General features: G+C 72.0%; 59 protein-coding genes (2 of these 59 running past the window's edge). 28 read left to right on the top strand and 31 right to left on the bottom strand.

The window, feature by feature from the left end; all coding sequences use genetic code 11:
- From ACZ3UD_RS28350 to ACZ3UD_RS28330, 5 genes are all read left to right on the top strand, one after another.
- On the top strand, positions 1-367 hold the 3' portion of the coding sequence (locus ACZ3UD_RS28350) for a hypothetical protein (protein ID WP_465593578.1). The gene continues 287 nt to the left of window position 1, outside the view; only the last 367 of its 654 coding nucleotides appear in the window; the start codon falls outside the window, past its left edge; it ends in the stop codon at positions 365-367.
- 77 nt (positions 368-444) lie between these two features.
- On the top strand, positions 445-777 hold the full coding sequence (locus tag ACZ3UD_RS28345) for a WXG100 family type VII secretion target (protein ID WP_387618327.1): 333 nt from the start codon (positions 445-447) through the stop codon (positions 775-777).
- A gap of 30 nt (positions 778-807) precedes the next feature.
- Positions 808-2,325 carry a WXG100-like domain-containing protein gene (locus ACZ3UD_RS28340; RefSeq protein WP_465593575.1) on the top strand — a complete coding sequence of 506 codons (1,518 nt, stop codon included), beginning with the start codon at positions 808-810 and terminating at the stop codon, positions 2,323-2,325.
- Between the two features lie 98 nt (positions 2,326-2,423).
- Complete coding sequence (locus ACZ3UD_RS28335; RefSeq protein WP_465593572.1) at positions 2,424-2,843, top strand: hypothetical protein; 420 nt, start codon at positions 2,424-2,426, stop codon at positions 2,841-2,843.
- Between the two features lie 245 nt (positions 2,844-3,088).
- Positions 3,089-3,469: a hypothetical protein gene (locus ACZ3UD_RS28330; protein WP_465593569.1), complete on the top strand. Its 381-nt coding sequence runs from the start codon at positions 3,089-3,091 to the stop codon at positions 3,467-3,469.
- A gap of 51 nt (positions 3,470-3,520) precedes the next feature.
- On the opposite strand, the gene ACZ3UD_RS28325 is transcribed toward ACZ3UD_RS28330, so the two are convergent.
- Positions 3,521-3,724 (bottom strand): DUF397 domain-containing protein, encoded by a 204-nt coding sequence (locus tag ACZ3UD_RS28325; RefSeq protein WP_465593565.1) that lies wholly within the window; start codon positions 3,722-3,724, stop codon positions 3,521-3,523.
- The gene (locus tag ACZ3UD_RS28320) at positions 3,724-4,071 is read right to left on the bottom strand and encodes a DUF5753 domain-containing protein (protein WP_465593561.1); all 348 of its coding nucleotides are present in this window, start codon (positions 4,069-4,071) and stop codon (positions 3,724-3,726) included. Before ACZ3UD_RS28320 ends, ACZ3UD_RS28325 begins: the two co-directional genes overlap by 1 nt.
- Here ACZ3UD_RS28320 and ACZ3UD_RS28315 point away from each other — a divergent pair.
- Complete coding sequence (locus ACZ3UD_RS28315) at positions 4,061-4,324, top strand: hypothetical protein (protein WP_465593558.1); 264 nt, start codon at positions 4,061-4,063, stop codon at positions 4,322-4,324. The two genes, ACZ3UD_RS28320 and ACZ3UD_RS28315, sit on opposite strands and share 11 nt — an antisense overlap.
- 51 nt (positions 4,325-4,375) lie before the next feature.
- Here the strand turns inward: ACZ3UD_RS28315 and ACZ3UD_RS28310 are convergent, their stop codons facing one another.
- Positions 4,376-5,305 (bottom strand): hypothetical protein, encoded by a 930-nt coding sequence (locus tag ACZ3UD_RS28310; RefSeq protein WP_465593555.1) that lies wholly within the window; start codon positions 5,303-5,305, stop codon positions 4,376-4,378.
- 479 nt (positions 5,306-5,784) lie between these two features.
- Here ACZ3UD_RS28310 and ACZ3UD_RS28305 point away from each other — a divergent pair, with 479 nt between their 5' ends.
- The gene (locus ACZ3UD_RS28305) at positions 5,785-6,438 is read left to right on the top strand and encodes a hypothetical protein (RefSeq protein WP_465593552.1); all 654 of its coding nucleotides are present in this window, start codon (positions 5,785-5,787) and stop codon (positions 6,436-6,438) included.
- Position 6,439: 1 nt separating this feature from the next.
- Here the strand turns inward: ACZ3UD_RS28305 and ACZ3UD_RS28300 are convergent, their stop codons facing one another.
- The 3 genes from ACZ3UD_RS28300 to ACZ3UD_RS28290 form a co-directional block, all read right to left on the bottom strand.
- On the bottom strand, positions 6,440-6,955 hold the full coding sequence (locus tag ACZ3UD_RS28300; RefSeq protein WP_465593549.1) for a hypothetical protein: 516 nt from the start codon (positions 6,953-6,955) through the stop codon (positions 6,440-6,442).
- A 192-nt stretch (positions 6,956-7,147) separates the two neighbouring features.
- Positions 7,148-7,816, bottom strand: coding sequence for a phosphatase PAP2 family protein (locus ACZ3UD_RS28295; RefSeq protein WP_465593546.1), 669 nt, complete (start codon positions 7,814-7,816; stop codon positions 7,148-7,150).
- On the bottom strand, positions 7,816-8,484 hold the full coding sequence (locus ACZ3UD_RS28290; RefSeq protein WP_465593542.1) for a DedA family protein: 669 nt from the start codon (positions 8,482-8,484) through the stop codon (positions 7,816-7,818). Before ACZ3UD_RS28290 ends, ACZ3UD_RS28295 begins: the two co-directional genes overlap by 1 nt.
- A 115-nt stretch (positions 8,485-8,599) precedes the next feature.
- Between ACZ3UD_RS28290 and ACZ3UD_RS28285 the strand changes: the two genes are divergently transcribed.
- The 3 genes from ACZ3UD_RS28285 (at position 8,600) to ACZ3UD_RS28275 (ending at position 11,854) form a co-directional block, all read left to right on the top strand.
- A complete protein-coding gene (locus tag ACZ3UD_RS28285; protein ID WP_465593537.1) occupies positions 8,600-9,007 on the top strand; it encodes a BlaI/MecI/CopY family transcriptional regulator in 408 nt (135 codons plus the stop codon).
- Positions 9,007-10,143 (top strand): M56 family metallopeptidase, encoded by a 1,137-nt coding sequence (locus ACZ3UD_RS28280; RefSeq protein WP_465593632.1) that lies wholly within the window; start codon positions 9,007-9,009, stop codon positions 10,141-10,143. The genes ACZ3UD_RS28285 and ACZ3UD_RS28280 overlap by 1 nt, the downstream gene beginning before the upstream one ends.
- Positions 10,144-10,294: 151 nt before the next feature.
- Positions 10,295-11,854 (top strand): GAF domain-containing protein, encoded by a 1,560-nt coding sequence (locus tag ACZ3UD_RS28275; protein WP_465593534.1) that lies wholly within the window; start codon positions 10,295-10,297, stop codon positions 11,852-11,854.
- On the opposite strand, the gene ACZ3UD_RS28270 is transcribed toward ACZ3UD_RS28275, so the two are convergent.
- Positions 11,821-12,324, bottom strand: a complete 504-nt coding sequence (locus ACZ3UD_RS28270; RefSeq protein WP_465593531.1) for an SsgA family sporulation/cell division regulator — start codon at positions 12,322-12,324, stop codon at positions 11,821-11,823. The genes ACZ3UD_RS28275 and ACZ3UD_RS28270 overlap by 34 nt on opposite strands.
- Before the next feature lie 329 nt (positions 12,325-12,653).
- On the opposite strand from ACZ3UD_RS28270, the gene ACZ3UD_RS28265 reads away from it, so the two are divergent.
- From ACZ3UD_RS28265 to ACZ3UD_RS28250, 4 genes are all read left to right on the top strand, one after another.
- Positions 12,654-13,976 carry a hypothetical protein gene (locus tag ACZ3UD_RS28265; protein ID WP_465593528.1) on the top strand — a complete coding sequence of 441 codons (1,323 nt, stop codon included), beginning with the start codon at positions 12,654-12,656 and terminating at the stop codon, positions 13,974-13,976.
- A 185-nt stretch (positions 13,977-14,161) separates the two neighbouring features.
- Positions 14,162-15,499, top strand: a complete 1,338-nt coding sequence (locus ACZ3UD_RS28260) for a TerD family protein (protein WP_465593525.1) — start codon at positions 14,162-14,164, stop codon at positions 15,497-15,499.
- Positions 15,500-15,624: 125 nt separating this feature from the next.
- Complete coding sequence (locus tag ACZ3UD_RS28255; protein WP_465593522.1) at positions 15,625-16,590, top strand: SGNH/GDSL hydrolase family protein; 966 nt, start codon at positions 15,625-15,627, stop codon at positions 16,588-16,590.
- Positions 16,591-16,661: 71 nt separating this feature from the next.
- Entirely contained in the window at positions 16,662-17,150 is a 489-nt protein-coding gene (locus ACZ3UD_RS28250; RefSeq protein ID WP_465593519.1) for a GNAT family N-acetyltransferase, read from the top strand.
- Between the two features lie 12 nt (positions 17,151-17,162).
- On the opposite strand, the gene ACZ3UD_RS28245 is transcribed toward ACZ3UD_RS28250, so the two are convergent.
- Positions 17,163-17,855, bottom strand: a complete 693-nt coding sequence (locus ACZ3UD_RS28245; protein WP_465593516.1) for an RraA family protein — start codon at positions 17,853-17,855, stop codon at positions 17,163-17,165.
- Positions 17,856-17,987: 132 nt separating this feature from the next.
- Here ACZ3UD_RS28245 and ACZ3UD_RS28240 point away from each other — a divergent pair, with 132 nt between their 5' ends.
- The gene (locus ACZ3UD_RS28240) at positions 17,988-18,326 is read left to right on the top strand and encodes a Uma2 family endonuclease (RefSeq protein WP_465593629.1); all 339 of its coding nucleotides are present in this window, start codon (positions 17,988-17,990) and stop codon (positions 18,324-18,326) included.
- Here the strand turns inward: ACZ3UD_RS28240 and ACZ3UD_RS28235 are convergent.
- The 4 genes from ACZ3UD_RS28235 to ACZ3UD_RS28220 form a co-directional block, all read right to left on the bottom strand.
- Positions 18,289-19,218: a proline dehydrogenase family protein gene (locus ACZ3UD_RS28235; RefSeq protein ID WP_380611010.1), complete on the bottom strand. Its 930-nt coding sequence runs from the start codon at positions 19,216-19,218 to the stop codon at positions 18,289-18,291. The two genes, ACZ3UD_RS28240 and ACZ3UD_RS28235, sit on opposite strands and share 38 nt — an antisense overlap.
- A gap of 158 nt (positions 19,219-19,376) precedes the next feature.
- Positions 19,377-21,005, bottom strand: a complete 1,629-nt coding sequence (gene pruA, locus ACZ3UD_RS28230) for an L-glutamate gamma-semialdehyde dehydrogenase (RefSeq protein ID WP_465593512.1) — start codon at positions 21,003-21,005, stop codon at positions 19,377-19,379.
- A 177-nt stretch (positions 21,006-21,182) separates the two neighbouring features.
- Positions 21,183-22,433: an FAD-dependent oxidoreductase gene (locus ACZ3UD_RS28225; RefSeq protein ID WP_465593508.1), complete on the bottom strand. Its 1,251-nt coding sequence runs from the start codon at positions 22,431-22,433 to the stop codon at positions 21,183-21,185.
- The gene (locus tag ACZ3UD_RS28220; protein ID WP_465593505.1) at positions 22,430-23,026 is read right to left on the bottom strand and encodes a PadR family transcriptional regulator; all 597 of its coding nucleotides are present in this window, start codon (positions 23,024-23,026) and stop codon (positions 22,430-22,432) included. Before ACZ3UD_RS28220 ends, ACZ3UD_RS28225 begins: the two co-directional genes overlap by 4 nt.
- Positions 23,027-23,170: 144 nt before the next feature.
- Here ACZ3UD_RS28220 and ACZ3UD_RS28215 point away from each other — a divergent pair, with 144 nt between their 5' ends.
- Entirely contained in the window at positions 23,171-24,772 is a 1,602-nt protein-coding gene (locus ACZ3UD_RS28215) for a PucR family transcriptional regulator (protein ID WP_465593502.1), read from the top strand.
- Between the two features lie 36 nt (positions 24,773-24,808).
- Here ACZ3UD_RS28215 and ACZ3UD_RS28210 read toward each other — a convergent pair whose 3' ends face one another.
- Positions 24,809-25,975: a hypothetical protein gene (locus ACZ3UD_RS28210; protein WP_465593499.1), complete on the bottom strand. Its 1,167-nt coding sequence runs from the start codon at positions 25,973-25,975 to the stop codon at positions 24,809-24,811.
- Between the two features lie 137 nt (positions 25,976-26,112).
- On the opposite strand from ACZ3UD_RS28210, the gene ACZ3UD_RS28205 reads away from it, so the two are divergent.
- Positions 26,113-26,568, top strand: coding sequence for a VOC family protein (locus ACZ3UD_RS28205; protein ID WP_387625216.1), 456 nt, complete (start codon positions 26,113-26,115; stop codon positions 26,566-26,568).
- 27 nt (positions 26,569-26,595) lie between these two features.
- Here the strand turns inward: ACZ3UD_RS28205 and ACZ3UD_RS28200 are convergent, their stop codons facing one another.
- The gene (locus tag ACZ3UD_RS28200; RefSeq protein ID WP_465593496.1) at positions 26,596-28,215 is read right to left on the bottom strand and encodes a hypothetical protein; all 1,620 of its coding nucleotides are present in this window, start codon (positions 28,213-28,215) and stop codon (positions 26,596-26,598) included.
- A 328-nt stretch (positions 28,216-28,543) separates the two neighbouring features.
- Between ACZ3UD_RS28200 and ACZ3UD_RS28195 the strand changes: the two genes are divergently transcribed.
- Complete coding sequence (locus tag ACZ3UD_RS28195) at positions 28,544-29,875, top strand: MFS transporter (RefSeq protein WP_465593493.1); 1,332 nt, start codon at positions 28,544-28,546, stop codon at positions 29,873-29,875.
- Between the two features lie 129 nt (positions 29,876-30,004).
- On the opposite strand, the gene ACZ3UD_RS28190 is transcribed toward ACZ3UD_RS28195, so the two are convergent.
- Positions 30,005-30,745, bottom strand: coding sequence for an AfsR/SARP family transcriptional regulator (locus ACZ3UD_RS28190; RefSeq protein ID WP_465593490.1), 741 nt, complete (start codon positions 30,743-30,745; stop codon positions 30,005-30,007).
- Between the two features lie 401 nt (positions 30,746-31,146).
- On the opposite strand from ACZ3UD_RS28190, the gene ACZ3UD_RS28185 reads away from it, so the two are divergent.
- Positions 31,147-31,650 (top strand): CAP domain-containing protein, encoded by a 504-nt coding sequence (locus tag ACZ3UD_RS28185; RefSeq protein ID WP_465593487.1) that lies wholly within the window; start codon positions 31,147-31,149, stop codon positions 31,648-31,650.
- 110 nt (positions 31,651-31,760) lie between these two features.
- Here the strand turns inward: ACZ3UD_RS28185 and ACZ3UD_RS28180 are convergent, their stop codons facing one another.
- From ACZ3UD_RS28180 to ACZ3UD_RS28145, 8 genes are read right to left on the bottom strand one after another with little or no spacing between them, the layout of a single operon-like run.
- Positions 31,761-32,159, bottom strand: a complete 399-nt coding sequence (locus ACZ3UD_RS28180; RefSeq protein WP_465593484.1) for a metal-sulfur cluster assembly factor — start codon at positions 32,157-32,159, stop codon at positions 31,761-31,763.
- Between the two features lie 21 nt (positions 32,160-32,180).
- Entirely contained in the window at positions 32,181-32,633 is a 453-nt protein-coding gene (gene sufU, locus ACZ3UD_RS28175) for a Fe-S cluster assembly sulfur transfer protein SufU (protein ID WP_465593481.1), read from the bottom strand.
- A gap of 18 nt (positions 32,634-32,651) precedes the next feature.
- A complete protein-coding gene (locus ACZ3UD_RS28170; RefSeq protein ID WP_465593478.1) occupies positions 32,652-33,911 on the bottom strand; it encodes a cysteine desulfurase in 1,260 nt (419 codons plus the stop codon).
- Positions 33,908-34,672, bottom strand: a complete 765-nt coding sequence (sufC, locus tag ACZ3UD_RS28165) for a Fe-S cluster assembly ATPase SufC (protein ID WP_465593475.1) — start codon at positions 34,670-34,672, stop codon at positions 33,908-33,910. Before sufC ends, ACZ3UD_RS28170 begins: the two co-directional genes overlap by 4 nt.
- A gap of 6 nt (positions 34,673-34,678) precedes the next feature.
- Complete coding sequence (locus tag ACZ3UD_RS28160; RefSeq protein WP_224280615.1) at positions 34,679-34,996, bottom strand: bifunctional 3-phenylpropionate/cinnamic acid dioxygenase ferredoxin subunit; 318 nt, start codon at positions 34,994-34,996, stop codon at positions 34,679-34,681.
- A 5-nt stretch (positions 34,997-35,001) separates the two neighbouring features.
- Positions 35,002-36,246 (bottom strand): Fe-S cluster assembly protein SufD, encoded by a 1,245-nt coding sequence (gene sufD / locus ACZ3UD_RS28155; protein WP_465593472.1) that lies wholly within the window; start codon positions 36,244-36,246, stop codon positions 35,002-35,004.
- A gap of 57 nt (positions 36,247-36,303) precedes the next feature.
- Entirely contained in the window at positions 36,304-37,719 is a 1,416-nt protein-coding gene (gene sufB, locus ACZ3UD_RS28150) for a Fe-S cluster assembly protein SufB (protein WP_396249224.1), read from the bottom strand.
- 9 nt (positions 37,720-37,728) lie between these two features.
- Positions 37,729-38,580, bottom strand: a complete 852-nt coding sequence (locus tag ACZ3UD_RS28145) for a helix-turn-helix transcriptional regulator (RefSeq protein ID WP_465593469.1) — start codon at positions 38,578-38,580, stop codon at positions 37,729-37,731.
- Positions 38,581-38,735: 155 nt separating this feature from the next.
- Between ACZ3UD_RS28145 and ACZ3UD_RS28140 the strand changes: the two genes are divergently transcribed.
- Together ACZ3UD_RS28140 and ACZ3UD_RS28135 are read left to right on the top strand one after the other, a co-directional pair.
- A complete protein-coding gene (locus tag ACZ3UD_RS28140; RefSeq protein ID WP_465593466.1) occupies positions 38,736-39,662 on the top strand; it encodes an ABC transporter ATP-binding protein in 927 nt (308 codons plus the stop codon).
- 20 nt (positions 39,663-39,682) lie between these two features.
- Positions 39,683-40,471: an ABC transporter permease gene (locus ACZ3UD_RS28135; RefSeq protein WP_465593463.1), complete on the top strand. Its 789-nt coding sequence runs from the start codon at positions 39,683-39,685 to the stop codon at positions 40,469-40,471.
- A 75-nt stretch (positions 40,472-40,546) separates the two neighbouring features.
- Here the strand turns inward: ACZ3UD_RS28135 and ACZ3UD_RS28130 are convergent, their stop codons facing one another.
- Both ACZ3UD_RS28130 and ACZ3UD_RS28125 read right to left on the bottom strand, forming a co-directional pair.
- On the bottom strand, positions 40,547-41,239 hold the full coding sequence (locus ACZ3UD_RS28130; RefSeq protein ID WP_465593460.1) for an LAETG motif-containing sortase-dependent surface protein: 693 nt from the start codon (positions 41,237-41,239) through the stop codon (positions 40,547-40,549).
- Between the two features lie 319 nt (positions 41,240-41,558).
- Positions 41,559-41,783: an LPXTG cell wall anchor domain-containing protein gene (locus ACZ3UD_RS28125; RefSeq protein WP_465593457.1), complete on the bottom strand. Its 225-nt coding sequence runs from the start codon at positions 41,781-41,783 to the stop codon at positions 41,559-41,561.
- A gap of 120 nt (positions 41,784-41,903) precedes the next feature.
- Here ACZ3UD_RS28125 and ACZ3UD_RS28120 point away from each other — a divergent pair, with 120 nt between their 5' ends.
- Positions 41,904-42,887 (top strand): COX15/CtaA family protein, encoded by a 984-nt coding sequence (locus ACZ3UD_RS28120; protein WP_465593454.1) that lies wholly within the window; start codon positions 41,904-41,906, stop codon positions 42,885-42,887.
- Positions 42,888-42,946: 59 nt separating this feature from the next.
- Here the strand turns inward: ACZ3UD_RS28120 and ACZ3UD_RS28115 are convergent, their stop codons facing one another.
- Together ACZ3UD_RS28115 and ACZ3UD_RS28110 are read right to left on the bottom strand one after the other, a co-directional pair.
- Complete coding sequence (locus ACZ3UD_RS28115; RefSeq protein ID WP_465593626.1) at positions 42,947-43,351, bottom strand: NUDIX hydrolase; 405 nt, start codon at positions 43,349-43,351, stop codon at positions 42,947-42,949.
- Positions 43,352-43,519: 168 nt separating this feature from the next.
- Positions 43,520-43,897, bottom strand: a complete 378-nt coding sequence (locus ACZ3UD_RS28110) for a hypothetical protein (RefSeq protein ID WP_465593451.1) — start codon at positions 43,895-43,897, stop codon at positions 43,520-43,522.
- Positions 43,898-44,007: 110 nt separating this feature from the next.
- On the opposite strand from ACZ3UD_RS28110, the gene ACZ3UD_RS28105 reads away from it, so the two are divergent.
- Positions 44,008-44,649 (top strand): DUF2461 domain-containing protein, encoded by a 642-nt coding sequence (locus ACZ3UD_RS28105; protein ID WP_465593448.1) that lies wholly within the window; start codon positions 44,008-44,010, stop codon positions 44,647-44,649.
- A 78-nt stretch (positions 44,650-44,727) separates the two neighbouring features.
- Here the strand turns inward: ACZ3UD_RS28105 and ACZ3UD_RS28100 are convergent, their stop codons facing one another.
- The gene (locus tag ACZ3UD_RS28100) at positions 44,728-45,678 is read right to left on the bottom strand and encodes a heme o synthase (protein ID WP_380610965.1); all 951 of its coding nucleotides are present in this window, start codon (positions 45,676-45,678) and stop codon (positions 44,728-44,730) included.
- 462 nt (positions 45,679-46,140) lie between these two features.
- Here ACZ3UD_RS28100 and tkt point away from each other — a divergent pair, with 462 nt between their 5' ends.
- The 5 genes from tkt (at position 46,141) to pgl (ending at position 52,969) form a co-directional block, all read left to right on the top strand.
- Complete coding sequence (tkt, locus tag ACZ3UD_RS28095) at positions 46,141-48,240, top strand: transketolase (protein ID WP_465593445.1); 2,100 nt, start codon at positions 46,141-46,143, stop codon at positions 48,238-48,240.
- Positions 48,241-48,330: 90 nt separating this feature from the next.
- Positions 48,331-49,473, top strand: coding sequence for a transaldolase (gene tal, locus ACZ3UD_RS28090; protein WP_465593442.1), 1,143 nt, complete (start codon positions 48,331-48,333; stop codon positions 49,471-49,473).
- 63 nt (positions 49,474-49,536) lie between these two features.
- On the top strand, positions 49,537-51,093 hold the full coding sequence (gene zwf / locus ACZ3UD_RS28085) for a glucose-6-phosphate dehydrogenase (RefSeq protein ID WP_465593622.1): 1,557 nt from the start codon (positions 49,537-49,539) through the stop codon (positions 51,091-51,093).
- Positions 51,090-52,184, top strand: coding sequence for a glucose-6-phosphate dehydrogenase assembly protein OpcA (opcA, locus tag ACZ3UD_RS28080; RefSeq protein WP_465593439.1), 1,095 nt, complete (start codon positions 51,090-51,092; stop codon positions 52,182-52,184). Before zwf ends, opcA begins: the two co-directional genes overlap by 4 nt.
- Positions 52,181-52,969, top strand: coding sequence for a 6-phosphogluconolactonase (gene pgl / locus ACZ3UD_RS28075; protein ID WP_465593436.1), 789 nt, complete (start codon positions 52,181-52,183; stop codon positions 52,967-52,969). Before opcA ends, pgl begins: the two co-directional genes overlap by 4 nt.
- Positions 52,970-53,097: 128 nt before the next feature.
- Here the strand turns inward: pgl and ACZ3UD_RS28070 are convergent, their stop codons facing one another.
- The 3 genes from ACZ3UD_RS28070 to tpiA form a co-directional block, all read right to left on the bottom strand.
- Complete coding sequence (locus ACZ3UD_RS28070; RefSeq protein ID WP_030308030.1) at positions 53,098-53,385, bottom strand: RNA polymerase-binding protein RbpA; 288 nt, start codon at positions 53,383-53,385, stop codon at positions 53,098-53,100.
- A 204-nt stretch (positions 53,386-53,589) separates the two neighbouring features.
- Positions 53,590-53,832 carry a preprotein translocase subunit SecG gene (gene secG, locus ACZ3UD_RS28065; protein ID WP_387625155.1) on the bottom strand — a complete coding sequence of 81 codons (243 nt, stop codon included), beginning with the start codon at positions 53,830-53,832 and terminating at the stop codon, positions 53,590-53,592.
- Between the two features lie 87 nt (positions 53,833-53,919).
- Positions 53,920-54,226, bottom strand: the 3' end of a protein-coding gene (tpiA, locus tag ACZ3UD_RS28060) for a triose-phosphate isomerase (protein ID WP_465593433.1). It continues 479 nt past the right edge of the window; the window shows 307 of its 786 coding nt (coding positions 480-786); the start codon falls outside the window, past its right edge; it ends in the stop codon at positions 53,920-53,922.

Raw genomic sequence — 54,226 nt, 5'->3', positions numbered from 1 at the left:
CGTCGCCTGGACCAACCTGATCCTGAGTTCGGGCCGGACCGTGCAGGCCGTGGTCCTCGACGAGAAGGTCACCGACCGCGGCAGCGGGCGGTCGTACACCCTCGCCTCAACGGAGCTGGCCGACGAGGTCCCGGGCGGAGGCCTCGACGAGGGCTCCGCCCGGTTCAAGCGCGGCGACGTGATCACCGTCCGGATGGACCCGGCCGGGCGGGTCGCGCCCAAGCTCCCCGGCGAAGTCGGTTCCACCGTCTACCTGTTGATATTCCTGGGCTGCAACGTCCTGATCGACGGCACCCTGCTCTGGTCCGTGCGCAGAGGCAAGCCGACGCAAGACTCCCCGAGCCCTGTGACCCAGGTCACTCCGTAGCCCGCAACCCAGCCGCTCCCCCGCGCATCTCTCCCTTCGCTCCTTCTCAACGCACAGCCAGCACGGGGGATGACGCCATGGCAGATGACGCAGCGAAGGCCGGCGGACCGGAGTTCAAGATCGCGCCGGGGGACCTGAAGGCCGCCGCGCCGACCTTCGAGACCCAGAGCAAGGCGCTCAAGGACGCACTCGACAAGCTCAAGAAGAGCCTCACCGAAGACGGGGCCCCCTGGGGCAGCGACAAGCAGGGCAACGAGTTCGCGGCGGCCTACAACACCCCGCACGACCACGTGCTCTCCGCGCTCGACGTCCTGGTCAAGGGCATCAACAGCATCAACGAGGGGCTGCACGCCCACGCCGACAACCACACCGGCACCGACAACAAGGTCAAGAAGGACATGTCGGCATGACCGGCGCCCGTTCCCGGCCGGGGGCGGCGGATGGGTGAGTCCACGGCCGCGAAGGCCGTCCAGAAGCTCACCGGCATGTGGTGGCCCGACGCCGACCCGGACAAGCTGCGCAAGGTCGCGGACGCCTGGGAGGCGATGGCCACCGCCATCGACAACGTCACCGTGCCGACCAACCAGGCCGCGGCGGCGATCGTCGCGAACAACCACGGCCCGGCCATCGACGCCTTCGGGAAATTCTGGGGCCAGTACTACGGCGGCAAGGACGGCGCGGGCAAGGGCAAGGGCTGGCTGCCGGACGCCGCCGAAGCCTGCCGCAGTCTGGCCAAGGCGCTGCGGGACTTCGCCGCCGAGGTCGACAAGGCGATCAAGAAACTCGAAGAGGAAGCCGCGATCGTCGGCGCCACCCTGGTGGCCGGCACCGCGCTCGCCTTCTTCACCGCCGGCATCTCCGAGGGTGTTGCCGCGGGCGCCGCCGCGGGCATCGTCGCCACCGCCGCGGGCCTGGGCGTCGCCGTCTCCGAGACGATCGCCACCATCGCCGCCACCGTGCTGGTCGGCGCCGCCTTCGGTGCCGTCGAGGCCATCACCGTCGACCTCGCCGTCGCCCAGCCCATCCGCGTCGAACTCTTCGACGACGGCGGCTACAGCTTCAAGGAGGCCGTCGACTCCGCCGAGACCGGCGGCATCATGGGCGGCGCCGGCGGCGGTTTCGGCGCCGGCGCCCGCGCCGTCTCCACCGCGGCCGGCGGCGCCGAGGGCGCCTCGGTCGCCCTCGCCGGCCTGGCCAAGGTCGCGGGCGCCGCCGACTCCATGCCCGGCCGGATGATCACCGGCGCCGGCCTCAGCTACGGCTACGACGCGGCCTTCAAGACCGGCCCCGTCATGCCGCTCGACCTCGTCCTCGGCGCCGTCGGCGGCGCGGCCGCGCCCGGCCGGGCCAAGACGCCCCCTCCCGAGGCAGAGGGCTGGGGCGGCGCGGGATGGGTCTCACAGCCCTCGGAGTTCGCCGGCAAGGCGTACGAGCAGATCCGCGCGACCGACAACAAGGTCGACCTACCGAAGATCGCCGAAACCACCGGCGTCGACGAGAACGTGCTGCGCCAGGTCAAAGCCCACCTCTTCCGTTCGCAGCACGAGGTCGCGACCGGCCCGCTCGAAACGAAGAAGGGCCTCTTCACGCCCCGCGACGACATCGCCCAGAACTGGCTGGACGCCCAGGCGGGAACGATCAAGCCCAAGAACCTGGAGCAGTTCAAGGCGCTGTTGGCCCACGAGTACATCGAGAGCGAACTCATGAAGGGCGGTCTGCCCTATATCTCCGAACACCCGGACGTCTGGGACGAGACGGGCTGGAAGCAGTTCCCGAAGTCGCTCGACAAGGCAGGCGCCCACGACCTGGCTCCACACTCCGACGAGGGGCACTTCAGGCACTGGAAAACGCTCGGCCTGGAACCTCCCTCCGCCCTCGCAGGCGATCTTTCGAACATTGATAGCGTGGTCTCCGAGATCAAGCAGCAGCTGCGCACGAACGGAGTAAAGGTCAAGTGACAGCGGATCCGTCACGCGTCGCGCTTGAGCGCCTGCAGGGCGCCCCGTGGGGTGACTGGGACCTCGCGTATGGTCATGCCCGGTCCCGGGTCCAGCTGATGCGCGAATACCTGCGCCGCTCCGCCTTGTGGGCGGACGCCTTCGGCGCCGAGAAGCTCTGGCCGTTCTTCGACATCGGCCGGCAGATCGACCCGACCGCCCGCGCCACTGCCGACGTCACGGCCGACCTCGACAACTTCATCGACAACACGATCGGCCGGCGCACCCTGGAGGAGACCTGCCGGGGAGCCGTGCACTGGCCCGCGTTCCGCCGCGGGACGAGCCTCGCCGTCCCCGATCTGCCGGACCCCTACGAGCCGCTACTCCTCATGTTCGAGCGCGGCGGCGGCTTCTACGTCGAGGAGATGATCGACCTCGACGGCGCCGCCATCCCCCTGGGCAAGCTGTCCGACCACCTCTCCCCCACCCCGGTCGTCAGCCTCGATCCGGCCACGCTCGACGCCCTGGATGCGGCCTGAACGGCATTGTCACTGGCGGCTCCGGCCCGGCCGGAGCCGCCAGCGCTCCTGCGGCCTGTCGTACGCACTGGACAGCCGCGATGACGGAAGTGGGCGAACACCGCGTGGGCGCGTTCGCGGCCTGGGACAAGTCCTGACAATCGCGCAGAGGAAAGACCCTGAACAGTACGCGCGCCCTGGCCGACCGACTGGCGAACGTCGTCTGGGACCCTTCGGAGACTGACCCCCGGCTACGCATCTCGCTCATGAAGGAGTTCCTCCGGCGCTCGGCGCTCTGGGCCCACCAGCTGGGTTCGGACACGTGGCCCTGCTTCGACGTGGCAGCCCTGATCGACCCGTCCGTTCGCGCCGACCCCGAGCTGGTCGAACAGGTCTCGAAGAGCTGCGCACTGCAGAGCACGGCCGTCCAGCAGAGCTGCGTGGGAGCCTTGCACTTCGCGGCCCTCCAGGAATCCGGCCGGATCACGATCCAATTGCCGGACCCGTATGAGCCCATCGTCTCCCTCTTCGAGAACGGCGGCGGCTTCGCTCTTGACGGGACTGGAATGATCGACATCGATCCCGCCGTGAGCATAAGCAGGGGCAAACTGGCGCATTGGCTGGACCGCGCCGCATCGACGTCGTGACGAGCGCCATCCGTGGGCGGCTCCGGCTCGACCGGAGCCGCCCACGCCGAACTAACCCAGCTCGCCGGCCTTGACGCCCGTGACGAGGCTCTGCCAAGCCTCAGTGGTGAACTGAAGGTTCGGGCCGCTCTTGTCCTTCGAGTCGCGGATCGCGATCCCCTGGGTCAGCCGCAGCGCCTCTACACAGGCCCCGCCCTGCTCGCTGCTGTAACTGGACTTGAACCAACCGACTTCCTCGTCATGCAGTGGGTACATCACATCTCCTTGGCCGCTTGCTTGAGCATGCTGATCGACCGATCGTGGCTGGCCGCCGTGCCGATCAGATCGGCCCACGTGTCCTCGTAGCCTCGAACGCGCTCACGATCATCTATCACCGTCGCCGAACCGAGCGCCTCAATATGCACGATCGGACCGACCTTCGGATCCTCAAAGCTCAGCACCGTGAACGAGCCCGTCATAGCAGGATGGAACCCAGCCGTGAAGGGCACAACCTGAAGCTTGATGTTGGCCTCCGCGGCACGCTTCGCCATGTGGTCCAACTGTTCCCGCATCAGTTCGGCTTTGCCCAACACACGTCGGAGAACTGCCTCGTTGACGACCACGCCGAGGCGAGCGGGGCCAAGTAGCAACGACCTGGGCTCGCCCACAGAGAATCGCCTGGCGCTCCGCCCCGAGTACACCGGCCCCACCGCCCTCGCTATCCCCACGAGTGCCAGCCTCGCCGAACTCGCCGTCCACCCCTTCCGCCGGGACCACCCCGGCGCGGCGAACCTCGTCTTCCTCCTGATCGTCAGCGCCGGCACCGTCCTCCTGACACGCGCCGCCTGCGCGGCCGCCCGGCGCCGCCGCCGATGACCAGGAAGTCGGCCAGCCCGACTTCCTACTCCACGGAAGCGCTCAGCGCCGTCATCGACGAGCCTGATGCGGCAGAAGACGCGACCACCAGCGCTCACGTCGGTCAACCTCTGCTTCGGAAGAAGCCTGACCGCCGCGCGGACTACTCTCCGACGCTCCGTTCGTCACGGTCGGCAGGTCGGGCGCCGACTGCCTCATCAGCTTGAAGGGAACGCCCATGAGCAATCCCACCAACGGAAGTGTGAGCGTGTCGGCACCATCGATTCCGCTCAACTGGAGCGCCTTCAGAGCCAGAACGCCCACCAGCAGTGAGACCGCCCCGGCCGCGATCGTCCGCCGTACGTCATTCCTCTCGCGATAGCCCTGCGCCGCTTCTGCGGCCTCGTCCTCACCGACCAGTGCGAGCGGGCGCCCTTCGACGACGGCAGCCATCGCGTGTGCGACGTGGTGGACCAAGAACAACCCTTGAGCAGGGTCCCGAAGGGCGTCCCTGGCAGCGGAATCGATCTTTCCTGCCATGGCAACGGCATGCCCGAAGTACTCCCGACGTGCCGCCGCACTGCGATACGGGCCGAACCGGCCGTACGAGAGGAGAACCCTGTTCAGGGAAGCAACCGACCGATGCAACTCCCGCTCGCTCGCCGGGCCCGGCTCGGCGGTGTGCTGCTCGCAAGCCGTGAACAGCTCCGTCGCCGCGCACGCCATGAGTCCCACGACATGCCCTCGACGCAACGCCAGGGAGTCAAGGCGGAGGAACACCTGCGTCTCGGCAGCGAGAATCACTGCGGGCGCGAACACCCACTGCCAGGCAACGGGGTTACCGAGTGCGTGAACCATCACAGCCGCCCCGCCCGCCAAAGCCGGGAAGACGATCAGCAGCGTCGGCGCCGTCGCCCAGATCTGCCCCCTCTTGGCGAGTTCCCACGCCACAAGCTCGCCCCGAAGCCGGTCCAGGGAGCCATCTCTGGACAGAGTGCTCACCTCGCTCATCGTCCGATCAAGCTGATTGCAGCGTGCGGCAGCCCTCTCACCAGCACTGACCAACGCCTTCGAGGACATTCGCCCAAGGAGCCTGCCGGCCCTGCGACTGCCGGAGGTTGCGAGCCTCGCTTCGAGAGCTATCAGGAGCAGGACGGCAGGAATCCCTACGCCGATCAGCCAGGGCTGGATCTGAAGGTACAGATGAACCATCAACGCCTCCACGGTTGAAAGGAACACGAGTACACGGGCACCACTGGCATGCTCCCGCGCACCACCGACATGTGACGCTCCCCCGTCGCACGGAGATACGGGGGAAGACAGAGCGAAGGACGCCCTCTGCAGCCGGCCGTCCTGCTGACCGTCCTCGCCACCGTGGCGCTCGGCGGCTACCTGTGCGCGACCAGCTGACACCCCGCCCGTAGCGCGTCACGATCCCGGCGTACGCTTCCACCCCGTCCTACGGAGAGATCGGGGGAAGCATGGCGAGAACGAGGACCCGGCGCGGGACCATCGCGCTGACGACCGCGCTGGTACTGGCCGTACCGGCGGGGACGTTCGGGCTGGTGCTGGTGAGCACCTACGTGGGCTCCGGCGTGGCCCTGCTCCTCGGGCTGGCCGTCGGGATCGCCTGGATCGTGGGTGTGGTCCGGCTGCTCGGGGCGGTGGGCTGCTGGCTGGCGGCCTGCGGCGCGGTCCTGTGGCTCATGGCGATCGGGGCTGTGGCCTCCGCCCGGGACGCGGTGATCCTGAACGCCACCGGGGTGACCACCGACGCCCGGATCACGGCGGCGTACGACCAGCCGGCCGGGAAGCACCCGAGCTCGGAGTACGAGCTCGTCGACGCGTCCGGTTCCCCACTCGGCCGGGTGTTCGCGGGCTTCCACTCGCACGCGGTGGGCGACCGGATCACGGTCCGCTACGACCCCCGGGGCGTTGCGGCCACCCATACCCTGGACGGCATCGACTTCGCCGGGGACCTCGCCCTCGCCCTCGGCCTCAACGCCGCCCTAATGGCCGCCACCGCCGGCCTCGGGGTGGCGGTGGTCCGCAACGGCCGCCCGCGCCGGGTCCCGTTCCGGCGGGCGGGCAGCGCCGACGGGACCCCCCGCGACTCCGCCCGCCCCCAGCGGTGAACTACCCCCGCACCACCCGCGCCCGCAGGTAGTTGCGCCGCCCGAAGTTCGGCTCGTCCACCGCCGTCAGCTCCTCCACCTGGAACCGGTACAGCGCCGCCGCCCCGCCCCCGGTGAGGAACTGCCGCCGGACCTCCTCGTCCTGCGCGAAGGACGGGTAGCGCCCCTGGTAGGCCGCCAGCGCGGCCTCCCCATGCCGCCCCCAGGCCTCGCCGGCGCTCCCGGTCAGCTGCAGCCCGCGCAGCTGCTCGCCGAAGACCGGCGGCGGCAGGAAGACGGTGGCGGCGGCCCGGGCCTCCTCGGCGAGGTGGTGGCTGTGCCGGGTGGAGCGCTCGCTGACGAAGTACAGGACGAGGTCGTCGTCGTACGCGAAGAAGGCCAGGTTGGCGTGCGGCCCGTGCTCGTGGCCGGCGGTGGCGAGGGTGAGCACCATGGCCTCGGCGAGCAGCCCTTCGACGCCCTTGTGCAGCAGGTCGCCCGGCCAGTCCCCTTGCGTGATGTCGAGTCGGTACGGCATTCGGCACTCCCTCCGCTGGCACGCCCGGTGTCTTCGCGCCCCGAGCACGACTGAGCCGGGCGGGCGCCCCCTGGAAGGGGGCCCCACGCCCGGCTCACATGCTCCACCCGCCGTCCGAAACCGGACAAGGGGCACAGCGGATTACGGACTCGGTACTTCCGCGTACCGTCTCAGTACTACCGCACTACCGCACTACCGCGCCCGGTGCGACGCGTACCCGCGGGCCACCACCGGCGTCGCGCCGGGGCCCAGCAGCGGACGCAGCGCGCCCGAGCGCATCCGGTCCACCAGCGGCCCGCAGCGCCCGGCCAGCGGCGCCAGCACCAGCGCGACCACGATGCCGACCAGCGCGCCGACCGCCACGTCGTGCGGGTAGTGCACGCCGACCCAGACCCGGGAGGCGGCCATCAGCGCCGCGAAGACCGTGGCGACGACGCCGAGCCGCCGGCTGACGAACCAGAGCGAGATCGCGGCGGCGAAGGCGATCACCGAGTGGTTGCTCGGGAAGGACCAGTCAGCGCTGGTCGCGCTCGGGCAGGTCTCCAGCGAGACGCTGCCGCGGATCTGGTCGCAGGGCCGGAGCTCCTCGACCTGGCCCTTGAGGACGGAGTTGACACCGTATGCGATGACCACGATCACCGGCGAGGCCAGCACCCTGGCCATCACCACGGAGTCGGCGCCGCGCGCCCGCCACCAGGCGTGGAGCATGAAGAGCGCGAACAGTCCGAGGCCGATCGCCGACCAGACCTTGATCACGTCGTTCAGCCAGTGCGGCGCCGACTGCACCCACCCGTTGACCCGGGTGTACAGGCTGCCGTCGATGCCGCTGCCGTCGTAGACGGCCAGAGCCCGAGAGGACATCACACGTCACCTCCGTGACGGAGCGCCTTACGGGCGCGGAACAGTTCGAGAACAATAGGGAGCACGGAGACAACTACTACCAGACCGATGATCGGCAGCAGATATCGGTCGATGCTGGGGACCGAGGATCCGAGCCCGTACCCGGCCAGCACCACGCCGACCGTCCAGAGCGCACCGCCGGCCACCTGCCAGAAGGTGAACGAGCGGACCGGCACCTCCAGCACGCCGCAGAGCGGGTTCAGCACCGTCCGGACCACCGGGATGAACCGGGCCAGCACGATCGCCTTGCCGTGCCCGTACCTGCCCAGCAGCTCCTCGGCCCGCTCGACGCCCTCCAGCAGGCTCTTGCGCTTGGTGCGGCGCAGCAGCGCCCGGCCGCCGCGCCGGCCGATCACGTAGCCGACCTGGGCCCCGAGCAGGGCCCCGACCAGGGCGGCGGGCAGCACCTGCCACAGGTGCAGCTGCGGGCCCTTGGTGGCGCCGGGCACGCAGAGCAGGCCCGCGGTGAACAGCAGCGAGTCGCCGGGCAGGAAGAAGCCGACCAGCAGGCCGGTCTCGGCGAACAGCACGATGGCGATGCCGAGCGCACCGAAGGCGGCGAGCAGCGAGGACGCGTCCAGCGGGTTCACCGCCAGGTGAACGGCCGCATCCGCGGGGAACTGAAGCAAGGCTGGCGGACCTCCCGTACGTTGGGGGGCGGTTCCCAGCGGAACCCGCCCCGGCCGTCTACAGTGACGTAGACGGTCTACACGACTGTAGACGAATCCTGGAGGAAGCGCCGCCATGTCCGACGTACCGTCCGCCCGCCGGCCTGCCGGGGAGCTGGAGGCCGAGGTGCTGGCCGCCCTCTGGTCGGCCCGGCAGCCGATGACGCCGCAGGACGTCCAGACGGCGCTCGGCGGGGACCTCGCCCGCACCACCATCGCGACGATCCTGGCCCGGCTGCACGACAAGGGGACGGTCGAGCGCACCCGGTCGGGCCGCGCCTACGCCTACACCCCGACCGTCCAGGACACCGCGGGCCTGGCCGCCCGCCGGATGCACACCGAGCTGGGCCGCGAGGCCGACCGCTCCACCGTGCTCGCCCGCTTCGTCTCCGACCTCTCCGCCGAGGACGAGCAGCTGCTGCGCGAACTGCTCGGCGACGGCGCGCCCGGACCGTCGGGCGGACCGGGGGCCGGCACCCCGTGATGCTCTCCGTCTGGGCCCCGCTGCTGCTGCCCTTCCTGGCCGCCCCGCTGGCCCGCCGCCTCGCCGAGTCGCTGGCGCCCCGGGCCGCCGCCTGGCTGCTGGCCGGCACCGCCGTCGTCCTGGCCGGGGGCACCCTGTGCTCGCTCGGCCTGCTCGCCACCGCCGGGCTGCTCCACCTGCCCCCGGTCGCCGCCCTCGGCCACCTCTCGCTGCCTTGGCTCACCGCCGCCACCCCGGACGCCCCGCTCGCGGCCGCCGCGGCCGCTCCCGTGCTCGCCGCGCTCACCGCGCTGGCGGTGCGCACCGCCCGCCGCCGCCGGCTCGACCTGCGGACCGCCCGCTCCACCCTGCCCGCGCTCACCGCGCCGCCCGCCGACGCCGACGCCGCCGACGCCGCCGACGCCGCCGACGCCAACGCCGCCGACCAGCATCCGGACATGCGCCCCCGGCGCGCCCCCATGCGCCGGGCACGCGCCGCGCGATGGCTGCGGCCCGGCGAGAACCCGCTCACCGCCGTGCTGTCGCAGCCCGAGGACCACCCGCTCACCGTGTTGGACGACGACCGCGCCGACGCCTTCGCCCTGCCCGGCCGCCTGCGCCGCCCCGGCCGACCGGGCGAGCCCGGCCGGATCGTGGTCACCTCCGGCATGCTGCGCGCCCTCAGCGGGCCCGAGCGCTCCGCCCTGCTCGCCCACGAGCGCGCCCACCTGACCGCCCGCCACCACGTCTTCCTCGCCCTCGCCGAGCACGCCGCCGACCTCCACCCGGCGCTCCGCCCACTGCGCGCGCCCCTCGGGTACCACCTGGAGCGCTGGGCCGACGAGGTGGCAGCGGCCCGGGTCGGCGACCGCGCCGTGACCGCCCGCGCGGTCGGCCGGGCCGCCCTCGCCGCGAACCGTTCGCCCTGGCCGGCCCGGCCCCGGCTGGTCGCCGCCGCCCACTCCGGCCCGGTCCCCCGCCGGGTCGCCGCGCTGCTCCAGCCCCGCCCCGCCACCACCCCCGGCACCCGGCTGCGGGCCGTCGCCCTGGCCCTGGCCGCCTGCCTGGCGCTGACCACCGGCGCCACCCTGGAGGCCACCGCGGACCTGCACCACACCGTCGAGGCCGCCCAGCACGAACCCGGCGCCCAGCACTAGAGCACGAGTGCCAAGGCACCCCAGGACGGTTTCCGTACCGACCGGTACGGCGACTTGGCGGACCCCATGCCCGCAGGCCCACCGCACCCGTACGCTTTCGTCAGCGCGTCGACCCCGACGCGCCCTCGAACGGCGGCGAGGAGCAACGCGAGTGCGGCAGACCGGACGGCAGTCCCGACGACCAGAGCGCCGCACCCCGCCGACCGCGGCGGAGCTGGCCAAGGTCCACGACCGCACCCTCGCCGACGCCGCCGCCCGTGAACTCGCCCTCCCCGAGACCGGCGGGACCGGCGGGACCGGCCTACTCGAACCCCGCCCCGAGATCGGCGACTCCTGGGCCCGGCTGCGGCGCCTCGGCCTCGACCCCGACACCGGCGCCGCCACCGCCATGCTCGGCCCCGCCGAACTGGAGCGGCGCCGCCGGGCCAGCGGGCTGGACACCGTCCTGCCGGTGCTGCGCGAGACCCTGCTGGGACCGTCCGACCCGGCCCCGCTGATCCTCGCCGTCGCCGACGCTGAGGGCCACGTGCTCTGGCAGGACGGCGAACGCGGGCTGCGCCGCAGCGCCGACCGGATCGGCTTCGTCACCGGCGCCCGCTGGATCGAGGAGAGCGTCGGCACCAACGGCATCGCCGTCGCGCTGCGCGCCCAGCGCCTGATGCACGTCCACTCCGGCGAACACTACCTGCGCAGCCACCACACCTGGACCTGCGTGGCCGCGCCCGTGCACGACCCGGCCACCGGACGGCTGGTCGGCGCGATCAACCTCAGCGGCCCGGCGCACAACGTCCGCCCGTTCCTGCTCCAGCTCACCGCCACCGCCGCCCGGCTCGCCGAGACCGAACTGCGCGCCCACCGGCTGGAGGCGCTGAACCAGCTGCGCACCCTGGCCGCCCCGCTGCTCGCCCGGGTCGGCGGCCCGGCCCTGGTGGTGGACGCGGCCGGCTGGACCGCCGCCGCGGCCGGACTGCCGCCGCCCAGCCGGCTGCGCGTGCCCAGCGAGGGCTGGGCCCCGGCGGCCGTGCACTGGGTGCCCGGCCTGGGCGAGTGCGTGCTGGAACCGCTCGCGGACGGCTGGCTGGTGCGCCCGGTCCGCCCGCCCGAGGCGGACGGCTCCGGCACGGTGAGCGCCGAACAGGCCGCGGGCGCCCGGCTCCGGCTCGACCTGCGGCGCCCGGACCGCGCCGAACTGTTCGTCCGGGGCGCGGCCGACAGCTGGTCGCACCCGGTCAGCCCGCGCCACGCCGAACTGCTGCTCCTGCTGGCCACCTCGTGCGAGGGCAGCACCGCGGCCCAGCTCGCCGAGGCCCTGTTCGGCGACGCGGGGCGGACGGTGACGGTCCGGGCCGAGCTGTCCCGGCTGCGCCGCTACCTGGGCGGGCTGCTGGCCCACCGGCCGTACCGTTTCGCCGACTCGGTGCTGGTCACCGTCGAGGGGCCGGAGGACCCGTACGACCTGCTGCCCGCCTCCACCGCCCCGGCGGTCCGGCGGCTGCGGGCCGGGCTCGCGGCGGGCACGGTACGGCTGCCGGGCGCCGCGGCGCCCGTCCCGTCACCGCGCTCCGCAGGATCCGCGGGAGGCGGCCAGGCCAGTACGGGCGGTACGGACAGCACGGGCGGTCCGGGCAGTACGGGCGGTCCGGGCAGTACGGGCGGTCCGGGCAGTGCCGCCGGTGCTCAGCCGCCGCCCGCGAGCAGCGCGGCCAGTTGACCGTCGGTCGGGCCGCAGTCTCGCTCCTCCTCGGCGGAGACCAGCGCGTAGGTGCGCTCCAGCCAGGCCTGCACCCGGGGCTTGGAGGCCTCCAACAGGGCGCTGCCGTGCGGGGATTCGAGCGCCAGGTGCAACGTCGAGCCGTGGCAGGGGCAGTAGGCCGGCCACAGCTTGACGTCGCCCTGACCGCTCAGCGAGCGCAGGCCGTCACGCAGCAGGTCGCGCGAGAACACCCAGTCCGCCTCGTCCGGCCGCCCCAGATGGAAGGTCAGCAGCACCTCGTAGGGGCGCGAAGCGTCGAAGCGGAACCTGGTGCGCACCTCGCCGACCACCTCCTCGCCCAGCGAGATCCGCAGCATCAGCACCTCCTCCACCGCCGCCGGAGCGGCGGTGGAGCCGCCCCCATCGTCGCCCGTGGGGGTGGCGGCGAGGGGGGCACTGGAGGCTGCGGACAACGGGTCGGGCGACATGACGGTCTCTCCGGGAACGGCGCGGGATGCCACCAGCCTGCGCCACCGGCGACCGGACGGGCAAGGGTTGCAAGGGGGTTGCAATAGCCCCCGTCCAGGCCGGATGCCCCTTACCGCACCGGTCGGACGGACCGTCAACTTCCGCCTGCCGAAAGGGTGTCCGGGAAATGGATGGATATTGTCCGCGGTCCGCCGCCCGCTGGTACGCTCTCCCCCTCCCGCCGCGGGCCCGCAGCGGAACCGGTGCGAACCGGCTGGATCCGGGCCCTGCGGCAGCGCGTGGGAGAATACGGCCGACGCGACGGCGACTTCGGGGAGGGAGGGGTCCGGTGGCTGCGCGCGAGGACACCGCGCGGGACGTGCGGCACGAGCCCGAACGGCACGGTCGGCACGGTCGGCCGCGCCCCTTCGGCGGCCGGTTCCGGCTGCCCACCCTGCGCTTCTCCGGCGCCGCCATGGCGATGTCCACCGTCGTCGGCATCAGCATCGCCACCACCCTCCTCCTCAACGAGCAGCAGGGCATCGGCCGGCGGGCCGGCGTGGCCCGGGTCGGCAGCACCCCGCCGCCCACCCCGAGCGCCACCGACCAGGCCGAGGCGGCCGCCGAGCGGACCCCGGCCTCCCCCGCGCCGTCCGGCCACCCGCAGGGCTCCCGGCCCACCGGGCACCCCTCGGCGCACCCGTCCGCCCCGGCGAACGCCGCAGCCACCCCGCCCCCGGCCAGACTCCCGGCGGGCACGTCGGTCCCGGTCACCCCCTCGACCGGCGGGCAGGCCTCGGCCGGGCACGAGCCCCGGCCCTCGGCGGACACCCCCGACACGGGCACCGCCGCCGGCCCCTCGCCCTCGGCGCAGCCGCTCACGCCCTCCGGCGGACCGGCGGGCGGGCAGCCGCAGGCCGACCCGTCCGGCACCGGGCAGCCGGGCGGCGCGCCGTCGCCGCAGCCGACCGGCTTGCGGCCGGTCACCTCGGCCCACCCCGCACCGGAGCAGCCGGCCCCGCCCGCACCGGCCCGCCCGGTGCCACCGGCCGCCGCCGCGGTCCCGGGCGACAACGGTGGCGCCGGAGGCGCTGACGGCACCGGGAACAGCGCCGGGAGCAGCGCCGGGGACGCCTCAGCCTGGGACGCCTCAGGGGACACCGACGCCGCCCCCGGTGCTGTCGACTCCGCCAATTCGGCCAACTCGGCCGAGTCCACTGACGCGGAGGCCGACCAAGCCCTGACCGGCACCGGCCAGATCACCCCGCTCGGGCGCGACGGCCTCCGGCACGCGCTGACCCTCGCCGTGGCCGAGCCGGTCACCGCGCTGCAGGCCGAATTCCGGCTCGTCCCAGGCGAGTTGGCCCCCGGTAGCGGTGCCGCCTGGACCGATCTTCCGGGCGCCGTGGTGACCGTCCAGCAGGAGCGCGGCACCCTGGTCTACCGCTTCACCACCCCGCCCGGGACGGACGTCGAGCCCGGCCGCTACAGCTTCGCCGTACGCGGCACCCGCCCGGCCGAACCGGTCGGCCCGGTGCGCAAGTCGGCCCCCGCGGAGAACTGGAACGCCGCCGCCTTCGGCATCGACCACCCCCGGGCGGTCGCCGCGCTCGGCGGCTTCGGCCGGCTACTGCCGCTGCCCGCCCAGCCGTTGGCACCCACGCACCGCTGACCCACCACGCCGACCCGCCACCGGCCGCCCCTCCCGTCGACTGATCCGATGTTCCGACGATCAGACAGCTCAGCGCTCCGGCCGGGCGCATCGCCGTACCCCCGTTCGTTACTGTGGGCAGCACCCGGCCCGGCGGCCCCACCGGCCCCGGCCCGGACCGTCGTTCCGCACCCGAGGAGGAGTCCTTGTCCACCGTCCTGACCCAAGGCGGCAACGCACCGCTGACCGCCGCGCGGGTGACCGTCGAGGTCACCGCGCCCAAGGCGCTGGACGTCTCCGGCCTGCTGCTGACCGACACCGGCAAGGTCCGCTCGGACGCCGACTTCGTCTTCTTCAACGCCCCGCACGGGCCCGGCGTCAGCCTCCGCCCGGCCGCCGCCGGCGCGCCGGACGCGATCACCGTGGACACCCCGGCCGTCCCCGCCGACATCAGCAAGATCGTGGTCACCGCCAGCCCGGCCGACCAGTCCTCCACCTTCGCCGGGATCGAGCCCACCGCCACCGTCCGGGACGCCGACACCGGGACCGTCCTGGTCACCTTCACCCCGCCCCGGCTGGGCCTGGAGACCGCGCTCATCGTGGTCGAGGTCTACCGGCGCAACGGGTCCTGGAAGGTGCGCGCGGTCGGCCAGGGCTACGCCGACGGCCTGGCGGGCATCGCCACCGACTTCGGCGTCAGCGTGGACGACTCCCCCACCCCGACCGCCGCCCAGACCCCCGCCCCGGCCGCCGCCCACGCCCAGGCCCCGATCTCACCGAGCGCGCCGACCGTCCAGATCACCTCCCCGGCCGCCCCGCCGCTGCCGCCCGTCCCGCCCGCGCCGCCGGCTCCGCCGGCGAGCCCCGCCCCGCCGGTCGACCCGCGGATCGCCCTCGCCACCGCCCCGCCGCTTCCCCCGGCCCCGCCCGCGCCGCCCGCCGCGCCCCCGACCCCGGCCGACCGTCCCAAGGTCACCCTGGACAAGGGCCGGGTCAACCTGGTCAAGGGCAGCTCCGTCTCCCTGGTGAAGAACGGCCGCCCCTTCCTCTCCTCGGTCCGGATGGCGCTCGGATGGGAGTCCGCCGCCCGCGGCCGCGACATCGACCTGGACGCCTCCTGCCTGGCCTTCGACGCCCAGCACAAGCGGCTGGAGACGGCCTGGTTCATGAAGCTGAACATCTTCAACGGCGCGATCGCCCATTCCGGCGACAACCTGGTCGGTGGTGACGGCGGCGACGACGAGGCGATCACCGTCCACCTGGAGGGCCTCCCGGCCGAGGTCCACGCGCTGGTCTTCGTGGTCAACTCCTTCTCCGGCCAGAAGTTCACCGAGGTGCGGAACGCCTACTGCCGCCTGGTGGACGTCCGGACCGAGGAGGAGCTGGTCCGCTTCGACCTCACCCACTCCGAGGCGCGCACCGGCGTGGTGATGTGCAAGCTGGTCCGCCGCCCCTCCGGCGAGTGGGAGATGACGGCGCTCGGCGAGTACGTCGACGGCAAGACCGCCCGGGCGATGATCGAGCCCTCCGCCGCCCTGCTCTAGAGGCGGCAACGTCACGGGCACGCCCGCGATTTCACCTCTCTGAGGCATCAAGTCGTCCACGGATCGACTCGATTGATTCTCAGGGGGTGAATCGCGCTCTCCCCTGCACCCGTTGAGGAGAGACCGTGCCACGCTTCCCGTCCCGCCTCGCCGTTGCCGGCACCGCCGTCGCGCTCGCCGCAGGTCTGGTCACCCCCACCACCGCCCAGGCCGCCGCCAAGCCCTCCACCCGCGCCGGCGCGCTGCGGTGGGCCGCCCTCGGCGACAGCTACACCGCGGGCGTGATCGAGGCCACCGGCGACCTGACCGAGCCCAACGACGGCTGCGCCCGTACCACCGGCTCCTACCCCGAGCTCATCCGCCGCGACCTCGGCTCCCTGGTCAGCCTGCGCAACGTCAGCTGCAGCGGCGCCACCAGCCTCGACGTGTACGCGAACAAGCAGAGCCCGCTCGGCCGCCCGCTCCCGCCGCTCGGCACCGACCCCGACGCTCCCTACCCGCCCGTCCCACCGCAGGTCGACGCCGTCGAGCGGGACACCGACGTGATCACCGTCGAGGTCGGCGGCAACGACCTCGGCTTCGGCGGGATCCTCAAGGACTGCATCGAGCTGGGCGCCACCACCCTCGGCCGGGGCACGCCCTGCAAGGACAAGTACGACGCCCAGCTGCCCGGCCGGCTCGCCGAACTGCGCACCGACTACTCCACCATGCTCGGCGCGCTGCAGACGAAGGCCCCGTCCGCCAGGATCCTCGCCGTCGGCTACCCGCACCTCTTCCCCGAGAACGCCAACCTCTGCGAGTACGGCGACCTGCTGCAGTTCTCCACCTTCACCACCGGCGACCTCGCCTGGGCCCGTACCGCCGTCCTGGAGCCGCTCAACGCGGTCATCGCGCAGGACACCGCCGCCCAGGGCGACACCTTCGTGGACCTCTACCCCGCCACCGCCGGGCACAGCGTCTGCGACGCCGACCACTGGCTGGACGGCGTGCTGACCAGCATCCTCCCCCTCAAGTACGCCCTGGTGCACCCCAACGCCAAGGGCCAGGCCTTCGCCGCCGCCCAGGTCGAGGACGCCGTCCTCGGCGGCTGACCTTCACACCGTGCGAGCCGGGCGCCGAAATCCCGTTGCCCCGCCCGCCCGTCGGCGATCATCCTGTCCGGATGCTCATCCGCGAAGCCACATCCGAGGACTGGTCGGCCATCTGGCCCTTCTTCCGGTCCATCGTCGCCGCCGGCGAGACCTTCCCGTATCCGCTCGACATGCCCTCCGAACTCGGCCAGGAGTGGTGGATGCACTCCGCCCCCGACCACACCGTGGTCGCGGTGGACGAGGACGGACGCGTCCTCGGCACCGCCACCATGAACCGCAACCGCCCCGGCAACGGCTCGCACGTGGCCAGCGCCAGCTACATGGTCGACCCGGCCCACCACGGCCGCGGCATCGGGCGGGCCCTGGTCGAGTACTCCCTCGACTGGGCCCGCCGAGCCGGCTACCGCGCCATGCAGTTCAACGCGGTGGTCGCCAACAACCACCACGCCGTGAAGCTCTACCGGTCCCTCGGCTTCGAGATCGTCGGCACCGTCCCCGAGGCCTTCCACCACCCGGTCGACGGCTACGTCGGCCTGCACGTCATGTACCGGCCGCTGTAAGGGACTTCCCCCCTACTCCTCGATCGCCCCGCCGACCCGCCGCAGGTGCTGCCGGAAGCTGTACGACGGGTCGGCAGCGCGCCGCGCCAGGTACTCGCCGAAGGCGGTCTGCTCGCGCAGCGTGTCCCCGGCGGCGATCCGCTCGGCCTGCGCCCGCTCGGTCCGGGCGATCCCGGCGGCCGCCTCCAGCACCTCCCCGACCCGGTCGGCCGGCACGAACACCACCCCGTCCGCGTCCGCGAACACCACGTCATCGGCGCCCACCAGATGCGGCCCGACCCGCGCCGAAACCAGCGCCTCCGGCTCGCGGTCGTCCAGCCGCACCGGCCCCAGCGGAAGCGACCCGTAGCTGAACACCGGCAGCCCGATCCCCACCAGCTCGGCCGTGTCCCGGTGCAGCCCCCACACCACGATCCCGGCCACCCCGGCGGCCCGCGCCTCCAGCACCGCGAGGTCCCCGACGCAGGCCTCGTCCGTGCGCCCACCGTTGTCGATCACCAGCACGTCCCCGTCCCGCGCCGCCCCGTACGCCTCCAGGAACACGTCCACGCTCCCGTAGTGCCGCACCGGCAGCACCCGCCCCGACACCCGGGCCCCCGGCACCACCCCGCCCACCCCCACCGGCGCCGCCCGCAACCCCACCCCGACCCGCACACACGCATCCGCCACCACCGCGGTGGACAGCCCCTTGAAGTCCTTCAGCATCCCCAACTCCTCCCACCGAACGCCCAGTTGACCAGCACCGGAATCCTACGCCGGGCCTCAGACTCACACATCGAGTGAAAGTCCACTGTGTGCTGCACAACCCGGCCCGGCAACGAATAGCGTGACGCCCACCTGGCGGAAGCGACCTCCGCCAAACCCGACCAGGGCCGCATCACCAAGCGCCATTGCTACGCCCGGGCCGGCATCCCGCTCCACCTCCTCATCGACCGGCAGAAGTCGCAGGTCAGCCTCTTCGGCAAGCCCCATCGCGAGGAGTACACCGAGGCCCACCTCGCCGCCTTCGGCGAACCGCTCGCCCTCCCCGCCCCGTTCGACTTCGAGCTCGACACCAGGCCCTTCCTCCAGAAACCGCGAAACGGCCCGCACCCCCTCCCACACAGGGGGTGCGAGCCGTTCCGGCATGCGGAGCGCGTCAGTTGCGGGTGGCCATGGCGCGCAGGAAGAAGGTGAGGTTGGCCGGGCGCTCGGCGAGGCGGCGCATGAAGTAGCCGTACCACTCCTGGCCGTACGGCAGGTACACGCGCATGGTGTTGCCCTCGCCGACGAGGCGCAGCTGCTCCTCGGGGCGGATGCCGTACAGCATCTGGTACTCGAAGGAGTCCCGGGTGCGGTTGTTCCACTGGGCCAGCTGGCCGGCGATCTTGATCATGTTGGGGTCGTGCGAGGCGATCATCGGGTAGCCCTCGCCCGCCATCAGGATCTTCAGCGCGCGGACGTAGGCGAGGTCGACCTCGTGCTTGCCCTGGAAGGCGACCGACTCGGGCTCCTTGTAGGCGCCCTTGCACAGCCGCACGCGCGAGCCCGGGCCGGAGAACTCGCGGCAGTCGGCCTCGGTGCGGCGCAGGTACGCCTGGAGCACGACGCCCAGCCAGGGGAAGTCCGCCCGCAGCTCGCGCGCGATGGCGAGGGTGGAGTCGGTGGTGGTGTGGTCCTCCATGTCGAGGGTCACCGTGGTGCCGGCCTCGGCGGCGGCCTCGCAGATGCGGCGGGCATTCTCCAGCGCGATCTTCTCGCCGTCCACCGGCAGGAACTGGCCGACGGCCGACAGCTTGACCGACACCTCGGCACCGGCGGCGAGGCCGGTCTCCTTGAGGGCCTTGAGCAGGTGCTCGTAGGCCTCGGCGGTGCCGGCGGCCTGGGCGGCGTCCTGGGTGTCCTCGCCGAGGTGGTCCAGGGTGACCTTGCGGCCGGTGGCGACCAGGTCATCGCAGGCGGTGACGGCGTCGTCGAGGGCCTCGCCGGCGACGAAGCGCTCGACTATCGCGTGGGTCGGAGGGAACTTCTCGACCACGGTGCGGACCTGCGGGGACCGGGAGGCCGCGAGAAGGGCGGAACGGAGCATCGTGACTCCTGGAGCTGGTGTTTCCAAGGGTGGCAGAAAGGCGCCGGGGCGGCGGTACGGGGGTAGGCCGCCGCCCCGGCGGGCGACGCCCGGCTGCGGGACCGGACGTCGCGGGTGACCGATGGCTTCTACAGCGGACCGGTCGGCATCATGGCTGGTCAGCCCATGTGCGGGTAGCGGTAGTCGGTCGGCGGGACGAAGGTCTCCTTGACCGAGCGGGTCGAGGTCCAGCGCGCCAGGTTCTGCTTGGCGCCGGCCTTGTCGTTGGTGCCGGAGGCCCGGCCGCCGCCGAAGGGCTGCTGACCGACGACGGCGCCGGTCGGCTTGTCGTTGATGTAGAAGTTGCCGGCCGCGAAGCGCAGCTTGTGCATCGCGTCCTGGGCCGCCGCGCGGTCCTGGGCGATGATCGAACCGGTCAGGCCGTAGGCCGACACGGACTCCATCTGCGCCAGCATCTCGTCGTACTTCTCGTCCTCGTAGACGTACACGGCGAGGATCGGGCCGAAGTACTCGTCGCGGAAGTACTCCGAGGCCGGGTCCTGGCAGACCAGGACGGTCGGGCGGACGAAGTAGCCGACCGAGTCGTCGTACGTGCCGCCGGCGAGGACCTCCACGGAGGCGTCCGCCCGGGCGCGGTCGATGGCGGCCTTGTTCTTGGCGAAGGCGCGCTCGTCGATGACCGCCGACATGAAGTTGGACAGGTCGGTGACGTCGCCCATGGTGAGGCCGTCGACCTCGGCGGCGAACTCGTCCTTCAGGCCGGCCCACAGCGAGGCCGGGACGTAGGCGCGGGACAGCGCCGAGCACTTCTGGCCCTGGAACTCGAAGGCGCCGCGGGTCATCGCGGTCTTCAGGACCTTGGGGTCGGCGGACGGGTGGGCGACCAGGAAGTCCTTGCCGCCGGTCTCGCCGACGATCCGCGGGTAGGTGCGGTAGCCGGCGATGTTCTCGCCCACGGAACGCCACAGGTGCTGGAAGGTGGCGGTGGAGCCGGTGAAGTGGATGCCGGCCAGCGCCGGGTGCTTGAGCGCCACGGCGGAGACGTCCAGGCCGTCGCCGGTCACCATGTTGATGACGCCCTTGGGCAGGCCGGCCTCCTCCAGCAGCTGCATCAGCAGGTGCGCGGAGAACTGCTGGGTCGGGGACGGCTTCCACAGCACCACGTTGCCCATCAGCGCGGGCGCGGTCGGCAGGTTGCCGGCGATCGCGGTGAAGTTGAACGGGGTGATCGCGTAGACGAAGCCCTCCAGCGGGCGGTGGTCGCTGCGGTTCCACACGCCGTCCGAGGAGATCGGCTGCTCGGCCATGATCTGGCGGGCGAAGTGCACGTTGAAGCGCAGGAAGTCGACCAGCTCGCAGGGGGTGTCGATCTCGGCCTGCTGGGCGGTCTTGGACTGGCCGAGCATGGTGGCCGCGGCCAGGGTCTCGCGCCAGGGGCCGGCCAGCAGGTCGGCGGCCTTGAGGAAGATCGCGGCGCGGGAGTCGAAGGAGAGCGCCTGCCAGGCCGGGGCCGCGGCCAGGGCAGCGTCGATGGCGTCCTGCGCGTCGGCCTGGGTGGCGTTGCGCAGGGTACCGAGCCGAGCCGCGTGGTTGTGCGGCTGGACGACGTGGATCTCGGTGCCGCCGCCCATCCGGCGCTCACCGTTGATCGTCATGGTCAGCTGGACCGGCTCCTGGCCGCCCAGCTCCTTCAGCTTGGCCTCCAGACGGGCCCGTTCCGGGCTGCCGGGGGCGTAGCTGTGGACCGGCTCGTTCACCGGCGCGGGGACCTGGGTCACAGCGTCCATAGAGCGCACGCTCTCCTTCGTTCAGTGCGGGGGGATTGCCGGCGCGGGTCGCACGCCGGCCACAGCACGAACGCTATTCCTGCCCGCCCGGCCACTTGATTGGCCGGGCGGCTAAATTCCCCCGTACGGCGTTGTCCGGCCCGACGAAGCCGGTCACGCGACGGTCACGACCGGCCGTCAGGCGGCGCGCCCCGCACGCCTCACCGGCGCCACCGACACCGCCTGTCGCTCCCAGTCGATCCGGTACCCGTGCACCGGGCGGAGCATCTTCTCCGGGCTCATGAAGGTCCGCATCATGATCGGCGCGATCACTCGGAACAGCATCCGGGCGAGGGGCCCGGAGGCCTTCTGGTTGTTGGTGCGCGCCGCATCGGCGGCGATCTTCTCGACCCGGGGCCGGCGCATCGCCTCGTAGGCGGCGAACGCGGCGGTGTGGTCGGGCAGGTCACGCAGGCAGCGGGCGAGTTCGACGGCGCTCTCGACGGCCAGCGAGACGCCCTGGCCGGAGCTGTTGGACGGCGCGTGCACCGAGTCGCCGACGAGCACCATCCGGCCGCGGTACCAGTGCGGGACGGACGGCATGATCTCCAGCCGGGGGAAGACCTCGATGGTCCCGGCGTCGGCCGCCCGCAGCACCTCGCGGGCGGGCAGGTCGTCGGAGTGCAGCTCGCGGCACCGGCGCAGCCACTCCTCCCCGCCGATGGCGCGGACCTGCCCGTAGCCCAGCTGCTCGGGCTGCGGGATGTTGCTGAACCAGGCGGTGCCGCTGCCGTCGGCCAGGCCCCAGTAGCCGAAGAAGGCCCGGGCGCCGTTGGCGAAGTGCACCGACTCGCCGCGGCCGGGCCGGCCGGGCAGCCGGTGGGAGCTGTAGCCGCCGACGCCGAGCAGGCCGGTGTACTGGGCGTCGGGCGCGGCCGGGTCGATCAGGGTGCGGACGGTGGAGCGGGTGCCGTCGGCGCCGATCAGCACGTCGCCGGTGGCACTGGTGCCGTCGGCGAAGCGGGCGGTGATGCCGTCGGCGCCCTCCTCGGCGCCGACCAGCCGTTTGCCGTACCGGACCTCGATGCCGGTCTCGCGCAACCGCCGCTGCAACACCTCGTACAGTTCGGCGCGGCGCATCAGCCGCCCGCGCGGCAGGTCGGGCAGGCCGCGGAACTCTCCCAGCGTGCCGCCCTTTCCGTCCTCGATCACCATCGGTCCGACCGGCTGCCCGATCCGGCCGACCTCCGCCTCCAGGCCGAGGACGGCCAGCGCGCCGAGCCCGTTGGGGGCGATCATGAAGGCTCCGCCGATGCCCTCGGCGGAGGTCTCGTAGGCCTCGAAGACCTCGACGTCGAGGCCCGCCTTGCGCAGGGCCAACGCCATCACCGGACCGGCGATGCCGCCGCCGATGACCAGGGCCTTCTTCGACGTACGCGGTGCACTCATTGCAGACTCCCGAAGTACTCCTGCCAGGTCCGGATGAACTCCGGCTCCTGGAGCTGTGTGACGAGGCGCTCGACGAAGGCGATCTCGGTCTCCAGTCCGCCGACCCGGTACTCCTCCTCGATCAGGAAGAGCCAGCCGACGCCCTCCTCCGTGGCCTTGCGCAGCGTCGCCCGGATGGCCGCCACCTCCGCGGCCAGGGCGGCCCGCCGCCGCTCCAGGAGCTCCACGGCCTCGGCCGGCGGGAGCACCATGAGCAGCGACAGCGAGACCCCGAACGCGGGGTACTCGTGCTGCGGCTCGGCCACGAGTTCGCGCATCCAGTCGAAGAGCTCCGTCCTTCCTTCCGCCGTGATGGCGTAGACGGTGCGCTCGGGCCGCTGGGTGTCGCGGACGGTTTCCTGTTCGGCGACGAACCCGGCCTTGCGCAGCTGCTCCACGACCATGTACAGCGAGCTGCGGTTGTACTTGATGTTGCGGTCCTTGGCGTGCTCCTTGAGCCGGCGCCCCATCTCGTACGGGTGCATCGGCTCGGCCAGGAGTTCGGCCAGGACCGCCAGTGCCAGCGGGTTCGACACCTTGCGTCGCTTCGCCACGAGACGTCCTCATCTCTTGGTCAGTACTGACTATCCACTCCTGAATAGTCAGAGTCAACTATTTTCGAATGACGAACCGCAACTCTGTCCGCCCGGCTAAAATCAACCACACACCGTTGTCCGAGCGGATGAAGGAGGCCCGGAGTGACCACCCCCGGTCTCCCGCTCCGCCAGCTGCTGATGTCCCTGGGCGAACCGCTGGTCGAACTCCAGGCCGCCCCACAGGGGTTGGACGTCCCCGTCCGCGACGTCGCGATCCTCGACCCGGAGGACCCGCCCACCGCCGCCCCCGGCGAACTCGTCCTCGCGATCGGCGCCCGCGGCCGCGCCGCCCTCCCCGCCCTGCGCGCCGCCGGCCGGGCCGGTGCCGCAGCCGTCGCGGTCAAGCTGGACGGCCCCGGCCAGGCCGACGCCCTGCGCGAGGCCGCCACCGACGCCGGCGTCGCCCTGCTGTCGGTGCGCCGGGAGACCCGCTGGGAGCACCTGGACTCGCTCGCCCGCGCGATCATCGCCGGCCCGGACGCCCCGGCCGCGCCCGGCGCCCCCGAGCCCAACGCGGGCGACCTCTTCTCCCTCGCCCAGACCGTCGCCGTCCTCACCAACGGCATCGTCTCGATCGAGGACACCTCCAGCCGGGTGCTCGCCTACTCCCGCTCCTCCGACTCCGACGAGGTCGACGACCTGCGCCGGCTGTCCATCCTCGGCTGGCAGGGCCCGGAGCCGTACCTGTCCAAGCTGCGCGAGTGGGGCATCTTCCAGCACCTGCGCAGCTCGGACGCCCCGATCGCGGTCGAGCCGCACCCCGAGCTCGGCCTGCGCCGCCGGCTCGCGGTCGGCATCCGGGCCGGGGCGCAGCCGCTCGGCACCATCTGGGTCCAGGAGGGCGCCCAGCCGCTGGCCCCGCTCGCGGAACAGGCCCTGGTCGGCGCCGCCCGGGTGGCCGCCGCCCAACTGGTGCGCCGCCGCCGCGAGTTGTCCGCCGACGTCCGGCTCACCCAGACCCTGCTGACCGGCTTGCTGGAGGGCTCCACCGGCCCCCAGTCGCTCGCCACCCACCTGGGCCTGGACCTGCGCCGCCCGGCCACCGTGCTGGCGTACGGCGCGCACACCACCGAGGCGCTGCACCGCTCCGACGTGACCGGCCTGATCTCGGTGCACACCGCCGCCCGGCACCGCACCGCACTGCTCGCCCCGATCGAGTCCCGGGTCTACGTGCTGCTGCCCGAACTCCCGCCCGGCCTGCCGATGGCGACCGTGCGCGACTGGGCGGCCGAGGTGGTCGCGGCCGCCCGGGAGCACCTCGGCGTCCCGCTGCGCGCCGCGATCGGCTCCACCGTCGACGGCCTGTCCCAGGTGCCCGACTCCCGCGCCCAGGCCGACCGGATCCTGGACGCGATGGGCCGCGGCGGGGTGGACCTCGACGTCGCGGCACTGATCGACGTCCAGGCCGAGGTGCTGGTCAGCGAGATGCTGGCGCTGCTCCAGGACCGCACCGGCCTGCGCGACCCCCGGCTGACCGCGCTCACCGAGTACGACCGCCGGCACAACACCCGGCTCGCCGAGTCGGTGCTCGCCTGGCTGGACGCGCTCGGCGAGGTCCGGGTGGCCGCCGACGCCCTGCACATCCACCCCAACACCCTGCGCTACCGGGTGCGCCGCGCCGAGCAGTTGACCGGCATCGACCTCGCCCAGCCGCAGCAGCGGCTGCTGGCGATGCTGCAACTGCGGCTGCCCGCGGACGAGTAGTCCGCGGGCAGCCGGTTCAGACGGGTCGCCAGGACGTCACCCGCGCCCCGCCCGCCACTGCTCCCAGGCCGACAGCCACAGCTGCTCGGCCAGCAGGTGCTCCTCCCAGACGTCGGCCCCGCCGCCGGGCCGCTCCCGCCACAACTGTTCCCAGGCCCGCTGCGCCGGCAAGCTGGCCACCTCGCTGGCGAACACCGTGTACCGCACGACCTCCTCCACGGCCGCCTCGCCCGCCGGCGTGCCGATCAGCCAATGCGTCTGCTGGGACAGCCGGTTGAGGTGGTTGACCATCGAGGTCACCGCCGCTACGGCCTCCTCCCGGGTCTCGGTGGCGAGCCGCATCTGCTGGCGCACCACCGTCTCCCATCGGACCGCGCAGGCGTCCCCGCGCAGTGCGCGCGGCAGCCTCGGCGTGCGCCCGACCCGCACCTGCGCCTCGATCGCGGCGGTCTCCGCGATGCTCTGCGCGATCAGCTCCCGGTGCGCTTCCAGTCCGGTCGCGGGCGGCAGTTCGCGCTCCTCGACCGGCACGCACCGGGCCCGCCGGGAGGCGAGGTCGCGCAGCAGGTCGGTGCGCCCGCGCAGGTAGCGCTCGAAGTCCCCGATCCCGCCGAGCTCCACGCCGCCGGGGGCGACCCCGCGCCCGCACACCGTGACGGTCAGCCCGCCGACCCGCAGCCGCCCGGCCCAGACCGGCCCGGCCGGGTCCGCTCCGCCCGGGGCCATCGGCCGGTCCTCGTGCACCTCCACCGCGCAGGGCTCGCCGTCCACGGTGATCCACTCGCGCAACGCCCGCACCCGGCCCGGCCCGTCGCCCTCGTCGATGCCCAACTGCTCGTAGACGCGGTCCCGTTCGTCCTCGACCACGTCCTCCAGCTCAGGCAGCAGCTCGGCCCGATCGGCGCCCGGCCGGTAGGTGCGCACGGTCACGTACGGTCCGGCCGCGGAGGTCCAGTCGCCGCACTGCACCTCGACCCAGCGCAGCTCGCTGCCGCAGGTCTCGAAGGCGGCCAGCGCCACGCCGCGGCGGGCCGGTCCGGCGGCCACGCCGTACACCGGGAAGTCGAGCGCGGCCAGGGTCCGGCGGGGGAGCTCCTCCTGGTCGGCGAAACGATCCTGCCCGCCCAGCCGGGTCGGGCCAGGCCCTCCGTCGTTGCGCCCCTGAGGCCTTCCGCCGCTCTCCCGCATCATCCTGTGCCGCACCCCCGAGTCCCTCGCACCCGCACCGCTGACGCCACCTTACGTGCCCGGAGCTGCCGGGTCATCAGCTCGGCCGCCGTGCAGGGCCAGTGGCCGTGTCAGAGGGCCCGGTTGTCAGCCGCCCTCCCTACGCTGGCCGCATGACCGCACAGAGCACGCCGGAGCACGGCTTCCCCGCCCGGATCAGCATCGTCACCCTCGGGGTCTCCGACCTCGACCGCAGCGCCCGCTTCTACGAGGACCTCGGCTGGAAGCGCTCCACCGCCTCCAGCCCGGAGATCGTCTGGTTCCGCACCGCCGACTCGGTGCTCGGTCTCTTCCCCAGCGAGGAGCTGGCCGCCGACGCGGGCGTGCCCGCGACCGGCGAGCCCTCCTTCCGCGGCGTCACCCTCGCGGTGAACCTGGAGTCCCCCGCGCTGGTGGACGCCGCGCTGCGGACGGCGGTCGAGGCCGGCGCCGTGGTCGTCAAGCCGCCGGTCCCGACCAGCTGGGGCGGCTACTCCGGCTACTTCGAGGACCCGGACGGGCACCTGTGGGAGCTGGCCCACAACCCGTTCTTCCCGTTCACCGAGGACGGCTCGCTGGACCTCCCGTAGAAAGCCCTGGGATCCGCCGGACAGGCCCTAGTTCCGGGAGCGCGCCTTGAAGGCCGCCTTGCGCGCCTCCTTGGCCAGAGCCCGGTCCGGGTGCAGCTCGCCGATCGCCTCCAGGACATCCGCCGTGTACGGGTGGTCGACCCGCCACAGCTCGCCGAACCACGCCGCCGGATCGCCGTTCACCGGCAGGTCGGTGATCAGCTCGCGCAGCAGCGCGGTGTCACCGCCGCTGTCCAGCAGCTGGGCGGCGAAGGTGTCGACCACCGTCCACAGCGCCATCGCCCGGTCCGGCACCGGCACGTCCGAGGCGCCCTGCGCGGCCAGCCAGGCCCGCGCCGCGCCGCCCAGCTCCGGGTCGTCCAGCACCTCCCGGACGGCGGGCTCGGCACCCGGCCCCAGCAGGTCGAGCGCCGAGACGGACAGCATGCGGCGCAGCGGCGCGTACCCGTCGGCGCCGCGGGCCGCCGCCAGCAGCTCGCGGGCCGCCGCGACCGGCTCCCGGCCGGCCACCCAGACCTTCAGCTCCTCCTCCGGCAGCACGTTGGCCGACTCGCACACCCCGCGCAGCAGCTCCGCCGCGTCCCCCTGGGCTAGCTCGCCGACCAGCGGCGCGTCGTAGCCGTCCTCCAGCAGCCACTGCCGGATGCCGTACTGGCCGAGCGGGGTGAGCCGGACCAGCCCGAAGCGGGCCGACTCCTCCTCGTCCAGCGGCGCCTCGCCGACGACGGCGGGCTCCTCGCCCTCCTCCTCGTCGAACAGCTCCGGGTCGATCGGGCGGTAGTCCAGCAGGCCCAGCTCGGCGAGGTCGCCCAGCATCGGGTCCAGGGCGACCATCACATCGGTGATGTCGCCGAGCAGTTCCTCGCTCGGCTCCTCGCCCTCCGGCACCACCAGCAGTGCGGCCAGCACGCCCAGCGGCACCGTCTCTTTGCCGGGCTCGGCGAAGGCGGTGGTCTCGTACAGCACCTGCAACGCCTCGTCGAGCAGCTCGGCGGCGGCGTCCCGGGCCTCCTCGACCTCGTTCAGTCCGTCCTCGTCCTCCTCCGCCGCGCCTTCCGCCGCCTCGCCCTCTTCCTCTTCCTCCGGCAGCGAATCCGCCTCCACCGCCAGCTCCCGGACGATCCCGGCGGCGGTCAGCCACAGCTCCAGGACGGTGTCCGGGTCCCCCTGCTCGGCGGGCTCCAGATCCGGCCCGGGCACCGCGACGTGCTCCCCGGTGGCGGTCGTCCCCAGCTCCACCAGGTCCAGGTCGCAGGCCAGCGACCAGGCCCGCAGCGCCTCGACCTCGGCCTCCTCGGGCACCTCGCCCTCGGCCGGGGCCAGGGCCAGCAGCCGCGCCGCGGGCGCCCGGTCCTCCTCGACCAGGTCGCCGAACTCGTCCACCGCCCGGTGCGGGGCGGCCCAGCGGGCCAGCGTCAGGGCATAGCCGAACATCGGCACGGCCTTCGCGTGCTCGGCCAGCTCCCGCTCGGCGGGCAGCTTCACCGGCGGCACCAGGACGGCGGCGTCGTCCAGGTCCTCGTCGTCCAGGCCGTGCGCGGCGAACGCCCCGTAGAGGTCCTGGAGCTCCATGTCGGCGGGCAGGACCGCCTCGGCCGCGCCCTCTCCCGTCGAAGCCCCTGCGTTCTTCCGACGTCGTCCGGCCATCGTCGTGTGCTCTCCCTCAGCCAGCGGTCAGCCCAAACAGCTCCGCGCACCCGTCTACCACCTCAGCGTATAGGCCGGGCAGCCCCGATGCCCGACCTCTAGGGGCGTGCGCAGGGGCGCGCGCCGAAACCGTGCGCCCACCCCTTATCCTTCGCAGTGGTACCGCGCACAACCCCGCACGGGCCGTAGGGCAACGAAGCCCTCTTCTCTCAGCTCATCCGCTCCACCAGGGAGCCCCGCACCGCGGCCACCACCACAGCGCCTCAGGACGGGCGCACCGGCACACCCCGCCGACCCCGGTGGTGCCCTGCCACAGGAGACCCCTCACATGGCGGACCTCTCCCCCGCCGGCTCCGGCCTGCGCACCGCGCAGCTCGACGGACGCCGACTGTCGGAGGCCCTGCTCCCCCTGGAGCTCGCGCCGCGCGCCCAGCTCCAGCTCGCCGCGATCAGCCGCTGGAACGCGCTGCGCGGCGTCCGCGTCGGCCTGGTCGCCGCCGCCCTGCTGTTCATGCTGATCGGCGCCAACCTGGCGACGCCGATCTACCCGCTCCTCCAGCAGCGCCTCGGGCTCGGCCCGCTCGACACCACGATCCTGTTCACGATCTACGTCTTCGCGCTGGTCCCGGTGCTGGCCATCGTCGGCCACTGGTCCGACCACCTCGGCCGCCGCGCCCTGATCCTGCCCGCCGTCGCGCTGGCCGCCGCCGGCGACGTCGTGTTCGCGACCGCCGGCAGCTTCTGGCAGCTGGCGATCGGCCGTGCCGTCCAGGGCATCGCCGTCGGCCTGTCCACCGGCGCCGCCGGAGCCGCCCTCGGTGACCTGCTGCCCGATCACCAGACGCTGGCCGCCAAGCTCACCCTGGCCTGTTCGGCGGGCGGTGTCGCGCTCGGCCCGATCGTCGGCGCTCTGCTGTCCGGCGGCTCCGACCCGCTGCTGACGCCCTTCCTGCTGCACGCCATCGCCCTGCTCGCGCTCTGCGTGCCGCTGGCCCTGGTGCACCCGCGGATGCCCGGCCGCAACCGGCCACCGGCCGCGCCGCCGCGCATCACCACCCCGGCCCACCTGCGCCCGCAGCGCCTGCGGCTGCCGCGCACCGGCCGCCGCGAGTTCCTGCTCGCCGCCACCGCCGGGTTCATCTCGTACGCGGTCTTCGGCGTCTACCTCAGCCTGGCCCCGTCCTTCGCCGCCAAGCTGCTGCACACTCACTCGCACCTGGTCGGCGCGGTGGTCGCGGCCCTGCTGCTCGGCTCCTCGGCCGCCGCCCAGCTGATCGTCCCGCCGACCTCGGACCGCCTGGTGATCGCCCTCGGCATGACCGGCCTGGCCACCGGCCTCGCCCTGGTCGTCGCCGCCGGGTACACCGGCACCCCGGCCCTGCTGTTCATCGGCAGCGTCCTCGGCGGCGCCTGCCAGGGCGTGGCCTTCCGCTCCCTGTTCACCACCGCCGTCGCTGCGATGAACCCGGAACGCCGGGGCTCCGAGCTCTCCGCCCTCTGGATCATCGTCTACCTCGGCAGCTCCCTCCCCATCGTCGCCGTCGGCGCCCTGGTCCAGGCCTACGGCCTCCTCCCCGCCGTCAGCGGCTTCGCCACCCTGGCGGCCGTCCTGTGCGCCGCACTGGCCATCGCCGTCGCCCGCAAGCCGAAGACGGCCTGACCGGCCTGACCCAGCACGAACGCCGCTGCCCGGGACTTCCGAAGTCCCGGGCAGCGCCGTTTCACCACCGTCCCTGGAAGGGAAGGACGCGCACGGCACCGAGTCGACGCCACTGCCCTCGCGGCCCGACTACCCCGCGCCGGCGACCAGCTGCCGCAACCGCGCCGGAGCCGGCAACCCCAGCTCCGCCCGCAGGCGCCGCTCGTAGCGTTCGACGTCCTGCAGGGCCTCGCCGGGGTTGCCCTCGGCGAGGTGGGCCCGGATCAGCGAGGCCTGGCTGCTCTCGCGCAACGGGTCGGCGCGGACGGCGGCGCCGGCGGCGGCCACCGCCTCGGGGAAACGACGGGCGCCGACGAAGGCACGGGCCAGGGCCTCAAGGGCGTGGACCCGCAGGCGCCGCCAGTTGTCGGCCTCCAGCAGCGCCCAGTCCTCGTACCAGCCCGGCAGCAGGTCCGCCGAGAGGTCCTCGACCGCCGCCAGCCCGAGGCCCGCCCGGGCGGGGCCCGCACCGGGCGCCAGGATCCGGTGGGCCAGCGTCCTCGCCTCACGGATATCCACGCCGACGCCGTCGGCCAGCCTCAGCTCGGTCGGGCCGACCTCCAGCGCCTCCCGGCCCGCCGCCGGCAGCCGGGACAGCGCCGAGCGAAGGCTCGCATACGCGCAGCGCTCCGCGGCGTCCGGCCAGAGCGTCCCGGCCACCAGCGCGCGCGGCACCTTCCCGTTGCAACACAGCGCCACGAAGGCGAGTAAGCGCTCCGCTCCCGCGGACAGGGCCACCGACGCGTCACCGACCGAGAGGTCGAAGCCGCCGAGCAGAGCGAGCCGCACGCCTGGCCCGGGAGCCGGGGAGCGCCGATCGTCGCTGGCCATCGCATCGCCGTCTCTTCGTGTACAAGATCCGCCCCTTTTCCATGCTGCGCCGCCCGCTCTGCACTGTCGACCGCAAACCCCACGTGCTCGGCGGCTCGTCGCTCCAGCCCGTTGATCCCCGTCGGCGGCGCGGGCGGCGTCACCCGTTCGTGAGCGTGGTGCTGATCGCCGGACCCACCGGGCCCGGACCTTCCGGGCACAGCGGCGTCACGGCTGCGTCACGCCCCCATCGGAAAGATCGCAGGTACGAGGGCGGACGGGCGGACGGGTCCGCTGGGCGCACGACCCATCGCAGTGGAGCAGACGGTGCCGAGAGCGCCCGCACCCCCGCCACGGGTGGCGGCACGAGGGGCATGCCTGCGCCCTCCACAGTCCCGAGCAAGCCCGAGAAAGGGACCACGATGCATATCAACATCCGCACCGCGCGGCGCGTGTCAGCCGCCCTCGCCGTCCCCGTGCTGGGCCTCACCGGAGGACCGATCGCCGTGGCGGCTACCGGCACGGCGACCGTCGCACCCGCCCTCGCCCCCACCCAGGGAGACACGGGCGACATGCTGACCCTGGTCAACCAGGCACGGGTCAACGCGGGCTGTACGGCCCTCACCGTGAACTCCCAGCTCGTCCAGGCGGCCCAGGCCCACAGCAACGACATGGCGAAGACCAGGATCCTGTCCCACACCGGCTCCGACGGATCCAGCGACGCTGACCGCATCACCAGAGCCGGTTACAAGTGGAGCGCCTATGCCGAGAACATAGCCCAGGGCTACGGCAGTGCGAAGGCCACCTTCGACGGCTGGATGAACAGCTCGGGCCACAAGGGCAACATCCTCAACTGCGTCTACAAGGACACCGGCATCGCCGACACGAACGGCTACTGGACCGAGGTCTTCGGCACACACCAGTGACCACCCGGAACCTCCCCCGCCGCCTCCGCCACGTCTCCTACGAAACGGAGAACGCCGCTGCCCGGAACGGAGAAACCGTCCCGGGCAGCGGCATTCGTGCAGAAAAGACCTCAGACGTTGAAGCCGAGCGCGCGGAGCTGCTCGCGGCCGTCGTCGGTGATCTTGTCCGGGCCCCACGGCGGCATCCAGACCCAGTTGATCCGCAGGTCCTGCACCAGGCCGTCGGTGGCGGTCTTGGCCTGGTCCTCGATGACGTCGGTCAGCGGGCAGGCCGCCGAGGTGAGCGTCATGTCGATGGTGGCCACGTCGGACTCGTCGATGTGGATGCCGTAGATCAGGCCCAGGTTGACGACGTCGATGCCCAGTTCGGGGTCGACGACGTCCATCAGGGCCTCGGTCAGGTCCTCGACCGACACGGTGCCGGCGGTGGTGCCGACGATGACGCCGTTCGGCTGCTCCTCCGCAGTGGAGGCCTGGGCGTCGGTGGTGGTGGTGTTCTCGTCACTCATGGTCTGTCCTCCTTCGCGGGGTCAGTCGTTCACGGCGGGGTTCTGGGCGAGCGCCTGGGCGGTGGCGTCCTTCCAGGCCATCCAGCTGAGCAGGGCGCACTTGACCCGGGCCGGGTACTTGGAGACACCGGCGAACGCGACCGCGTCCTCCAGCACCTCCTCGTCACCCTCGCCCTGGCCCTTGCTCTGCATCAGCTCCAGGAAGGCCTCCTGGACCACCTGCGCCTCACCGACGGTCTTGCCGACCACCAGGTCGTTCAGCACCGAGGCGCTGGCCTGGCTGATCGAACAGCCCTGGGACTCGTACGAGACGTCGGCGACCTTCGCGCCGTCGAGCTTCACCCGCAGGGTGATCTCGTCGCCGCACGTCGGGTTGACGTGGTGCACTTCGGCGTCGCCGTCCCGCAGCCCCTTGCCGTGGGGATTGCGGTAGTGGTCCAGGATGATGTCCTGGTACATCGAGTCGAGCTTCATATCGTCCTGCCCCGTCCGTCAGCCGAAGAAGTTCCGGACGTGGTGCAGGCCGTCGATCAGCGCGTCGACCTCGCCCGGCGTCGAGTACAGATAGAACGACGCTCGCGTGGTCGCCGGAATTCCGTACCGCAGGCAGACCGGCCGCGCGCAGTGGTGCCCGACGCGCACGGCGATGCCCTGCTCGTCCAGCACCTGGCCCACGTCGTGCGGGTGGATGTCGCCGAGCGTGAAGGAGATCGCGGCGCCGCGGTCCACGGCCGTGCGCGGACCGATGATCCGCAGGTCCGGGACCTCCAGCAGGCGCTCCACCGCGTACTCGGTGATCGCGTGCTCGTGCGCCGCGATCTTCTCCATGCCGATGCCCTGGAGGTAGTCGATGGCCGCGCCCAGCCCGACCGCCTGGGCGATCGGCGGGGTGCCGGCCTCGAACTTGTGCGGCGCCGGGGCGTAGGTGGACGAGCCCATGGTGACGGTCTCGATCATCTCGCCGCCGCCCAGGAACGGCGGGAGGTCCTCCAGCAGCTCCTGGCGGCCCCACAGCACGCCGATGCCGGTCGGGGCCAGCATCTTGTGGCCGGTGAAGGCGACGAAGTCGGCCTCCAGCGCCTGCACGTCCAGCACCATGTGCGGTGCGGCCTGCGAGGCGTCGATGACGACCAGCGCGCCGACCGACTGGGCCTTGCGGACGATCGTCTCGACCGGGTTGATCGTGCCCAGCAGGTTGGAGACCAGAGTGAAGGAGACCACCTTGGTCTTCTCGGTGATCAGCTCGTCGATGTTCGACAGGTCGAGCCGGCCCTCGTCGGTCAGCCCGAACCACTTGAGCTTCGCACCGGTGCGCTGCGAGAGCAGCTGCCACGGGACGATATTGGAGTGGTGCTCCATCTCCGTGATCACGATCTCGGAGTCGGCGTCCACCTTGTACGGCTCGTCGGCCCAGCCGAGCATGTTGGCCACGAGGTTGAGCGACTCCGAGGCGTTCTTGGTGAAGATCACCTCGTTGCGGCTCGGCGCGTTGATGAACGCCGCGACCTTGTCGCGGGCGCCCTCGTACATCGCCGTGGCCTCCTCGGCGAGCACGTGCACGCCGCGGTGGACGTTGGCGTTGTGCCGCTCGTAGTAGGCGTTCAGGGCCTCCAGCACCTGGCGCGGCTTCTGCGAGGTCGCCGCGTTGTCCAGGTAGACCAGCGGCTTCCCGTCGTGCAGCACGCGCTGCAGGACCGGGAAGTCCTTGCGGATCGCGTCGGTGTCGAGCAGACCGGTCAACGGATGCGTCACTCGGATGCGCCGCCCTTCACATACGCCTCGTAGCCCTCGTTCTCCAGCTTGTCGGCCAGCTCGGCACCGCCGGACTCGACGATGCGGCCGCCCGCGAAGACGTGGACGTAGTCGGGCTCGATGTACCGCAGGATGCGGGTGTAGTGGGTCACCAGCAGGGTGCCGACCTCGCCGGTCGAGCGGACCCGGTTGATGCCCTCGGAGACGATCCGCAGCGCGTCGACGTCCAGCCCGGAGTCGGTCTCGTCGAGAATCGCGATCTTCGGCTTGAGCAGCTCCAGCTGGAGGATCTCGTGGCGCTTCTTCTCACCGCCGGAGAAGCCCTCGTTGACGTTGCGCTCGGCGAAGGCCGGGTCCATCTGGAGGGCGGCCATCGCCTCCTTGACCTCCTTCACCCACAGCCGCAGCTTCGGGGCCTCGCCGCGGACGGCGGTGGCGGCGGTGCGCAGGAAGTTGCTGACCGAGACGCCCGGGACCTCGACCGGGTACTGCATGGCCAGGAACACGCCGGCCTTGGCGCGCTCGTCGACGGACATCTCCAGGACGTCCTCGCCGTCCAGCAGCACCGAGCCGCCGGTGACGGTGTACTTGGGGTGGCCGGCCAGCGAGTAGGCCAGGGTGGACTTGCCGGAACCGTTCGGACCCATGATGGCGTGGGTCTCGCCCTGCTTCACGGTCAGGTCGACGCCCTTCAGGATCTCGCGCGGGCCGTTCTCGGCCTCGACGGAGACGTGCAGGTCGCGGATTTCAAGGGTTGCCATGTGTACTCAGGACTCCTGGTTGACGGAGACGAGCACATCGTCCCCTTCGATCTTTACGGGGTAGACAGCGACCGGCTTGGTGGCGGGCAGGCCGGAGGGCTTGCCGGTGCGCAGGTCGAAGCTGGAGCCGTGCAGCCAGCACTCGATCATGCAGCCCTCGACCTCGCCCTCGGAGAGCGAGACGTTCGCGTGCGAACAGGTGTCGTTGATCGCGAACACCCCCTCGTCGGTGCGGACGACCGAGACCGGCACGCCGTTGAGGTCCACGCGCTTGGGCACGTCCTCCTGGAGGTCGCTCAGCGCACAGGCACGGAGGAAGGTCATCGTGGTCAGACCGCCGCTTCCAGCTCGGCCTCGATCTTCTCCATGAGCTGGTCCTGCACCTCGGCCACGCCGATCTGCTGCAGCAGCTCGGCGAAGAAGCCGCGGACCACCAGGCGGCGGGCCTCGTCGGCCGGGATGCCGCGCGCCATCAGGTAGAACAGCTGCTCGTCGTCGAAGCGGCCGGTCGCCGAGGCGTGGCCGGCGCCGACGATCTCGCCGGTCTCGATCTCCAGGTTCGGGATCGAGTCGACCCGGGCGCCGTCGGTGAGCACCAGGTTCCGGTTGAGCTCGTAGGTGTCGGTGCCGAGCGCGGCGGCGCGGATCAGCACGTCGCCGACCCAGACCGCGTGGGCGTCCTGGCCCTGCAGCGCGCCCTTGTAGGCCACGTTCGACCGGCAGTGCGGCTTGTCGTGGTCGATGACCAGGCGGTGCTCCAGGTGCTGGCCGGCGTCGGCGAAGTACAGGCCGAACAGCTCGGCCTCGCCGCCGGGGCCCGCGTAGTCGACCCGCGGGTGCAGGCGGACCAGGTCGCCGCCGAAGGTGACGACGACGGACTTGAACGAGGCATCCCGGCCGACCAGCGCGTTGTGCTGCGCGACGTACACGGTGTCCCGGTCCCAGTCCTGGACGGAGACGAAGGTGAGCTTGGCGCCGTCGCCGACCAGCAGCTCGACGTTGGCGGCCCGGGTGCCGGTGCCCGCGTGGTTGAGCACCACGACGGCCTCGGCGAACGGCTTGACGTCGATCACCACGTGGGCGAAGCGGACCCCGCCCTCGGCGCGCACGTCGATCTTGACCGGCTCGGTCAGCACCGCGTCCTTGGGAACGGTGACGACGAGCGCCTGCTCGAAGGTGCTGAAGGCCTGCGCCGCGACCCGGTCGACCGGCTTGCCGGCCTTGCCCAGGCGGGCGTCGTCCCGGCCGACGGTCTCGGCGGTGACGCCGTCCGGCAGCGTGAACTCGACCTTGTCAGAGCCCGCGCCGTCTCGCTCGGCTTCGGCGGCGGCGGTCCCGTCGTGCAGCCCGCCGAGGCGGTGCAGCGGGGTGAACCGCCAGTCCTCCTCGCGGCCGTGCGGCACCGGGAAGTCGTTCACGTCGTACGAGGGCTTGACCGCGACGCGCGCGTCGATCGGCTGCTGGACCCCGGTCCGGCCGGTGCCGGGGCCGGCGAGCTGCGCGCCCGCGCCGGCGGTGCCGACCTCGATCGAACCGGCGGTGGTGGAGCCGGTGGTGTTCTGAACCTCAGCCATGGCTGTTCGTTGTGCTCTCTTCCTCAAAAGTCGGACGGGGTCGCGTGCGGCTGAGCGTCAGCCGACGGCGCCCTCCATCTGCAGCTCGATCAGCCGGTTGAGCTCCAGCGCGTACTCCATCGGCAGCTCACGCGCGATCGGCTCGACGAAGCCGCGCACGATCATCGCCATCGCCTCGGTCTCGGTCAGACCGCGGCTCATCAGGTAGAACAGCTGGTCCTCGCTGACCTTGGAGACGGTCGCCTCGTGGCCCATGGACACGTCGTCCTCGCGGACGTCCACGTACGGGTAGGTGTCCGAGCGGGAGATGGTGTCGACCAGCAGCGCGTCGCACAGCACGTTGGACTTGGCGCCGTGCGAGCCCTCGCCGATCTCGATCAGACCGCGGTAGGAGGTCCGGCCGCCGCCGCGCGCCACCGACTTGGAGACGATGTGCGAGGAGGTGTTCGGCGCCATGTGGACCATCTTGGCGCCGGCGTCCTGGTGCTGGCCCTCGCCCGCGAAGGCGATCGACAGGGTCTCGCCCTTGGCGTGCTCGCCCATCAGGTAGACGGCCGGGTACTTCATGGTGACCTTGGAGCCGATGTTGCCGTCGACCCACTCCATGGTCGCGCCCTCGTACGCCACGGCGCGCTTGGTGACCAGGTTGTAGACGTTGTTCGACCAGTTCTGGATGGTCGTGTAGCGGCAGCGGCCGCCCTTCTTGACGATGATCTCCACGACCGCCGAGTGCAGCGAGTCGGAGGAGTAGATCGGCGCGGTGCAGCCCTCGACGTAGTGGACGTAGGCGTCCTCGTCGACGATGATCAGCGTCCGCTCGAACTGGCCCATGTTCTCGGTGTTGATCCGGAAGTAGGCCTGCAGCGGGATGTCGACGTGCACGCCCTTCGGCACGTAGATGAACGAGCCGCCGGACCACACGGCCGTGTTCAGCGCGGCGAACTTGTTGTCGCCGGCCGGGATGACGGTGCCGAAGTACTCCTTGAAGATCTCCGGGTGCTCGCGCAGCGCGGTGTCGGTGTCCAGGAAGATGACGCCCTGCTCCTCCAGGTCCTCGCGGATCTGGTGGTAGACGACCTCGGACTCGTACTGGGCGGCGACACCGGCGACCAGGCGCTGCTTCTCCGCCTCCGGGATGCCGAGCTTGTCGTAGGTGGCCTTGATGTCCGCGGGCAGGTCCTCCCAGGACTCGGCCTGCTTCTCGGTGGAGCGGACGAAGTACTTGATGTTGTCGAAGTCGATGCCGGAGAGGTCGGAGCCCCAGGTCGGCATGGGCTTCTTGCCGAACAGCTTCAGGCCCTTGAGACGCAGGTTCAGCATCCACTCGGACTCGTTCTTCTTCGCCGAGATGTCGCGGACGACGTCCTCGCTGAGCCCGCGCTTGGCCGCGGCACCGGCGGTGTCCGGGTCGGCCCAGCCGTACTCGTAATTGCCGAGGCCTTCGAGCTCGGGGTGCGAAACGGTGTCAGTCATGCGAGCTTCCTAACGCGCGGACGCTGAATCTTCGGTGGACGTACCGGCAGTCGGCACTGCATCGGAGCCGCGGCCCGCCGGGGGCTGGGCAGGCGACGATGCGGCACCGGGTGCCGGCACATAGGTGGTGCAGACCCCGTCGCCGTGGGCGATGGTGGCCAGCCGTTGCACATGGGTGCCCAGGAGCTGGGAGAAGACCTCGGTCTCCGCCTCGCAGAGCTGCGGGAACTGCTCGGCGATGTGCGCGACCGGGCAGTGGTGCTGGCAGAGCTGGGCGCCCGCCGGGGCCTTGGCCGCGGCCGACGGGACACGCCGCACCGTGGCAGCGTACCCGTCCGCGCTCAGCGCCTGGGCGAGGGCCTCCGGGCGTTCCTGCGCCTCGGCCCTGGCCAGTGTCTCCTGGTACTTCTCGCCCTGCTTGCCGAACCGGGCGCGGGCGAAGGCGGCGACCGCCTCCTCGCCCGCCTTGCCGCCGCCGACCGCGTCCGAGATCCAGCGCAGCGCGTCGGCCGCGAGCTGGTCGTAGGCCTGGTAGAAGGCGTCCCGGCCGGCGTCGGTGAGGGCGAAGACCTTGGCCGGACGGCCGCGGCCCCGGCTGCCGTAGACCCGCTGTTCGCGGGACTCGACCAGACCGGTGGCGGCCAGCCCGTCGAGGTGGCGGCGCACGGCCGCGGCGGTGAGGCCGAGCCGGTTCGCCAGGTCGGCGGCGGAGGAGGGGCCGTGGTCCAGGATCGAGCGGGCGACCCGGTCACGGGTGGCGCGGTGGCCCTCCAGCAGCACCTCGGCCGCCGTCACGGGCACGTCGCAGTCGGGGGCCGACTCGGCCTCCCGCTGCGTGGCGTGCTCGCGCGTGTTTTTCACAACACCAGTGTTGCGTAATTACTCGCGCCGGGACAAGCCGTGATCCAGGCCTCACTGGTGTCATCTGTCACGCAGGTAAGGCTTACCTGACCTGCGAAAACGATCACCGAGGGTCGTGTCCGGCCTGCGTGTTCGCCCCTCTTACACTCGCCGGTATGCACTCCGAACCCGCGGTCCAGATCGCCGGGCTGGTCAAGCACTACGGCGACAAGGCCGCGGTGGACGGCCTCGACCTCACCATCCCGGCCGGCGCGATCACCGCCGTCCTCGGCCCCAACGGTGCCGGCAAGACCACCACCATCGAGACCTGCGAGGGCTACCGCCGCCCCGACGCCGGCACCGTCCGCGTCCTCGGCCTCGACCCGGTCGGCCAGAACGCCCAGCTTCGTCCCCGGATCGGCGTCATGCTGCAGTCCGGCGGCGTGTACGCGGGCGCCCGCGCCGTCGAGATGCTGCGGCACACCGCCAAGCTGCACGCCCACCCGCTGGACGTGGACGCCCTGGTCGAGCGTCTCGGCCTCGGCTCCTGCGGCCGCACCACCTACCGCCGGCTCTCCGGCGGCCAGCAACAGCGGCTCGCCCTGGCGATGGCCGTGGTCGGCCGCCCCGAGCTGGTCTTCCTGGACGAACCCACCGCCGGCCTCGACCCGCAGGCCCGCCACGCCACCTGGGAGCTGGTCCGCGACCTGCGCCGGGACGGCGTCACCGTGGTGGTCACCACCCACCACATGGACGAGGCCGAGCAGCTCGCCGACCGCGTCGCCATCGTCGACCGCGGCAAGGTGATCGCCGACGGCACCACCGAGGAGCTGTGCCGCGGCGGCGCCGAGAACGCCCTGCGCTTCGACGGCCCGCCCGGACTCGACCTCGGCCCGCTGCTCAAGGAGCTGCCCGCGGGCGCCACCGCCGTCGAGACCGCCCCCGGCAGCTACCGCGTCGAGGCGCCGGTGGACCCGAAGCTGGTCGCCACCGTCACCGGCTGGTGCGCGGCCTCCGGCGTCCTGCCCGAGCGGCTGTCCGTGCAGCGCCGCAGCCTCGAAGACGTCTTCCTCGACCTGACCGGACGGGAGCTCCGCTCGTGAGCGAACGAAGTGAGCGAACCATGAGCGCCGTCACGGACTACTCCCCCGAGCCGGGCGCCGCGCCCGTCGGCCGGATGCTGCTGGCCCAGACCGCCCTCGAGACCAGGATGCTGCTGCGCAACGGCGAGCAGCTGCTGCTCACCGTGGTCATCCCGACCGTGCTGCTGGTGCTGTTCTCCGCCGTCGACATCGTCGCGGTGGAGGGCCCCGGCAAGCGGGTCGACTTCCTGGCGCCCGGCCTGCTCGCGCTGGCCGTGATGTCCACCGCCTTCACCGGGCAGGCCATCGCCACCGGCTTCGAGCGCCGCTACGGCGTGCTCAAGCGGCTCGGCGCCAGCCCGCTCCCGCGCTGGACGCTGCTCACCGCCAAGACCGGCTGCGTGCTGGTCACCGAGGCGCTGCAGGTCGCCCTGCTGTCGGTGATCGCGCTGACGCTCGGCTGGTCCCCGCAGGGGCTCGCTACACCGCAGGGGGCGCTGGCCGTCGCCGCGCTGCTAGTGCTCGGCACCGCCGCTTTCTCCGGGCTCGGCCTGCTGATGGCCGGCACCCTGAAGGCCGAGGCCACGCTGGCCGGCGCCAACCTGGTGTTCATCCTGCTGCTGCTGGCCGGCGGGGTGATCGTGCCGCTCAGCAAGTTCCCCGGGGCCGTACGGTCGGTGCTGGAGCTGCTGCCGATCTCGGCGCTCTCGGACGGCCTGCGGTCGGTGCTCCAGAACGGCGCCGGGGTGCCCTGGTCGGACCTCGGCATCCTGGCCGGCTGGGCCGTCCTGGGCCTGGCCGCGGCCGCCAGGTTCTTCCGCTGGGAATAGCCCGCGCCAGCCAACGCACAACGCCCCCCGGCCACTTGAGGCCGGGGGGCGTTGGCGCTTTCAGCCGGCGGTACGTCAGCCCTGGCTGCCGCCGCGGCGCTTGCGGGCGAGCAGCACGAGCGCGCCGCCGACCAGCACCACGCCGCCGCCGACCGCCGCGATCATCGGGGTGGCGTCGCTGCTACCGGTCTGGGCGAGCGCCGGGGCGCTGGTGGCGGGCGCCGGGGCGGCCGGGGTCCTGCTCGGGGTGGGGGTGACCGACGGGGTCGGAGTGGCCGAGGGGGTGCCCGACGGGGTGGTGCTCGGCGTCGGGGCCGGGGTCGGCGTCCGGGTGGGCGTGGGAGTGGGGGTCTGGGTGGGGGTCCGGGTGGGAGTGGGAGTCGGAGTCGGCGTGTGGCACGGCTCGATGGTCTTGGTCTCGTTGATATTCCAGCCCTTCTCGTTCGGGTTCTCCGTGGTGGAGACCACCAGGTTCGCCTTGATCGGGGCCGTGTGGTCCTTCACCGGGAAGGTGCCGTGGTACTCCGCGGGGAAGGCCTTAGCGTCCAGGACCTTCTCGCCGTCAATGGTGAGGCTGACGGTGTTCTTCACGTCAGGCTTGGGGCTGTAGTTGATCAGATCGATCACGACCTTGTCGCAGGTCACCGACCAGGTCGGTACGTGCGCCGAGGCGTTGGTGGCCAACGCCAGGGGCAGGAGAAAACCGGCCGCCGCCGTGCCGGCGAGTGCCGTCGCACCGATCCGAATGTGCCGCTGCTGTTGCGCCATTACCCTGTTCCCCTCCGAACGGTCGTGCGCAGCAGGCGGGTTGAAGTGGTTTGCGGTGGCCCGCTACGACTGTCCGGGGGACTCTACCGGCACTTCCGCACCTCGCCACACCCCGCCGTACGACCGGATTTCGTCTGTCGGTCCGTTCCCGGATGTGCTTGACCAGCCCATCACAGCCGCCACCTCGCAGAATGCGGATTCGGCAGACTTGAATGAACTTCGTCACCTTTAAGACAGAACGGCGCCTTCCGGTGATCAGATTCAATCGTCGGGGGTGCCGCTTCAATCAGCCGACGAACATTCGGGCTTTCCCGCCTTATCAGGCCTTCTTGGCCGCCTTGCGCCGGGCGGCCACCACGATCCCGCCACCGGCGGCGAGCACCACCGCGCCGCCGATCGCCAGGGGCAGCACCGGACCGGAGCCGGTGTGCTCCAGGTCGCCACCCTCGACCACGGCGCCCTCGACGTCGGGAAGATGGTGATCACCGCCCTCGATGACCTCACCGGTGGGAGCGGCCCGAAAAAGGTATGGACCAATCCGCACTCTTTCGACCGAACGGGTGAATGGTCAAGACCGCTGACTGCCTTGCCCGAACAATCCGGTTTGCACCCCGGTCGCCGCACCCCGCGCCCCGCCCCAAGATCGCCCGTAAGGCCGCCTACGATGGACCGCGTGCTGAACCCCTTCTCCCTGCTCGCCGAGCGCTGGCAGCCCTCCGCCGCAATGGTCCGGCGCGCCGCGTTCGCCGCGCTGGTGATGAGCGTGGTGATCGTCGTCACCGGCGGCGCCGTCCGGCTCACCGCCTCCGGCCTCGGCTGTACCACCTGGCCCCGCTGCACCGCCGAGAGCCTGACGCCGACCGCCGAGATGGGCTTCCACGGCGTCATCGAGTTCACCAACCGGATGCTCACCTACGTGCTGAGCGCCGCCGTCGGCTGGGCGATCCTGGCCGCCCGCTGCCACCGGCCGTGGCGGCGCAGCCTGACCAAGCTCGGCTGGGCGCAGTTCTGGCTGGTGATGAGCAACGCCGTGCTCGGCGGCATCACCGTGCTGACCGGCCTCAACCCCTACACCGTGGCGCTGCACATGATCGCCGCGATGGCCCTGGTCTGGGTCGCCCTGCTGATGTGGGAGCGGTCCAAGGAGGGCGACGGCCCGGCGACCTTGTCGGTGGCCCGCCCCATCCACCAGCTCTCGTACGTCCTGGTCACGGTCATCGGCCTGCTGGTCGCGGCCGGCACCCTGGTGACCGGCGCCGGCCACCACCCGGGCACACCGCAGGACAACAAGATCGTCCCGCGCATCCCGATCGACTACGACCGCCTCGCGCAGTTCCACGCCGACTTCGCCATGGTCTCGGTCGGCCTGTCGATCGCGGTGATCTTCGTGTTCGCCGCAGTGAAGGCCCCGCAGCCCGCCCGCGCCCGGGCCAAGGAACTGCTCGCCATCCTGCTTCTGCAGGGCGTGCTCGGCTTCATCCAGTACTTCACGGACGCCCCCGAGCTGATGGTCGGCATTCACATGCTGTTCGCCGCCCTGACCTGGATCGCCGCCCTGCGCATCCCGCTCGCCCTGCGCACCCGCGCAGTCGAGGAAACCCCCATCGACGCGTCGGCCCCACGGACCCCCGAGACCGCCACCGTCTGAGCGCAAGCCCGACGTACGGCGAAGGCTCCCATCCCACGGTGGGGGCCTTCGTCTTGTTGTCACAACAGGTGTCGGCCGTCGTGGGTCCGGAGACTTGGTGCCGCGTCGCCCCGTAGCGCGTCCAGAACACGTACGGCATAGACCTCGGTCATGCGGTCGGAGACCTCGGCCGATGTGAGCCAGGCGACTTCGACCGACTCGTCCGAGAGCCGCCCGGTCCCGCTCTCCGGTCGGCAGCGGAAGACGAGGGCGACGATCCCTCGGCTCACGTTCTTGTAGACGCCGGTCAGCCGCTCCACACCGACCTTGATCCCGGTCTCCTCGTAGACCTCGCGGCGCACGCCGTCCTCGATGGCCTCATCCAACTCCAGCACGCCACCCGGAGGTTCCCAAGTCCCGTTGTCAGCCCGGCGAATCGCCAGCACCCGGCCGTCCTCGCGCACCACCACCCCCGCGACGGACACCGAGTGGAGCAGCGTTGACTGGATCTGCGAATCCTCCGCGATGGCGTCCGGGACGAACACGTACCGGACGAATCCGAAACCGCGCTACCGCCATGGGAGGTCACGGGCGACCACGACGGCCCGGCTCCCCCGATCGGGGGAGCCGGGCCGTCGTGGTCGCTACGGGCCTCAGCCGCCGAGCTGGATCCCGGCCATCCGCTTCCACTCGTACGCGCCGGTCTTGACCTTGAGGCCCAGCTCGCCCTCGAAGTCGTCGTGCAGGGTCAGCCCGGCCAGCTCGGCGGCCCGCCGGCCGACGGCGTAGGTCGGGGCCACCTGGTCGCCCCAGGCGCCGTCCGCGCCGACCACCACGATCCGGGTGGCCACGGCGCCGACGTACTCGACGACCGCGTCGGCGCTGCCGCCGTGCTGCTTGGCGAAGCTGGTCAGGTGCTTGGCGATGCGCTTGGCGCGGCGCTCGGTACGGGCGTCCGGCGCGGCGGCGGTGGCGGTCTCTGCGCTGCTCATGCGCCCGCCTCGCTTCGCTCGGCAGGGGCATTCGCCCATGCGCACCTCTCGATGATTCGCTCACTACGCTCGCTCATGCCCGCATGCTACCCACCGGTAGACGCCCTGGCGACGGGAGCCGCCTGTGCACCGGGCCACATACTGAAGACGTGACGTTCCAAGGCTGGCCGGCCGAGGCGCTCGACTTCTACGAGCACCTGGAGGCCGACAACTCGAAGACCTTCTGGCAGGCCCACAAGGAGCAGTACGACGACGCCGTACGGGCCCCGATGGAGCTGCTGCTCGCCGATCTGGAGCCGGAGTTCGGGCCGGGGAAGATCTTCCGCCCGAACCGCGACATCCGCTTCAGCGCCGACAAGTCCCCGTACAAGACGCACATCGGCGCGCACCTGGAGGCCGGCGGCTACATCCAGCTCTCCGCCGACGGACTTTCCTGCGGCAACGGCATGTACCAGCTCGCCCCGGACCAGCTGGAGCGCTACCGCGCCGCCGTCGCCGAGGACGTCAGCGGCGCCGAGCTGGAGCGGGTGATCGCCGCGGTGGAGAAGGACGGCCCCCAGGTGTTCGGCCGGGACTCCCTCAAGTCCGCCCCGCGCGGCTACCCCAAGGACCACCCGAGGATCGGGCTGCTGCGCCACAAGGGCCTGGTGGCCTGGCAGGAGTGGGCGCCCGCGAAGTGGCTGGGCACCCGGACGGCCTACACCCGGATCACCGCCTTCCTGCGCGCCTCCCAGCCGCTCAGGGACTGGCTGGACGGCCACGTCGGCCCCTCCGAGCTGCCCGCCCGCTGAGACGCTTCAAGAACTCGAAAACGCCCCGGAACGCGAAGGAGCCCCGGTCCATCGGACCGGGGCTCCCTGCGTCAGCCTCTACTTCACGAACGGGTCGATCGCGCACACCACGAACAGCAGCGACAGGTAGGTGATCGACCAGTGGAACAGCCGCATCTCCTTCAGCTTCGCGCCCACCACCCCGGCCTTGGCCCGTGCGTACAGCGCGTGCGCCTCACGCAGCCAGGCCGCGCCCAGCACCACCGCGGCGACCGGGTACAGCCAGCTCATGTGCCCCAGCGGCCACACCGCCAGCGAGGTCGCCACCATCACCCAGGAGTAGGCGACGACCTGCTTGCCGACCGCGACGTTGCCCTTGATCACCGGCAGCATCGGCACGCCCGCGCGCAGGTAGTCGTCGCGCACCTTCATCGACAGCACCCAGGTGTGCGGCGGGGTCCAGAAGAACACCACCAGGAACAGCGCGACCGCCGCCCAGGACACCGAGTCGGTGACCGAGGACCAGCCGACCAGCACCGGCATGCAGCCGGCGATGCCGCCCCAGACGATGTTCTGCGAGGTGCGCCGCTTGAGCCCCAGCGTGTAGACGAACACGTAGAACAGCAGCGCGCCCAGCGCCAGCCCGGACGAGAGCCAGTTGACGCCGAAGCCCAGCAGCAGGGTCGAGACGACCGCCAGCACGATGCCGAACACCAGCGCCTCGCGCGGCGACACCATCCCGGTGACGATCGGCCGCCGCTCGGTGCGGGACATCAACGCGTCGATGTCGCGGTCGATGTACATGTTGAGGGCGTTCGCGCCGCCCGCCGAGAGGTAGCCGCCGACCACGACCTTCAGCACCAGCAGCATGTTCGGCACGCCCTGCTGCGCCAGGAACATCACCGGCACGGTGCTCATCAGCAGCAGCTCGATGATCCGAGGCTTGGTCAGTGCGACGAAGGCGCCGACACGGGCCCCGATCGGCCGGTGATGCGCAGGCGTCGCCCCGGTGACCCCGGCGGGACGGGTTTCGACGGCGGTCACTAACACCCCAACTGAAGATGAATCCTCGCAGGCGTCCACAGGAACGAAGGGTCCCGAATCGTCCGCTCTGCGCGTACCACGCCACCATAGACGCTCCATATATCCCATCCGGCTCCGGGGTCCCCGGCGAGGCGGATGGCACACCCCCGAGTGAACCGACTGGGCGAAGCCACGAACCGCTTCCGGCGCGCCCTCGCGACCCGCCGTGACCGCCCGAGCGGCGCGGGGCGGCAAACCGGGGGAGGCTGGGACAAAATCAGTCAGAACGCCCTAGTGGGAATCACCATGCGGAAATCCCGGTTGTCCCGGCACGGAGGGTGAGCCCCGGGCCGGACGGTAGGCTCGCACGCAGAAGCGGGATCTACCCTCCGTGACCGGCACCACCCACAGTCGGGACCACAGCGCCGTGGCCGACCCGGTCCCCATTCACGGGGTCACTCTTCACAATGGAAGGAGCCCTGAGACAGGGTGAGCACTGCGCCGACGAACGCATTCGAGTGGACCGAACTGGACGAGCGCACGGTTGACACGGCGCGCGTCCTGGCCATGGACGCTGTCCAGAAGGTCGGCAACGGACACCCCGGGACGGCCATGTCACTGGCCCCCGCGGCGTACCTGATCTTCCAGCGCTTCCTGCGCCATGACCCGACCGACCCGGCCTGGGTCGGCCGCGACCGCTTCGTCCTCTCCCCCGGGCACACCAGCCTGACCCTTTACACCCAGCTCTACCTCTCCGGCTACGGCCTGGAGCTGGACGACCTGAAGGCCTTCCGCGTCGCCGGCAGCCGCACCCCCGGCCACCCCGAGCACGGCCACACCGCCGGCGTCGAGACCACCACCGGCCCGCTCGGCCAGGGCATCGCCAACGCGGTCGGCATGGCGATGGCCGCCCGCTACGAGCGCGGCCTGTTCGACCCGGAGGCCCCGGCCGGCGAGTCCCCCTTCGACCACACCATCTGGGCCATCGTCTCCGACGGCGACCTGGAGGAGGGCATCTCCGCCGAGGCCTCCTCGCTGGCCGGCCACCAGAAGCTGGGCAACCTGGTCGCCCTGTACGACGACAACCACATCTCGATCGAGGGCGACACCGAGACCGCCTTCTCCGAGGACGTCCTCAAGCGCTACGAGGCCTACGGCTGGCACGTGCAGCGGGTGACCCCGAAGGCCAACGGCGACATCGACGTCGAGGCCCTCGCCGAGGCGCTGGCCGCCGCCAAGGCCGAGACCTCCCGCCCGTCGATCATCGCGATGCGCACCATCATCGCCTGGCCGGCCCCGAACGCCCAGGACACCGCCAAGGCGCACGGCTCCGCGCTCGGCGCCGCCGAGATCGCCGCCACCAAGAAGGTCCTGGGCTTCGACCCGGAGAAGACCTTCGAGGTCAGCGACCAGGTCATCGAGCACGCCCGCCTGGTCATCAAGCGCGGCAAGGCCGCCCGCGACCAGTGGCAGCAGGGCTTCGACGCCTGGCGCGCCGCCAACCCGCAGCGCGCCGCCGAGTTCGACCGCATCCAGGCCGGCGAGCTGCCCGAGGGCTGGAAGAAGGCCCTCCCCTCCTTCCCGGCCGGCAAGGACGTCGCCACCCGCAAGGCCTCCGGCGAGGCCCTGAAGGCGCTCGGCGCGGTCATCCCGGAGCTGTGGGGCGGCTCGGCCGACCTCGCCGAGTCCAACCTCACCACCATCGACGAGGACAGCTCCTTCCTCCCCGAGGGCAACCCGCTGAAGTCCGCCAGCCCGTACGGCCGGACGATCCACTTCGGCATCCGCGAGCACGCCATGGGCTCGACCATGAACGGCATCGCGCTGCACGGCCGGACCCGCGTCTACGGCGGCACCTTCCTGGTCTTCGCCGACTACATGCGCCCGGCCGTCCGTCTGGCCGCGCTGATGAAGCTGCCGGTCACCTACGTCTGGACGCACGACTCGATCGGCCTCGGCGAGGACGGCCCGACCCACCAGCCGGTCGAGCACCTGGCCTCGCTGCGCGCCATCCCGGGCCTGGCCATGGTCCGCCCGGCCGACGCCAACGAGACCGCCGTCGCCTGGCGCACCGTCATCGAGCGCCAGACCAGCCACCCCGGCCCGGTCGGCCTGGCGCTCACCCGCCAGAACGTCCCGACCTTCGACCGCGAGGTCTACGCCTCCGCCGAGGGCACCGCGAAGGGCGGCTACATCCTGGCCGAGGCCTCCAACGGCGACCCGCAGGTGATCCTGCTGGGCACCGGCTCCGAGGTCCAGCTGGCCGTCAAGGCCCGCGAGGCCCTGGAGGCCGAGGGCATCGCCACCCGCGTGGTCTCGGTCCCGTCCTTCGAGTGGTTCCAGGAGCAGGACCAGGCCTACCGCGACAGCGTGCTGCCGCCGTCCGTCAAGGCCCGCGTCTCGGTCGAGGCCGGCATCGCCCAGGGCTGGCGCGAGCTGGTCGGCGACCACGGCCGGATCGTCTCGCTGGAGCACTTCGGTGCCTCCGCCGACTACCAGGTGCTCTTCGAGGAGTTCGGCCTGACCGCCGAGCGCGTGGTGGCCGAGGCCCACAACGCCCTGCGCTCCCTCGAAGCCGTCAACCGCTAGCGGTTCCCACGGCCGGGCCCGAGACCCGCACGTCGACGGCCCGGCCCCTCTGACTACCCCACGAAGCAGAAGACTAAGGACTGAAGCACCATGACTGACGCACTGAAGCGCCTCAGCGACGAAGGCGTCGCGATCTGGCTGGACGACCTCAGCCGCAAGCGACTGAACTCCGGCAACCTGGCCGAGCTGGTGCAGAACAAGCACGTGGTGGGCGTCACCACCAACCCGACCATCTTCCAGAAGGCCATCGCCGGCAGCGGCGACACCTCCTACGACGGCCAGCTGCGCGACCTCGCCGTCCGCAAGGTCACCACCGACGAGGCGATCCGCATGATCACCACCTCGGACGTGCGCGACGCCGCCGACGTGCTGCGCCCGGTCTACGACGCTTCCAACGGCCGCGACGGCCGGGTCTCCATCGAGGTCGATCCGCGCCTGGCCCACGAGACCGCCCCGACCGTGGCCGAGGCCAAGCAGCTGTGGTGGCTGGTCGACCGCCCGAACGTCTTCATCAAGATCCCCGCCACCAAGGCCGGCCTGCCCGCCATCAGCGAGGTCATCGGCCTGGGCATCAGCGTCAACGTCACGCTGATCTTCTCCCTGGACCGCTACAAGGCCGTCATGGACGCCTACCTGACCGGCCTGGAGACCGCCAAGGCCAAGGGCCTGGACCTCTCCCAGATCGAGTCGGTCGCCTCCTTCTTCGTGTCCCGCGTGGACACCGAGATCGACAAGCGCCTGGACAAGATCGGCGGCGACGCCAAGGACCTGCGCTCCAAGGCCGCACTGGCCAACGCCCGCCTCGCCTACCAGGCGTACGAGGAGGTCTTCGGTTCGGTCGACGGCAAGACCGCCGGCAGCGCCCGCTGGCGCTCGCTGGAGGCCGCCGGCGCCAAGCCGCAGCGTCCGCTCTGGGCCTCCACCGGCGTCAAGGACCCGGCCCTGCCGGACACCCTGTACGTCACCGAGCTGGTCGCCCCCGGCACCGTGAACACCATGCCCGAGGCCACCCTGGACGCCACCGGCGACCACGGCGTGGTCACCGGCAACACCATCGTCCCCAACTACGCCGACGCCAAGGCCGTCCTGGACGCCGTCGCGGCGGCCGGCGTGGACTACGACGACGTGGTCCAGGTCCTGGAGGACGAGGGCGTGCAGAAGTTCGAGCAGTCCTGGCAGGAGCTGCTCGACACCGTCACCGCCTCGCTGGCCTCCTTCGCCAGCGAGAAGTGACCCCCGCTCACACAGCCAGCGCACGAAAGCGGAGCACACCAAGTGAGCACTGATTTCCCCGAGTTGACGCCGGAATCGGACACGGACGACCTCCCGCCCGCCCCCGTCAACCCGCTTCGCGACCCTTCCGACCGGCGGCTCCCGCGCATCGCGGGGCCGTCCGGCCTGGTCATCTTCGGGGTCACCGGCGACCTGTCCCGCAAGAAGCTGATGCCTGCCATCTACGACCTGGCGAACCGCGGTCTGCTGCCGCCGGGCTTCTCCCTGGTCGGCTTCGCCCGCCGCGAGTGGGACGACGAGGACTTCGCCAAGGAGGTCCACGACGCGGTCAAGGAGCACGCCCGGACCCCGTTCCGGGAAGAGGTCTGGCAGCAGCTCGCCAAGGGCATGCGCTTCGTCCACGGCACCTTCGACGACGACGACGCCTTCGACAAGCTCCGCCAGACCATCGAGGAGCTGGACAAGGCCCAGGGCACCGGCGGCAACTTCGCCTTCTACCTGTCCGTCCCGCCGAAGTTCTTCCCCACCGTCGTCCAGCAGCTCAAGAAGCACGGCCTGGCCGACCCGCCGCAGGGTTCCTGGCGCCGCGCCGTCATCGAGAAGCCCTTCGGCCACGACCTGGAGAGCGCCCAGGAGCTCAACAAGGTCGTCCACGAGGTCTTCCCCCGGGACGAGGTCTTCCGGATCGACCACTACCTGGGCAAGGAGACCGTCCAGAACATCCTGGCGCTGCGCTTCGCCAACCAGATGTTCGAGCCGATCTGGAACCGGTCGTACGTCGACCACGTGCAGATCACCATGGCCGAGGACATCGGCATCGGCGGCCGGGCCGGCTACTACGACGGCATCGGCTCCGCCCGTGACGTCATCCAGAACCACCTGCTGCAGCTGATGGCGCTCACCGCCATCGAGGAGCCGGCGTCCTTCCACCCGAAGGCGCTGGTGGCCGAGAAGCTCAAGGTGCTCAGCGCCGTCAAGCTCCCGGCCGACCTCGGCCGGCACACCGTGCGCGGCCAGTACGCGGCCGGCTGGCAGGGCGGCGAGGAGGTCGCCGGTTACCTGGACGAGGACGGCATCAACCCCGACTCCAAGACCGACACCTACGCGGCCATCAAGCTGGAGATCAACAACCGCCGCTGGGCGGGCGTCCCGTTCTACCTGCGCACCGGCAAGCGGCTGGGCCGTCGGGTCACCGAGATCGCGGTGGTCTTCCAGCGCGCCCCGTACCTGCCGTTCGACTCCTACGCGACCGAGGAGCTGGGGCAGAACGCCCTGGTCATCCGGGTCCAGCCGGACGAGGGCGTGACGGTGCGGTTCGGCTCCAAGGTGCCGGGCACCTCCTTCGAGGTCCGGGACGTGACGATGGACTTCGCCTACGGCGAGTCCTTCACCGAGTCCAGCCCGGAGGCGTACGAGCGGCTCATCCTCGACGTGCTGCTCGGCGACGCCAACCTGTTCCCGCGCCACCAGGAGGTCGAGCTCTCCTGGCAGATCCTCGACCCGATCGAGAAGTACTGGGACGCCCACGGCAAGCCGGCCCAGTACGCGGCGGGCACCTGGGGCCCCGCCGAGGCGGACGAGATGCTCGCACGAGACGGCAGGAGCTGGCGCCGGCCATGAAGATCGACCTGACCAACACGACGTCCAGCAAGATCAACGCCGCGCTGATGGCGGCGCGCCGGAGCAGCGGCTCCACCGCCGCCGGCATGGTGCTCACCCTGGTGATCGTGACCGACGAGGGCAGCGCCTACGACGCCCTCAAGGCCGCCAACGACGCCTCCCGCGAGCACCCGATGCGCACCCTCGCGGTGATCAAGCGCGCCGGGCGCTCGCCCCGGGCCCGCGCCGAGACCCGCCTGGACGCCGAGATCCTGGTCGGCTCCGACGCCGGCTCCGGCGAGACGGCCATCCTGCGCATGCACGGCGAACTCGTCGCGCACGCCCAGTCGGTGGTCCTGCCGCTGCTGCTGCCGGACGCCCCGACCGTCGTCTGGTGGCCGGACAACGCGCCGCTGCACCCGGCGCAGGACCCGCTGGGCTCGCTCGCCCAGCGCCGGATCACCGACGCGGTCACCGCCGAGTCCCCGGTCGGCCAGCTCGCCCAGCGGGCCGAGAGCTACACCCCGGGCGACACCGACCTGGCCTGGACCCGGATCACCGGCTGGCGCTCGATGCTGGCCGCCGCGCTGGACCAGCGGCCGTCCCGGATCACCTCCGCGGTGGTCGAGGGCGAGTCCTACAACCCCAGCGTCGAGCTGCTCGGCCTGTGGCTCACCAACCGGCTGCACGTGCCGGTCGAACGGGTCGTCACCGGCGGCCCGGGCATCACCGCGGTGCACCTGCGCACCAAGGACGGGGACATCACCCTGGACCGCCCGGACGGCCTGATGGGCACGCTCTCCATGCCCGGCTCGCCGGACCGCCAGGTGGCTCTCAAGCGGCGCGAGACGTCGGAGCTGATCGCCGAGGAGCTGCGCCGACTGGACCCGGACGACATCTACGCGACGGCCGTGCGCACGCCCGTCGAGCGGCTGCACGAGCCCTCCACCGTCGAGATGGCGGCGGCCGAGCAGGCTGCGGCCGAACAGGGGGGCGGCCAAGCGGTCGAGTCCTCGGTGGCCAACCCGGACCGGGTGACGGCCGACGCGGAGAAAAAGCCCTCCGCCAAGAAGGCCGCCGGCAAGCGCGCCACCGCCAAGGACGGCGCATGACCAACGCGATCCCGCAGCTGGTCGTCCACCGGGACAAGGAGCTGATGGCCCAGGCGGCCGCGGCCCGGCTGATCACCCGGATCGTGGACGCCCAGGCCGCCCGCGGCACCGCCTCGGTGGTGCTCACCGGCGGCCGCAACGGCAACGCCCTGCTGGCCGCGATCGCCGCCTCCCCGGCGCGCGACGCGGTCGACTGGGGCCGGCTGGACCTCTGGTGGGGCGACGAGCGCTTCCTGCCGGCCGCCGACCCGGACCGCAACGCCGTCCAGGCCCGCGCCGAGCTGCTGGACGCCGTCCCGCTCGACCCGGCGCGGGTGCACGAGATGCCCGCCTCGGACGGGGTGGACGGCTCGGACGTGGAGGCCGCCGCCGCCCGCTACGCGGAGGAGCTGGCGAAGGCCGCCGGGCCGGGCGACCGGCTCGGTGTCCCGGCCTTCGACGTGCTGCTGCTCGGCGTCGGCCCGGACACCCACATCGCCTCGCTCTTCCCCGAGCACCCGGGCGTGCGGGAGACCGAACGGACCGTGGTCGGCGTGCGCGGGGCCCCCAAGCCCCCGCCGACCCGGATCTCGCTCACCCTCCCGGCGATCCGGGCGGCCCGCGAAGTCTGGCTGCTGGCCGCCGGCGAGGACAAGGCGGGCGCGGTCGCGCTGGCCCTGTCCGGCCCCGGCGAGCTCCAGGCGCCCGCCTCCGGCGCGTACGGCCGCAGCCGCACCCTGTGGCTGCTGGACCGCGCCGCGGCGGAGCGGATCCCACCGCAGCTGTACCCGCCGGCCTCGGCATAACGGGCCCGGCGAACGCCGAAGGGCGCCACCGTCACTCGACGGTGGCGCCCTTTCCGCTCATCCGGTGCTCGGCCTATCTGACGCTCGGCTCGCTCGCGGGTTGGCTCGCTCGCGGGTCGGGTTTCGCGTCAGATCTCGCCGCGCAGCTTGGCCAGCGCCTCGGCGAGGATCGCCTCGCCGTCGGCGTCGGTGCGCCGCTCACGGACGTAGGCGAGGTGGGTCTTGTACGGCTCGTTGCGCGAGGGCGCCGGCGGGTTGTGCTCGTCCTGCCCGGCCGGGAAGCCGCAGCGCGGGCAGTCCCAGGTGTCCGGGATGACGGCCTCGGCGGCGAAGCTGGGGCGGGTCTCGTGCTTGTTGGCGCACCAGAAGGAGATCCGGTTGCGCGGGGCGGACTCACCACGCTCGGCCTCCCCCATCGGGCCGGCCCCGACCCTGCTGCCACGGATGGCGTTGCCACTTGCCACGGTCTGACTCCCTGCGTGCTGGTGCGCCGACCCGCCGCGGTGCGCGTCGGTGGCGAAGTCGTCCTAGTGTAAGCAGGACTTAAGCATCCGCCACCATCGCCTCCGCCCCCGACCGTCCCAGGATAGGCGCTCGGGCGACGGGGCGTCAGGGTTGTGTCAGGCCTGGTTCTTGAACTTGAGGACCAGGCCCAGCACGATGATGCAGGCGAACCAGCCGAGGCCGACCACGATGGTGATGCGGTCCAGGTTGCGCTCGGCCACCGCCGAACCGCCGCCGGTCGACATCGCGCCGCCGCCGAACATGTCCGACAGGCCGCCGCCCTTCCCCTTGTGCAGCAGCACCAGCAGGACCATCAACAGACTGAAGATGATCAGGGCAATCGAGAACCCGAGAACCACGACGGGACCAACTCTCTCGTATCTTCGGCGAAGGGGCCGGGCCGCGTACGGCGGTCCGGCCCCAAAGCCTACGTTGCTGCGGCGGCGTTAGCCTACTGCCTGCTCACGGTAGCGCACGATCTTGACGAACTCCTCGGCGTCCAGCGAGGCACCGCCGATCAGGCCGCCGTCGATGTCGGGCTTGGCCATCAGACCGGCCGCGCTCGACGACTTGACCGAACCGCCGTACAGCACGCGGACCTTGTCGGCCAGCTCGGCGTCGTACAGCTCGGCGATCCGCCGGCGGATGGCCGCGCAGACCTCCTGCGCGTCCTCCGGGGTGGCCACCTCGCCGGTGCCGATCGCCCAGACCGGCTCGTACGCGACCACGAGGGACTCGGCCTGCCCGGCCGGG

The sequence above is a fragment of the Kitasatospora sp. NPDC023118 genome, from assembly GCF_055560875.1.
Note: the sequence above shows the minus strand (reverse complement) of the source record. Positions and strands in the feature narration are given on the sequence as shown.

Excerpts from the sequence above, each read along its gene's own strand:
- ACZ3UD_RS28195 (WP_465593493.1), top strand. The coding sequence starts at position 28,544 with ATGGCGGACCTCTCCCCCGCCGGCTCCGGCCTGCGCACCGCGCAGCTC.
- ACZ3UD_RS28135 (WP_465593463.1), top strand. The coding sequence starts at position 39,683 with ATGAGCGCCGTCACGGACTACTCCCCCGAGCCGGGCGCCGCGCCCGTC.
- ACZ3UD_RS28070 (WP_030308030.1), bottom strand. The coding sequence starts at position 53,385 with ATGGGGGAGGCCGAGCGTGGTGAGTCCGCCCCGCGCAACCGGATCTCC.
- sufB (WP_396249224.1), bottom strand. The coding sequence starts at position 37,719 with ATGACTGACACCGTTTCGCACCCCGAGCTCGAAGGCCTCGGCAATTAC.
- ACZ3UD_RS28330 (WP_465593569.1), top strand. The coding sequence starts at position 3,089 with ATGAAGGAGTTCCTCCGGCGCTCGGCGCTCTGGGCCCACCAGCTGGGT.
- ACZ3UD_RS28300 (WP_465593549.1), bottom strand. The coding sequence starts at position 6,955 with ATGCCGTACCGACTCGACATCACGCAAGGGGACTGGCCGGGCGACCTG.
- ACZ3UD_RS28280 (WP_465593632.1), top strand. The coding sequence starts at position 9,007 with ATGCTCTCCGTCTGGGCCCCGCTGCTGCTGCCCTTCCTGGCCGCCCCG.
- ACZ3UD_RS28130 (WP_465593460.1), bottom strand. The coding sequence starts at position 41,239 with ATGGCGCAACAGCAGCGGCACATTCGGATCGGTGCGACGGCACTCGCC.
- ACZ3UD_RS28335 (WP_465593572.1), top strand. The coding sequence starts at position 2,424 with ATGCGCGAATACCTGCGCCGCTCCGCCTTGTGGGCGGACGCCTTCGGC.
- ACZ3UD_RS28225 (WP_465593508.1), bottom strand. The coding sequence starts at position 22,433 with ATGAGTGCACCGCGTACGTCGAAGAAGGCCCTGGTCATCGGCGGCGGC.
- ACZ3UD_RS28180 (WP_465593484.1), bottom strand. The coding sequence starts at position 32,159 with ATGAGTGACGAGAACACCACCACCACCGACGCCCAGGCCTCCACTGCG.
- ACZ3UD_RS28305 (WP_465593552.1), top strand. The coding sequence starts at position 5,785 with ATGGCGAGAACGAGGACCCGGCGCGGGACCATCGCGCTGACGACCGCG.
- ACZ3UD_RS28120 (WP_465593454.1), top strand. The coding sequence starts at position 41,904 with ATGGACCGCGTGCTGAACCCCTTCTCCCTGCTCGCCGAGCGCTGGCAG.
- ACZ3UD_RS28325 (WP_465593565.1), bottom strand. The coding sequence starts at position 3,724 with ATGTACCCACTGCATGACGAGGAAGTCGGTTGGTTCAAGTCCAGTTAC.
- ACZ3UD_RS28235 (WP_380611010.1), bottom strand. The coding sequence starts at position 19,218 with ATGCTCCGTTCCGCCCTTCTCGCGGCCTCCCGGTCCCCGCAGGTCCGC.
- pgl (WP_465593436.1), top strand. The coding sequence starts at position 52,181 with ATGACCAACGCGATCCCGCAGCTGGTCGTCCACCGGGACAAGGAGCTG.
- sufU (WP_465593481.1), bottom strand. The coding sequence starts at position 32,633 with ATGAAGCTCGACTCGATGTACCAGGACATCATCCTGGACCACTACCGC.
- ACZ3UD_RS28110 (WP_465593451.1), bottom strand. The coding sequence starts at position 43,897 with ATGGGCGAATGCCCCTGCCGAGCGAAGCGAGGCGGGCGCATGAGCAGC.
- ACZ3UD_RS28285 (WP_465593537.1), top strand. The coding sequence starts at position 8,600 with ATGTCCGACGTACCGTCCGCCCGCCGGCCTGCCGGGGAGCTGGAGGCC.
- ACZ3UD_RS28205 (WP_387625216.1), top strand. The coding sequence starts at position 26,113 with ATGACCGCACAGAGCACGCCGGAGCACGGCTTCCCCGCCCGGATCAGC.
- ACZ3UD_RS28160 (WP_224280615.1), bottom strand. The coding sequence starts at position 34,996 with ATGACCTTCCTCCGTGCCTGTGCGCTGAGCGACCTCCAGGAGGACGTG.
- ACZ3UD_RS28270 (WP_465593531.1), bottom strand. The coding sequence starts at position 12,324 with ATGTCGCCCGACCCGTTGTCCGCAGCCTCCAGTGCCCCCCTCGCCGCC.
- ACZ3UD_RS28185 (WP_465593487.1), top strand. The coding sequence starts at position 31,147 with ATGCATATCAACATCCGCACCGCGCGGCGCGTGTCAGCCGCCCTCGCC.
- ACZ3UD_RS28245 (WP_465593516.1), bottom strand. The coding sequence starts at position 17,855 with ATGCTGAAGGACTTCAAGGGGCTGTCCACCGCGGTGGTGGCGGATGCG.
- sufD (WP_465593472.1), bottom strand. The coding sequence starts at position 36,246 with ATGGCTGAGGTTCAGAACACCACCGGCTCCACCACCGCCGGTTCGATC.
- ACZ3UD_RS28345 (WP_387618327.1), top strand. The coding sequence starts at position 445 with ATGGCAGATGACGCAGCGAAGGCCGGCGGACCGGAGTTCAAGATCGCG.
- ACZ3UD_RS28190 (WP_465593490.1), bottom strand. The coding sequence starts at position 30,745 with ATGGCCAGCGACGATCGGCGCTCCCCGGCTCCCGGGCCAGGCGTGCGG.
- tal (WP_465593442.1), top strand. The coding sequence starts at position 48,331 with ATGACTGACGCACTGAAGCGCCTCAGCGACGAAGGCGTCGCGATCTGG.
- ACZ3UD_RS28250 (WP_465593519.1), top strand. The coding sequence starts at position 16,662 with ATGCTCATCCGCGAAGCCACATCCGAGGACTGGTCGGCCATCTGGCCC.
- sufC (WP_465593475.1), bottom strand. The coding sequence starts at position 34,672 with ATGGCAACCCTTGAAATCCGCGACCTGCACGTCTCCGTCGAGGCCGAG.
- ACZ3UD_RS28295 (WP_465593546.1), bottom strand. The coding sequence starts at position 7,816 with ATGTCCTCTCGGGCTCTGGCCGTCTACGACGGCAGCGGCATCGACGGC.
- pruA (WP_465593512.1), bottom strand. The coding sequence starts at position 21,005 with ATGGACGCTGTGACCCAGGTCCCCGCGCCGGTGAACGAGCCGGTCCAC.
- opcA (WP_465593439.1), top strand. The coding sequence starts at position 51,090 with ATGAAGATCGACCTGACCAACACGACGTCCAGCAAGATCAACGCCGCG.
- ACZ3UD_RS28340 (WP_465593575.1), top strand. The coding sequence starts at position 808 with ATGGGTGAGTCCACGGCCGCGAAGGCCGTCCAGAAGCTCACCGGCATG.
- ACZ3UD_RS28140 (WP_465593466.1), top strand. The coding sequence starts at position 38,736 with ATGCACTCCGAACCCGCGGTCCAGATCGCCGGGCTGGTCAAGCACTAC.
- ACZ3UD_RS28200 (WP_465593496.1), bottom strand. The coding sequence starts at position 28,215 with ATGGCCGGACGACGTCGGAAGAACGCAGGGGCTTCGACGGGAGAGGGC.